Here is a 57379-nt window from a genome sequence, read left to right as displayed (position 1 = left end):
ACGATCGCACTCTTGATCGCCGCCATTCCTTTTGTTTTCCCATTCGTTTGGATGGTATCTGCCGGCTTCAAGAGCGTGACCGAGATATTCGGTGCACCGACGCTTATTCCGCGCGTTTGGCGCTGGCAGAATTTCGTCGAAGTGTTCACCTACCAGCCGTTCGCGCGGCAGTATTTCAACTCGCTTTACATCGCGATCGTGGTGACGGCGCTCACCCTCATCATCTCGTCTCTGGCCGGTTATGCGCTGGCGCGCATGCGGTTTGCCGGTGCCGGGCTGCTTATGCTTTTTCTAATCTCGGCGCTCATGGTGCCGGAGGAAGTGACGATCATTCCGAACTTCTTCCTCATGCGCTGGTTTGGTTTGGTGGATACTCACTGGCCGCTGATCCTGCTGCCCACCTTCGGCCCTCATGGGGTGATGGCAACGTTTCTGATGCGCCAGTATTTCCTGGCCCTGCCCAAGGAGTTGGAAGAAGCCGGCAAGATGGACGGCCTCTCACGCTTCGGCGTCTGGTGGAAGATAGCGCTGCCGATGGCGCGTCCGGCCCTGGCTGCGGTTTCCATCATCACCTTTCTGTTCTCGTGGAACCTGTTCCTGGAGCCGCTGATCTTTCTGAGCTCGCTCGACATGTTCACGCTGCCTTTGGCCTTGTCGAACTTCAACGACAGCTACGGCTTGCCGCTGTGGAACCTGCAGCTTGCCGCTACCAGCCTTGCCGTGGTGCCGATCCTGATCGTCTATCTGATCGCCCAGCGGCAGATCATCGAAAGTTTTGCGCTATCAGGCGTGAAGGGATGAGGAATTTTCGTTCATGAGCAGTGTATCGCTTAAAGGCATCGAAAAACGCTTCGGCGCCGTGGAGGTCATCCGCGGCGTCGATCTCAGGATCGATCCGGGCGAGTTCGTTGTATTCGTCGGTCCGTCGGGCTGCGGCAAGTCCACCTTGCTGCGGCTGATTTCGGGGCTGGAATATCTCAGCGGCGGTGAACTTGCGATTGGCGGCCGGGTGGTCAACGAAGTGCCGGCTTCGAAACGCGGCGTTGCCATGGTCTTCCAATCCTATGCCCTTTATCCGCATCTGACCGTCCGGGACAATATGGGTTTCGGGCTGAAGGTCCGCAAAGTTCCGGCACAGGAGCGTCAGAAGCGCGTCGATGAAGCAAGCGCCACGCTGAAGCTCGAAGCATTGCTCGATCGCTACCCCCGCGAGCTTTCCGGCGGTCAGCGGCAGCGCGTCGCGATCGGCCGGGCCATCGTCGGAAATCCCGATGTCTTCCTGTTCGACGAACCGCTGTCGAACCTCGATGCAGAATTGCGCGTGCACATGCGCTCTGAAATCGCCGCACTACACAAGCGGCTCTCCACGACGATGATCTATGTAACGCACGACCAGATCGAAGCGATGACGCTCGCCGACAAGATCGTGGTTCTACGCGACGGCCGTGTCGAGCAGGTCGGTTCCCCCCGGGAACTATACGAGCGGCCGGCAAATATCTTCGTGGCGCAATTCATCGGAAGCCCAAAAATGAATCTGCTCCCGGCAGATATCGCCCCTTTGCTGACAGGCGCAACGGCAGCGGATACCGCCGCCAAGACCATCGGGATAAGGCCGGAGCATCTGAGCGTCGTGGAGCCTCGAGAGGGGACGCTGCGCGGAACCGTCGGGCTTTGTGAATATACCGGGGCGGTAACGCTGCTCCACGTCAAGCTGCAGGACGGGCATGATTGCCTCGTCCTGCACGACGGTGGTGACATGAAGGCGGGAAACCAAATAGGGCTCACCGCCGATGTCTCGAAGGTGCACTTTTTCAATGGCAACGGGCAGACAACAAAGCGGACTGAACAAGGCTGGACTGCTTGAACGTACTGCAGCTCCTGGCGCGGGCGCGAGCCGCAGAAATCTCTGAAGAGCGGGGTTCGTCTACTCGCCCTGTCGCAAGTTGCGAAGTCGGTCGAAAAGGACGGCGAGCACGATTGCCCCACCGATAAAGCAGCCTTGCCAGAACGCGTTAATGCCGAGCAAACCAAGACTGTTACGGATGACCTCGATGAGTGCGGCGCCGACCAAGGCTCCAAAGGCGGTGCCGACGCCGCCCGCCAGATTGGCGCCGCCGATAACCGCGGCGGCAATGACCTGAAGTTCCATCCCGGCGCCGATGTTTGTGGTGACGGCGCCGAGCCAGCCGGTCTGAATGATGCCGGCAACCCCCGCCGACAGAGCAGAAATCATATAGACGATGACCTTGATCCTCGGCACGGGAACGCCTGTCAGTGTCGCGGCGTGCTCATTGCCGCCGATCGCAAAGACATAGCGGCCGAACTTGGTCCAGCGCAGCACGAAACCGGTAATGAGTGCCAGCACGACCATGTAAAGCACTGGATTGGCGATGCCAAAAACCCAGGCGCCGCCACCCAGCGCCAATAGTTTGTCGTGATCAGGTCCGAATTCAAAAACCACAGTGTTGTTGGATGCAACCATCGCAAGGCTGCGCGCAATCGACAACATGCCGAGCGTGACGACGAAAGGGGGGAAGCCGAGATAGGCAATCAAGACGCCGTTGAAAGCGCCGACCAAAAGAGCCGTACCGATCGAGGCGGCGATGCCGACTTCAATACTGTATCCCGCATGCATGACGACCGCCAGCACCATGCTGCACAGGCAAAGTACGGAGCCGACGGACAAATCGATGCCGCCGGTGATGATGACCAGCGTCATGCCCAGCGCGATAATTGCGACGAAGGTGACGTTGCGGGTGATGTTGTAGATGTTCTTCGCCGTCGCAAAGGAGTCCGTTGCCATCGACAGAAAAATGCAGGCTAGAATGACTGCAATCAGCACCCAGAATGTCTGGCCGCTCATGATCGTTGCAAGCCAGCTCCGTTGCTTCTGTCCGATCGTTTGGTCAAGTGTAATCGCCATCGTCGACCTTCTTCCTTCCTGTTGCAACGGATAGCATCGATCACACCTGTTCGATGGCGCCGGTGATCAGTCCCGTTACTTCCTCCGGCGAACTTGCCGCAATCTGCTTGTCGGCTACTTTTCTGCCTCGCCGCATCACGATCACGCGGTCGGCGACCGAAAAGACGTCGGGCATGCGGTGGCTGATCAGGACAACGACAATGCCCCGGTCCCGCAATTGGCGGATCAGATTCAGAACCTCAGCCACCTGGCGCACGGAAATGGCTGCGGTCGGCTCGTCCATCAATACGATTTTCGCCTCAGACAGCATCGTGCGGCCGATCGCGACCGCTTGCCGCTGGCCACCTGACATTTGCTTGACGAGATCGCGCGCCCGCGTTTCGGATTTGAGCTCGCGAAATATCTCGCCGGCGCGCTTGTACATGGCCTTGTGGTCGAGGATGCGAAGAGGCCATACGCCGCGGCGCAATTCTCGTCCCAGGAACACGTTCGCTGCCGCCGTCAGATTGTTGCAGAGCGCCAAGTCCTGGTGAACGATCTCGATGCCATGCTGGCGCGCTTCCTTCGGCCGATGAAGCACGAGATCGGCGCCGTCGAGCCGCATGGTTCCATGGCTCGGCCGGAAGTTGCCGGCGATCATCTTCACCAGTGTGGACTTGCCAGCCCCGTTGTCGCCCATGAGGCCGACAACCTGCCCCGCTTCGAGTGAAAACGAAACATCGTTGACTGCCTGGATGGCACCGAAATGTTTGGAAATATTGCTGAGCTCAAGAACCGCCACCAGCCTCCTCGCCTCCCAAAACCTGCGGGCTATCCATCACACCAAACCCTGCTTGTCTTCGAGGCAAGGCTCCGGCGAGTTCTCTTTTCCAGTATCCTCCCAGGAAAAGCGATCGGGAGCATTTACGCAAAACCCTGCGACAGCGTCAACTCATTGTCCCGGCTATTGACCTTATTGTCGCAAAAATCTGTTTTGTCAGACAAATATCATTTGACGAAAGTGGCGCCCGGATATTAGCTATCAATGGGGGAGAAAGAGCATGCTGATCCTTGTGACCGGTGCGACGGGCAAGGTCGGGCGGCGCTTCATTGCTGGGCTGCTTGACGATCCGAGATTTTCCAAAGCCCGTATTCGTGCGCTTTGTCATAATCGTTTGTACGAGGCGACCGACCGTGTCGAGGTCTTCCAAGGCTCGATCGCCGATCGCGATGTCGTGGCAAAGGCGCTGGATGACGTTACCCATGTCGTGCATCTCGCCACATGCAAGGAAACGCCTGAAGACATCATGGATGTCACGGTCAAAGGTCTCTTTTGGCTGCTCGAGGAGTTCCGTGCGAGCGTCACGGCACGCCAGTTCATCCTGATCGGTGGTGATGCGGGTGTGGGACATTTCCACTATCGCCACGACGGCCCGATCACCGAGAACGCCCGCCATTGTGCCTATCCGGGAAGCTATGCGCTGTCCAAAGTCCTGGAAGAGGTGATGCTGGAGCAGTTTGGCATTCAGTATGGCCTCAATGGCTGTTGTCTGCGCGCCCCCTGGATCATGGAAAAGGACGATTTCAAGTATTCGCTGTCTTTTGGAGACGACGTCTTTGGCGGTCCGGACTGGAAGACGCTCGTTCCTGAAGACGCGGCACGACGCTATGCGGCGATGGGTACGGTGCCGCTGCTCTTGGATGCCGACGGACGTGCACTGAAACGCAATTTCGTCCATGTCGACGACCTTGTGTCGGCAATATTGGCAGCGATCGACAACCCCCGGGCGGAGCGGCAGCTCTTTAATATCTGCATGGATCGACCCGTCGACTATGCTGAAGTCGCCGCCTATCTCTTGCGCACGCGCAATCTCGGCTCTGTCGACATACCGAGCCGCTTCCATTCGAATTGGATGGACAACAGCAAGGCCAAATACCTGCTGGATTGGCAGCCAAACTACGATCTCGAAATGCTTATCGACTCGGCCTGGCAATACGAGCGTTCGAAGGAGGAGCCTCGCATCGTCTGGTATCCGGGTTGATTTCGTGTGGCGGGCACGCGGTGTCCGTCTGTTTCAAGGGAGGAAACTATGAGGAAGGCATTACTACTTACAGCCGCAGTTTTAGCACTGACCGCCGGGCAGGCCTTGGCCAAGAAGCAACTCGTCATCGTCGTCAAAGGCCTCGACAATCCGTTCTTCGAAGCAATCAATCAAGGTTGCCAGAAATGGAACAAGGAGAACCCCACGGCGGAATACGAATGCTTCTACACCGGTCCGGCATCGACATCCGATGAAGCCGGCGAAGCGCAGATCGTTCAGGATATGTTGGGCAAGGCGGACACGGCTGCCATCGCAATCTCGCCGTCAAATGCAAAGCTGATCGCCCAGACCCTGAAGACGGCCAATCCGACGGTTCCGGTGATGACGCTCGATGCCGATCTTGCCGCCGAGGATGCAGCCTTGCGCAAGACCTATCTCGGCACCGACAACTATCTGATGGGCGCCCGCATCGGCGAATACATCAAGAAGGGCAAGCCGAAGGGCGGCAAGATCTGCACCATCGAAGGCAATCCAGGAGCGGACAATATTCTACGCCGCGCACAAGGAATGCGCGACACGCTTACTGGCCAGAAAGGCTTGACCGAGCTGAAAGGCGAGGGTGGCTGGACCGAGGTCGCCGGTTGCCCGGTGTTCACCAATGACGACGGTGCCAAGGGCGTTCAGGCAATGACCGATATCCTGGCGGCCAATCCCGACTTGGACGCATTCGGCATTATGGGTGGCTGGCCATTGTTCGGTGCACCGCAACCCTATCGCGACCTGTTCAAGCCGCTGGCCGACAAGATCGCCAGCAACGATTTCGTCATTGGTGCCGCCGATACGATCGGCGACGAGGTCGCCATTGCGAAGGAAGGGCTGGTGACAGCGCTCGTCGGCCAGCGGCCATTCGAGATGGGCTACAAGGCACCGTCGGTGATGATGGATCTGATTGCCGGCAAGCCGGTTGAAGATCCGGTCTTCACCGGGCTCGATGAGTGCACGAAGGATACAGTCGATACCTGCATTCAAAAGTAGGTTTCACGGTTTGGCGCACCCGGTTCAAGGGTGCGCCGAACTGCCCCACGAGACGGATCGAGAGATCCGCTGGGCTTGACGCGCCCTGAATTCCGCGCTTTGTGCCGGCGTCAATCGCAGGCGACTTCCTCGTTATTACGATTGTTTTGATCATACGTGCAGACAGTCGAAAGAATGCTGAGGCAGTAGAAATAAATGCCTGACAAAAAATCGGGAAAGCCAACGGCTACGGTCGAGGTGGAGATGGTTGACCGCTCGACCACCACAAGGCGCCCAAATTCTCCCCGCATGACTGGGGCGAGTGTTCATGTGTCTTTGGCAGGCGAGATCGGTCTGCGAATCGTGCGCGGCGACTATCCGCCGGGCACAATCCTGCCAAATGAGGCAAAATGGTCGGAAGTCTTTGACGTTAGCCGATCGGCGGTGCGCGAAGCGATCAAAATGCTGATGGCCAAGGGCCTGCTTTCTTCCCGCCCGAAAATCGGCAGTTGGGTCGAACCCAAGGAACGTTGGAACCTGCTGGATCGAGATGTCTTGGGCTGGTATGCGGCATCTCCTGATCGCGAATCCTTTCTGAGGGCCGTGCAAGAACTCAGGCATATGATCGAGCCGGAAGCGACTGCGCTTGCTGCGGAGCGCCGAACTGAGGAGCAGATGACCGCGATCAGTCAGGCCCTGCATGACATGGATCAGGCGACATCGCTCCAGCAGCGGACGGAATCCGATACGCGATTTCACATCGCGATCTTGCGCGCCTCGGGAAATGATCTGTTGGTACCGCTCGGCGTATTGATCGAATCGGCGCTGAACCACCTCTTCGCCCATGTAACGCGGGAGGAAGACAACTTGCGGTACGCGCTGAAACTTCACGAAAATATTGAGAAAAACATTCGACTGCAGCGGCCGAACATGGCGCGCAATGCAGTCCGCAAGGCGTTGGCAAATACCGACGACATCATAGCCCGGTGGTCACGATAGATTTTGCATCCTGTCCGGCTGGCGCGTTGCCGATAGCTTGATGCAGGGGAATTCAAGCTGCTACGGTCCTCGATGCCTACCCAAAACCCGCGGCTTGTGCTATTTTCCTTGGCAACCTTCGGGGGCTGAGCCATGCGTGGGCTGCTTGCATCGGTGACGTTGATTTTCACAGCGACGGTGGCCGCTGCGGGGAGCCCCTTGTTCGATGCCGTTGCCACCGGCAACACCGCCGTCGTCGAGCAGGTTCTGGCTACCGGTGCCGATGTCGACAGCCGGACACGCGATCAGGCAACACCTCTCATTAACGCCGCGCTCGGAGCCCAGCTTCCCATAGCTGAATTGCTGATCGGCAAAGGCGCCGACGTCATGGCTCGGAATTCAGGCGGCTTTACGCCGCTTCATGCCGCGGCCTTTTCCGGCAGCTTGCCGATCAGCAAACTGCTTCTCCACCACGGCGCGACGCTCGACGATGCGGCCAACAAAGCGGGTGTGACGCCGCTGATGGTCGCCGGTGAGGAAAACCACGTCGCTCTCGCCACGTTTCTTCTCGCTGAGGGGGCTGACGTCGGTCATGCGGAGGTTCATGGCTACACGCCAATCACGCGAGCGATCTGGAAGGGCAACACCGACATCGTGCGGCTTTTCAAGCGGCATGGCGCGCCTTGCCCTCCGGCCAGCCGCATTGGCGAAAAAGAATACGCGAAGTGCATGGAAATTCATGATTGAATAGGAGGCGCAGATGTATGCGGGGACCATAAGCGGTGCGCGAGGAATTGGGCATTCTATGGCGGTGATCCTTCTGGCTTTGGCAGCTGTCGGTGGATCGCGGGCTTTCGCCGACGACTCGGTAAACACGGGCTACTTCGGCGGCGTGGCGATCATGGGATACGACCCCGTCGCCTATTTCACCGAAGGCAAAGCGGTGAAAGGCTCCGAGGAATTCTCCCACGAATGGCTGGGGACGCCGTGGCTTTTCGCCAATGCCAAACACCGCGAAATGTTCATCAGCGAGCCGATCAAATATGCGCCTCAGTATGGCGGTTACTGCGCGGGCGAGGTGGCTCTGGGGTCGGTGACGATCAACGTCGATCCGGAAGCGTTCAAGATCATCGACGGCAAGCTTTACCTAATCTACGACAAGGGATCAGCCGAGGGGTTTGCCGCTCATGTGGCCGAGGCAGTGCCGAAAGCCGACAGCAACTGGCCGAAGGTCGCCGCCGATCTCGAACGGGATCAGTATCACTGACCGCGGCTATTTGACGGGCGAAAAATAGAAGACCTTGGTGGAGTTCACGTAAGCATAGCTGGTTTCTGCGGGCGAGTTTGCAGGTCTGTAGACCGGGCCGCAATCGGCTCGTCCAAATGCGTTTTCACTCTGCTCGCAAAGCATGTCGCCATTGACGAAAACCGTTCCGGTGATCATCTGCGTCGCCGAGCGGAAGGCCGCCTTGCCGTCGCGTTCGATTTGCATGAGTGCAGGGCTTCCTGAGGGCTCGGTCTTGCCCCGGAGGAGTTTACCGATGACGGTGCTTGCGATTTCTTCACCGTGCAGCCGATCCTGCTCATTGCCCTTGAAACCGAACGGCCATTCCGGCAGGCCGGCCTCGCGCAGGGCATCGAGGATAAACACCAAATCCTGCTCGTTGCGGAAATGGGCATTGCTGATACGCCAGCCCGCCAGGGAATCGCGTCCAGCCACAAAGCGAATTCCTTCGGCGACAGTTTCACGAGCGTCATCGAGGCGACCGGCACGGGCATAGGCCATAGCGAGTGGGGTAACGAAATCGCCATTTCCCGGAGAACCATCGCGCGCGCGTTCGAAGCTGTCGATGGCCTTCGTGTAGTCGCGCTGCAAATAAAACACCAGGCCGGCCGTATATCGGTTGATGGCGGAGAGGTTCGGATCGTGCCTGAGCGCCGTCTCGACGGCCGCGCCGGCTTCGGCATGATTTCCGGAGAACAGTTGAACGTATGCCAACGCCATATGAGCTTCGGCATCGGCAGGCCCAAGCGATACTGCCTGCTGCGCCGAGGCGACCGCCTGCTCGTAGCGGCGGTCGACGACTTGCATGACGGCAAGAACAGCGTATGGCGATGATAGAACCGGGTCGAGAGCCAGCGCGCGGCTTGCCTTCTCGTAGGCTCTTTTTCGCGCCAACGCGCTCTGCAGAACGTCGTCGTACGCGCTTCGCCAGACATAAGCGGTCGCATGCGCGTCGGCCGCGAAGGCCTCTGCAAAACCGGGGTCGAGCGCCTCCGCCTTGTCAAAGAGCGCCAGTGCCTCGAGCAGCCGGGAACGGCGGCCGGTGCGCGTCGCCTGCTCAGCACGAAGGTAGTAGTCGTATGCCTCGAGATTGGCGGTCGGCGGACGGGTAATCCGTTCCGCCTCGGATTGAGTGAGTTTCAGGCCGAGCGCTTCGGCAATCTGCCGGCTGAGCTCATCCTGCACAGCCATGACATCTGCCGCGGCGCGATTAAATCGGTTAGCCCACAAGTGGTCACCGCTTGCGGCATCGCTCAGCTGTGCATTGACGCGGATTTGATCGCCTATCCGTTGCACGCTGCCCTCAACGATAAAACGCACGCCGAGATCGCGTCCGATGTCGGCCAAAACGAGAGGCTTGCCTTTGTATGCAAACACCGAATTATGACCGATGACGTCAAGGTCCGAAAGCATGGTCAGATCGGCAATCAGGCTGTCTGTAATGCCATCGGTGAAATAATCCTGGCCGGCGTCGCTACTCAAATTGGCGAAAGGAAGCACCGCGACAGATGGACGTTGGGGCACAAATGGCCATTGCCATGCGAGGACAATCGCAGTGGCCGCAATCAACAGTGCTGCAAGTGTGGCTAGGACGACCGCCCGGCGGCGCGGCCGACGGGAGGCGACGACCTTGCCTGCCTCGGAGGGATCTAACAGAACACGATAGACGCGAACGGGATCGGCTATGTTCTTCAGTCGCTGCTCACCAAGAGCCGAGAAGCCGACATCAGCCTTGTGTACCGTGTGATCGAATGCGGTGCCGGATATGCAAATCCCGCCGGGCTGGGCAAGGCTCTCCAGGCGCGCCGCTATGTTGACGCCGTCTCCATGAATGTCCTCTCCTTCGACGATGACATCGCCGAGATTGACGCCGATGCGGAAAAGCATTCGCTGCTCGGGCCGCAGGGCCGCATTGCGTTCCGCCTTTTGTTGCTGGATTTTGACGGCGCAGCGCAAAGCATCCACCACGCTGTGGAACTCAACCAGAATCCCGTCGCCCATGGTCTTAATCAGGCGGCCGTGATGCGTGGCGATCTTCGGTTCGAAGAGTTCGTGGAGGTCGGTGTGGAAGCGGATACGCGTTCCCTCTTCGTCGATCTCGCTCAGGCGGCTATAACCGACCACATCCGCAATCAGGACTGCTGCAAGGCGGCGCTCCATATCAGCTCTTTCCGGGTGTCCGATCCCTTACCGATATCTTACAGCAGGTGCCGTGCCGTTGCCATTACAGTTGCCCGAAGTGGCATCACGTTCGCGGGTCACATGCTCCCGTGGAGAGGGCGTGACCTGAGGCTTGTCGCGCGTCCGCCATAACATGTGCTGTTCGCCGTATCGGCTCGACAGCAGTTCCCCTCAACATAGACCAAGATCTGAACCGGTAAGTCCTGCCTTACGAAGTCCTTCCACGCGGCGGTCAAAGTCCTCGGGGTTTCGAAATGGAAGGACCCGCCGGCGGCGCTCGACAGAAAAATCAGGATTGATCCTGAGTGCCTTTTCCCAGGCCTGCCGGCTCTCCTCCGGCCGGTCGAGGTGCCCATAGCATGAGGCAAGCAGGGCGTAGGCGGTCTCCGACTGAGAGTTTTGTTGGAGCCGCTGCTCGATGGCTGCAATCGCTTGTTCATACTCGCCGAGAGAAAAGTGCGCATCGGCGCGAAATTGGAAGAGAATTTCCGGATGGTGCGGATCGAGCCGCATCGATGCATCGAGTGTTTCCAGGGCGCCGGCGGGATCGCCGGAGAATATCTGGATATGGGCCATCAGCAACAGGAGCTCGGCGGAGTTGGGCTGTAGCGCGAGGCCCTGCTGCACCTCCGCCTGCGCCCGGTCCAGTTCCCGGTTCCACATGCAAGCCATGCCCAGTGCGAAGCGGCCGTTGGGCTGTTCCTCGGCCATCTCCACGGCCTTCTGCGCGAGATCCATCCCGATCCGCAGCGAGCCTTCCGGATCGGTGCTCCAGGCGTTGACGTAGTCTAGCACGTGGGTGAAGGAAATGAGGGCCTGGGCGGCCGCATATTGCGGATCGACGGCAATGGCGTCGGCCGCCAGGCTGCGGGCGGCTCTGTTTCCGGTTCGGGTGTGGGACGACGCCTGCTCGCGGCCACGTAACAACAACTCGTAAGCGTCGACATTGAGTGCGCGCCCTTGGGCTAATCGGTCTTGGTCACAATGCGTGAGGTTCAGCCTGAGCGCGGCCACGATCTCCTGCGTGAGCTCATCCTGAACCGCGAAAATGTCGGTGAGGTCGCGATCGAACCGGCTGGCCCAGATATGTCCGCCATTGCTGGCGTCGATCAATTGGGCGGTGACACGCACGCGGTTGCCGGCCTTGCGGACGCTGCCTTCGAGGACATAGCGGACGCCGAGCGCCTTGGCCATGGCAGGCACGGAGGCCGTTACATTCTTGTAGACGAAGGATGAGTTGCGGGCGATGACGTGCAGTTCGGACAGCTTGGAGAGATCGGTGATGATGTCCTCGCTGATACCGTCGGAAAAATACTCTTGTTCGGCATCGCCGCTCATGTTGTTGAACGCCAGTACGGCGATGGACGGCTTGTCGGGAACGGCCGGAGCCGACGGCATTTCGATTGCGGGCCGCACCTGTCGTGCCGAGTTCGGCTCCGGAGTTCCGATCTGAAGTGAATAGACCTGCATCGGTTCAGCGATATTCTTGAGCTCAATTTTACCGAGATCGGTGACGGCAAGATCAAGCCGCGCTTTCACCTGGCGGTAGGCATCTTCGGAAAGACAGATGGCGCCGGGCTTGGCAATTCCTTCCAACCGCGCGGCGATGTTGACGCCGTCGCCCATCAAGTCGCCGTCGTTTTCCTCGACCACATCTCCCAGATGGATCCCGACCCGGAACTCGATGCGATGCTCTGACGGCACGCCGATATTGCGCTCGACCATGGCGGTCTGCACTTCGATCGCGCAACGCACGGCGTCGACGACGCTGCGAAACTCGATGAGGCTTCCGTCTCCCGTTCGCTTGACGACCCGGCCATTGTGCACGGCAATTGTTGGATCGACCAGGTCGCTGCGCAGCGTTCTCAACCGCGCCAGGATGCGATCCTCGTCCGCACCGGCGAGGCGGCTGTAGCCGACCACATCTGCGACCAGGATCGCCGCCAGTTTTCGCGTCACGTTCGTAAGTCCCAATTCCTCGTCGGATCAAAGTAACACAGTGTGACCGGCAACGCCGCCAAATCCGATTGCCTTCGCTAAGAAGCGGTCCGGTGGCCGGTTGCTTAGACTTGAAGATAGTCGGTGAACCTTATGCGATATCTGTGGCTAAGCTCCGTCTTTTAGAGAGAAGGCAAGGACGTAGTCGCCGACGTCTTTCGAATAGGGTGCGCCGCCAACCGATATCAGGACATATTGCTTGCCTGTTTTCGGTGAGACGTAGGTCATGGGCGTTGCGCTCGAGCCGACCGGCAGGGGGTATCTCCAGAGCTCGGCACCGTTCTCGGCATCATAGGCACGGATATAATAGTCCTGGAAGCCAGCGAAGAAGACGACGCCGCCGGCGGTCGCAGACGTGCCGGCGTAGCTCGGCAGGCCCATCGGCATAGGCAGTTTGGTTTTGATCTTGAACGGCCCGAGTTCTTCGGCTGTACCGGCAGGAACCTGCCACGCGATCTTGCGCGTCTTCAGATCCACTGCAGTGACGGTGCCGAAGGGCGGTTGCGTGCAGGGAACGCGGAGCCTCGATGTCCACATCTCGGTGGCCATGGCGTAAGGCGTACCGCGCTGGGGGGCGGAGGGGCCGTGCGCGGTCGTGGTGAGGGCAAAGTCGACATACTCCTCGCGTGGGATGAGTGCGAAGAGACTGGGGACGCGGATATCGTTCATGAAGACCCTGTTGTTGGGCAGATCGACCGATACGCTTCCCCAATTGAGGCCACCCAGATTTCCCGGCTGCTGGATCGCATATTGCGTGCCGATCGGGGTGAAGTCGCCGTCATAGCGCATCTTGCGGAAGGCGATGCGACATGCCAGCTGATCGAACATCGTCAGGCCCCAGGCCGTCTGCTCCGTCACGCGCTCCGCACCGATTGTCGGCATGCCGACGGAGTAGGGCTGCGTTGGGGAGAGTTTCTCTTCCGGCACGCCGCCTTGCTGCGGCACCGGCTTCTCCTGAACGTCGGCAAGCGGCGTGCCGGTTCGGCGGTCGAGGAGAAAAAGCTGCCCGCGCTTGGTGGTCTGCAGCAGAGCAGGCATGGTGGCGCCATTGCCGTCAGGCAGGTCGATCAGGACCGGTTGAGCGGGCAGATCATAGTCCCAGATGTCGTGATGCACGGTCTGGAATTTCCATTTTTCCCGACCCGTCGTCACATCGAGTGCCACCAATGTCGCGTTGTATTGATCGGCGAAGGCAGGGCGATTGACGCCGTAATAATCCGGCGTGGTATTGCCGAGCGGTGCATAGATAAGGCCAAGCTTGTCGTCGAATGCGGCCGTCGTCCACATGTTGGGCGTGGCCCGCGTGTAAGTCTGGCCCTTCGGCGGGAGTTTGGTGATCTCCGGGTTGCCGAGATCCCATGCCCATTCAAGCTCGCCGGTGACGACGTTGAACGCACGAATGACGCCAGAGGGTTCGCCGACCTCCTGATTGTCCGTGACCCAGCCTCCGACGACGATCAGGTTGCGGGCAATCAGCGGCGCCGATGTCTGGAAATAATAGCCCGTCTTGACTTCGCCCATGCCCTGGGAAAGCTGCACGGTGCCATTGACTCCGAAGTCCTTGCAGGGCGTGCCGGTCCTGCTGTCGATCTCCAGGAGACGGGCATCGATCGTCGTCTGCACCAGGCGCTCATTGCAAAGACCATCGGCGGCCTGGGCTTCCGTCGGCATCTCGTAGTAACCGAGGCCGCGGCAGCGTTGCCAATAAGGCGCCGTCGCCTTGGGATCGAAAGTCCAGCGGGGTTTGCCGGTATCTGCATCGAGCGCTGCGATCACATCTGTCGGCGTGCAAGTGTAGACCGTATCGCCGATCTGCAGAGGCGTGTTCTGATCGGCGCCATCGCCTTTTCCGGTGCGATATGTCCAGGCGAGATCGAGCTTGGAAACATTGCCGCGGTTGATCTGATCGAATGGGGAATAACGATCTCCTGCCGTGGTGCGGCCATAGGATGGCCAGTCGGAGGGAGAGTTGTCGCCCTTGGCGGTTTTATAGGCGGTGATGTCGGCGGAGGGGCGGATGATCCCATGCGGCACGAAGCTGAGACCGAAACCCGCGACAAAGATGAGAGCGGTCACCAAGGCGCCGCCATAAAAGAGCTTCCGGTTGGCGGCCGGGGAAAGCGATGGTGCAAAGAGAAGGGCAAAGCCCGCCAGCGCGATGGGGGACATCAAGCGGGCAAACAGCGCCCAGAAATTGAGACCCGACTCCCATAGCGCCCAGGGAAGGGTGAAAACGGCGACCAGCAGGACGATGAGCCCGCCTGCCGTCTTCCGGCGCCACAGCAGAAGCGCGGCAACCAGATAGGCAAGCCCGATGATGGCGTAATAGGGCGAGCCGCCGAGGCGCAGCAGCCAGGCGCCGCCGCCGATCAGCGCCAATCCGATAAGGGCTAGAACAATACAGAACAGGGTGGCCAGAAATTTCATAGTCTCCTCATCCAATCCGCCGCCCGATCACCTGGATTCCAACTCCGACCGTCGCATGGCCCTCGGGAAGCACAGGGCCATGGGTTGATGGTCAGAGACGCGTCTTCGGGAGAGGGCTGCTCTCTCGTTCAATTTTTACCTGATGTACCTGTGGTCACTGACACGCGGCCCCGACCCGGCAATGATGCCGCCGCCGCTCTGCGGCAACGGCTTGCCATTCCAAATCGAGTCAATACTTCTGAAAGGGGCACAGATGGTTCTCGGCGAAAAGCTTGATCTAGCGAACGGGCGACCGACAGGATTCGACTATATGCGATTACTGTTAGCCTTTTCAGTGCTTTGGATACACACGGCCCGCGTCACTTATGGCGATGACCTGTTTCTTTGGGAGTCGCCATTCCGTCCTTTTATCAAATCAGTGCTGCCCATGTTCTTTGTCCTGAGCGGTTTCCTGGTGGCCGGCAGTCTTGAACGATCGAAGACATTGATCTCCTTTCTCGGTAATCGATTTATCCGGATCTACCCCGCTCTCGCGGTAGAGGTATTGTTGGCTGCCTTTATACTCGGAGCGATCTACACTGAGTATGACCTGCGTGACTATTTCACCGATCCTCAGTTCTTTACATATCTGATGAATGTCACAGGGCACATTCACTTCAATCTCCCCGGGGTATTCCTGGATAATCCTGACGCCGCAATGGTGAACGGCCAGCTCTGGACGGTGCCCTTCGAGCTTGAGTGCTATGCCGTGATCGCCGTTCTCTTCCTGCTCGGTGTGGTCAGGCGGCGGGTGATTGCCCTTATCGCCACGCCGGCTTTGATCATAGCCTTCGGTATTGCAAGATATTGGAAACATGAAAGCGATTGGGCTACTATGCCGACGACCGCGTCTGGCAATCTGCTCATTTGTGCTTTTCTTGTGGGGGTGACCTTCTATCTCTACAAGGACAAGGTTCTTTGGGATATCCGAATTTTCCTCGCCTCTGTGGCAATGATATTGTGGGCCTACTGGTTCACCTCCTTTGGGGACTTCATTGCCATTCCGGCCATGGGGTATGTCACGGTCTTCCTTGGTCTTACCTCGCCCCGCAAGCTTGGCGTCCTGCGTGGGGCCGACTACTCCTACGGCGTCTTCCTCTATGGCTATCCGATCCAACAGGCGTTCGTGGCGCTCGGCCCCTGGGCGCATAACTGGTGGTTGAACGGCATCGTCTGCAGCATTGTTGCCGCTTGCTTTGCCGCCTTCTCGTGGAGATTTATCGAAAAGCCGGCGTTGAAATTGAGGAAACAAGTTACCTGGCTGGAAAACCTCAGTCTCCAACGCGGCGTAAAACGGCAACTGGCCGGCGCGGTCTCGAAATAGGTTTGTCGATACCGGCCTCGATGCCGGCAATTCCATCGCAGGTGCTTAACCGGCAAGGACATCAGCAGGGCTCGCTATAGCGGCGGGCCTCTTTTTGTTGTTGCGTGCCGATCACCTCAGATAAATATCCGGTCGATCGTAGCGGCCGAGTTTTCCATAGGCTGCTGCGCAACCCTGATGCCGTCGATGTCACGCTTGCCGGACGAGCGTAAGCCCGATCGTTGCCAGCGCATATGCGCTCGAGCGTAAGCCTATGGCCAAATTCATCTTTTCAGAATCGACAAATGAACGTTCAGTTCGGCGAGAGAACGCCGGGATCTGCGTTGCTGGCTCCCGTATAAACCCCCGAGAGCTAAATCTTTCTGAGGGCAATATCCAAGGATTTCTTGGATTTAATCGGGAGAACGGCCCCACTGGATGAATAGTCGAATATTCTCCGGCGCTGTTCCGTCGATTTGCTGGACTGAAGTTAGCAATATTTTAACCGCAATAGATAAAATACTTTGATCGGACTTCGTTTCGACTTTGGGTTTTGTCATGTCATCGAGGGCTGACGGTGACTTGAAGGAGGTGTGAAGAGAGGATCAGAATAATGCTGAAGAGCACGCTCGTCGTGGTTGCCGTCTCTATCGCCGCCGGAGCAACCATTCGCGCCTCGGCCTTTGCAATCTTTGCATTTCTGGTGGTCACGTCCTTGGGCGGCGTGATCCTGCTGAAAGGTTCCTCCTTGGCGGAGGCGGTCGTTTCTTGCGTCGAAGTGCTTGTATTGATGGAGATATGCTATCTGGCGGGTCTATTCGCTTTCTCCTTGTGGCATATTCAGAAGCGCCGGAAAAGGAACGCCATTACTGAGCGCTCCCATCTCACAGGCAAGCGTCCTCATGGGTAATGACATGACCGAGGCGGCAGAATTCTCGGTTGCGCTATATGTCAGGTGTAAAGCGCACCGCGATCTTTTAGATTCGCTTGCCACGCCTTGGTCTCTGGTTTTGCGTATGTCTTTATCGCAAAACCGCAACATAGTTTTATGCGACATGCTTTAGGAATCGACTTTGGGCAGCAAGGCGTGCCGGGAAAGCAGCGCCGACAGCGTTTTTGCCATGATCACGAAATCCAGCGCGAGCGTCCATTTGGACAAGTATTCAACGTCGAGGGAAATTCCGTTCCGATAGTTGACGTCGTTGTGCCCGCTGGTTTGCCAATGGCCAGTCAGGCCGGGACGAACGGCCATGTAGGCATAGGCATGTTCACCGTAACGCTGCAGCTCTTCCTTGGTAATGGCGCGAGGCCCGACGAGGCTCATTTGACCCAGCAACACGTTGACCAATTGCGGAAGCTTGTCGAGGCTCGACCGCCTCAAAATATCGCCGACGACCGTGACGTGCGTGTCGGTCGTTGCGTCGGATCCTGTCGTCCGAAACTTGAGGCAACCAAACTCTTTTCCCTTATAACCGATCTTGCGATGAGAATTGAAAACAGGGCCCCAATCACTTAGCGCGAGGATGACTGCCGCCGACAGAAGGAGCGGCGACAGAAAGAATAAGAAACTTGCCGCAATGATAATGTCCAATGCGCGCTTCAGAATTCTGCTGATTAGACGGGGTTGTGACGAATTGAATGGACGCCTTTCCTGTCGAGCCCTGGCGAAATCCCGCCAAGGTCCGGTTGGGTTGATGCCCTGATTTTTTCCCGCCACCCGCGTCTCCGTTAGACGAATTCCAGAAATCACAGCCAAAGCTTTGTTTTAATGCAAGGTTGAAGTCTGTGACCAAGGTCATAATCATGAATAAATTCTTTATACTCTAAAGAAATTATTATGTATATTAAAAATATTACCTTTGCTTTTGGCTATATTTGGAAATGTTATTTAGTTTTATTTTAAAATTCTGTGTTGTTGTTGTACTTAGTGGATGTGTCCTGCGGATAGGCGATTGTCACAAATTGTATAAAAATTGTCATGCAGCCTCAAAGAATTGTCTGCGATAGAATTCAATATGAATTTTATGATATATAAATATGAGGATTATTCATAATAATGTATAGTTTTAACACGAAGTTTTTATTTTATTATTGTTTGACTTTCTAAGCTAACCTATTACGAATGTCGCTCCAGATAATATGTTATTTAGTCTGCGTGGAGTTGTGCGTATGGACGGGGCGATCAGCACCAGAGATAACAGAGCTAGAGGAAACGCAGCGCGAACAAGCGAAGCGGTTACTTGCGGGCCTTGGCCTGCAGGTATTGTTTACGACGGCCGGGCGGATTTGGATCACGAGTTCCCGTTTTACCGCTCGGGTGTTCGAAAGTTTCGCCGCGGTGAGATTATTGCCGGCGCCGGCGTTGTCCTTGACATGTTCGCCCGCGTACAGCGCGGAATGGTGAGCGCAAGCACCCCGCTTGCCGATGGACGAGAGTTCATCGTGGAAATCGTTCCGAAAGGCGGCTTGATCGGCGAATTGGAGGTGCTCCGCAAGCAGTCTCTCAGCCTGGAATATCGGGCCTCGTCGGATTGCGAACTGCATTACTTCGACGGTCGGTTGCTGCGGGACCTGTGTGCGAACGATCCGCAATTTCAGGTGAAGATCCTGTCGAAGGCGCTGGCACGTGTTTCCGAACTCGAACTGCGGATCATTTCCAATGCCGGATCGAGTCTAAGGCAGAGACTTGCCCGAACGCTGCTGCGTCTTTCTGCCCTCTACAGAATGGATGCGCAAAATAGCGGCGACGAGCTGATCATCTCCCAGCATGAGCTGGCCGCGACACTGCCGGCGTCGCGTGAAAAGGTCAACCAATGCCTGCGGCGCTTGCGCGAGAGCAAAGTGGTCGACGGGACACAGGGCAAAATCCGTATTCTCAATCGGAAGGCGCTGGAGGCTTATGCCGAGGGGGCGGGTCTCGCCTGAGGCGTCGCCGCGACAAAAAACGGAATGGCAGAAAGCCTCGACAGAACCCGCCGCCGGCGGGTTTTGTGTTTGATGACAGTGCGAGTTGATAGACAGGCGGAGCAGGCTGAAAGATCAGGTTGGCGCTTGTCTTCATGCACGTCGTCCCAAAATCGCTGCGCATTTTGGCGCGGCATACTTAGACGTCGCTCTCGGAAGCATTCCTCCAGTATTTCCAGCCTTCACCCTGTATGAGCCCGCGATCGGACAGGTCCTTCCAGCTTCTGTAGGTGCCAGTATCGTCGTAGACGAAGTCATACATGTCCTTGCCTGAGGAGTATACGGTATATTCTTCCGTATGTTGGGACCGGTGTGCCGCATCGGCGACCTTGTGCACGAAGGTTGACAGGAACTTGAAATGCAGAAGGGCGCCGGATACGCCGAGCGCTCCGCGCATGTCGCCCAAATTCAGGGAGAGCGGCCAGACCTGGTGCGATGACTTGAGAAACAGACGTTCACCCGCCACATAGACGAGTGGTATCTTGTTGAGCGCGGGGCCGTCCCAGAGGCGGTCGTGGAAATAGACGCGCCCGCGAACGCCGCCCTTGATCCATATCGTCCGGTTGTGTTTGTCGAAATGCGCCACATAGCCGGAGCGGTCGAAGAGATTGCAGACCTCGAGCGGGTTGCGACCGGGTTCGCATATGTTTTCGAGAACGGGATGCGGGCTGTACATGTCGATCATGACCGAGCGGAGGGAATGGCCGCCCATGGAATCGATGTAGGAAGTCAATTGATCGATCGGCCTTGTATCGCAATGCGGATAGACCAGGAACTCGTCTGCATCGACATACAGGACCCACTTCTCCCGGCAGTGGCGGTTGATGACCTCGTTGATCCAGTCGTTTCCGAACCTCGCCGCTTTGTAGGAACCATGAGCCGAGAGAAGGGAGACATCGTCGAAGCTGGACAGCAACTCGACCGTGCCGTCGGTCGAGCCGTTGTCGATACAGATGAAGTGCTCGAAGCCGAGATCGCGATAATACTGAAGGAAGAAGGCCAACCGGTGTCCCTCGTCACGGATGACGCAGATGACGACGTGGCGCGCCTGCTTGAGCCCGCTGCGCAGCAGGTCATAGCGAACCTGCCGAGCCTTGAGCGACCGGCGCAGACGGGCTTTCACGTAATGCGAGATACTGGCGGCGGAAGCCCTATAACTCATATTCTGTCCTGAAGATTATCCATTCCTGGAATGAATGGATGAATACTTTGCGCTTCCGTCTGCAAATCCACGCCTCGACCGGCGACGCTAAGCTGAGCGCGAACATTCAAGTCGGACCAACAATACATCATCATACGGCATAGTCGCCAACCAGCAGGCTCTGGACCCTAGGATTGGATTCGTCTTTCTCAATTGCATGCTCGATGCGCGCCCGTATCGACCGGTATTTATACAGCATCTTCCGATCGAAGGTTATTCCGCGATACAGTGAGTTGTAAATCGGATGTGCTTTGCGCAGGTCTACGTATACTTGGCTTTCCTTATCGGTCCACGGAAAGAAAGTTCCATGCCATGGCTTCGGATGCGCCATATAATGGACGATCGACAAGGAGGACATGTTCACCAGATGAAGGAACTGTTTGGGAAAGTTCCAGCGGTTGGATACCAGGATGAGCGATGAACCGCAGACATAATTCAATGCACCCTGATCATGTTTGCCCTCGCACGCCTCGGGATTTCTAGCGAAAAGCTCGAGAGCCTCCTGCCCGATCCAGCCGTTTCGATGAAATTTCAGGACGCCTGCGTTGAAATAGTGGCTGTCCTTTCCGGTGTCGAGGAAGTCATGGATCGCCGTGTAATCGCGCGCCGCGAAAAACCTGCCCTCGGGCACAGTGGCGCTTTCGAACGCACCGAGATCGCTGACGATCTGGGTATCCCCATCCAGGTAGATGATCTGGGTATAGTTGGAAGGCAGTATCTCGCAAAGGACCAGCTTGGCCATCGTGCTGACGCTGATGCGTCCCTGGAAATGCGAACTGTCGAGCTTGCCGAGCGAGTCCTGCAGCGCTTCGGTCGCATCGGTCAATATGACCCCACTCCTTGCGAGCAGGGCTTTCAGCTCTTCGAAATTGTCGAGATGTTCCGACATCAGAACGCAGACGTCGGTCGCAGGGCTTGCGAATTTGCGAGCCTGAAGAGCCGAGAGAATGGTTGGAAATGAATACTCGACATCCGTGACGTAGACGACGCACTGGTTGTTCATGTCATCACCTTTCCGATTGTGCGCAATACAAGTGAATCGGTATTGTCTTTGCGAGGCGAGGGACCAGTTGCGAATTGAGCCGACGGGTCTGTCATATGAAGGCCCTGTTCGGTATATATAGGCCAGTATCCAGTGCGCTGGTGCTGAATCGGTGTCTGGCTGTTGGCGGCTTTTGTATGTTTCATTGTTGAGATATTCACCATGAAGAGTGCCTTGCCTGTCATAAGGCTATGTTTCGACATGTTGTTTCGCGGTACGGCGAGTGGTGCCGGAACCCTTGTCGGAATGCGGAGGGAAGAGGGATTGTGATGTTGATCACCACACTCGGGGCAGCCGTGATTTCGATCGCTGCCGGGGCGTCCATCCGCGCCTGGGCTTTCGCGATTTTTGCAATCCTGGTGGCAATCGGCTTCGGCGGCGTGGCTTTTGCCGGCGGGTCGTCCGTGATCGCGGCCATGCTCTCCGGTATCGCTATCCTCGTAATCATGGAAATCGGCTATCTGGCAGGTGTGTTCCTGTCGGGGCTTCTGCGGCGCAGTGCCAAGCTGCGCGAAAACAATTCCGTTGCAGATAGCGTCGCGACCACCAGCGAGCGCCCGCAAGGCTGATGTCGGCATAAAATCTACAGCATAGCCTTCTGCGACTGACCTCCGACGGCGCTTGTTCGATGGACTGCTTTTACAGGCGATCCTTGAAAGATGCGGTGCGGCCGGCCGGCTTCGGCCCAATGCGGGCACGTCGATGGCTCGACGAGATTGCCATCCCGCGCCGTGGCGGAGTTCCAAAGCGGGCGTCATCGTGTTGAAAACATCGGCGCTCTCATCAGAGATGTCGATGTCTCCAGCGGGGTTCGATTTGCGAGCGATCGGGTCGCGCGCCGGGGGGATGTATTGGTTGCCAGGCAGCCGGCCGCCAGACCTGCCGTGGTGCTGAACAGCAAGCCGAGATCCGTGCCGCTCCCCGATATCGCCGCCGAGGCGACCTGCGCGATGGATGCCATAACAGCGGCGTTTCCGATCGTGTGCGTCTCCCGGTTGCCTGACATGTGCCGGCCGGAGGCTCTCGCAAGGCTATACAGGAAGGCGGCGAAGAGAAGAGTGCCGGTCAATCCGACATTGGAGAGCAATGCAGCGATGAAGCTCGAGGCTCGAACCGTGCCGAGCCCGGCGCCGAAGGTGGCGGTATCGACGAATGCGATCAATGCCAGCGTGTTCCAGGCAGTGCGCTCTTCGCCGGATTGCGATTGAAGCTTGTCCGACAAGGTGGTGTTGACCAGGCCGGCTATGGAATCCCAGGCATCGGGGACAAGGCTTAGCGCGGCGATCCCGCAGGGAATCAAGAACAGCGTGATCACCAGGAAAGTCACATGCGGGGTCTTGGCTGGGCCGCTGATCAGTCGTTTCAGGCAAAACAGAACGAACATGCAGACCACGGAAATGCCGGCGATATAGGCGGTTGTCGATGTGCAGAGGATGATCGTCGGACCAATGAAAAGCGTCGCAAGCCCGGCCATACGGCTTTGGACGCGCTCCAGCCAAAGCATGAGCGTGAAGGAAAAATAGGCCAATGCGACCGCGCCATAAGTGCTTGCTTCAGGGAACGGACCGACGATGCGTTTGAAGCCACTGATCGTCTCGGCCGTATGCATCGTATAATTCGCATTCCTGATGACATCGAGCAGGTAGGACTGGTCGGTCAGGAATGTTCCGATATCAATCAACGCCAGGGTAAAACATGCGATCGAGGCGACGATTAACTGCAGTGCGATGAAACGGGCATAGCCGAGCCTTGCAAGCCCCGAGACGACGGCAAAGCAGGCGAGGTCGCCGAGCAGATAGACGGACTGGCTGAGATTGGACGAACCCGGCGACAGGGGAGCGGCCACCGTCGACATCATGCCCGTGGCGTCTCTTGCAGAGGAGTAGACGAGGGTCGCGCCTGCAAAGATGCGCGGCAAAAAGAAAGATGATGCCACGGAAAACAGGATATAGGCGGCAAACCAGAAGCCGGGACCCGGATAGGCCATGCTGGCGAGCGTCGCCTGTGTTTGAGCCGGGCGCAACAGGGCGGCCACGACGAGAAAAAGCACGAGAAGATGGCTTGGCTGGATGCTGCTGCCGCCGAGCGCGGGCAATTGCAGAGCCGCTGCCGCTCCGAAGAGCGTCGACAGGCAAAGGGTCGTGATCGCAAAACGCGCGCCGTTGACCATGCTGAGCAGGCCAAGCAGCAGAACGATGAAACCGATCGGTTCTATCGACATGCTTCAGATCCCGATCCGGACGGAGCGGCGGAGGCATCGGGTTTGCCGAAAACCGGCATCCGCCTTTCGGGGCGCTGCTTGAGGCGGTAGTCGCCAGCTGTCGTCGATGGTCACAACCGCCCCCTAATTCGATCCCGTCTGGGATATCCAGCCGGGAGCCGCCTGATTATCGCCTGCTACATCAGACAGCGGGACGGTCGAGCTTTGCTGCTGCGGCGCGGACTGCAACTGCAGCGGAGGCGACGGCGTCTGAAGGTCCGTATTAATGCCGATTTCGACGACATCATGCGGCCGCAAGCTGGTTGTCTCGTCCGCCTCGATATTGCGATAAGTGCCATCGTCGTTGCGACGCACGATCCTGTAGTTCTTCTGCGCTCTGCCAAGACCCGGCGTGTCCATGTTCATCTGTGCGAGTTGAGCGCTGTAGCCAGCCTGTTCGCCGAGAAGCTGAGCCACCTGAATGTCGATTGCCGCCCTGCCGATCGCGAGATTGACCTGGTTGAGCAGCTCCTGGTTGTCGCTGTTCTGCCGGTTGACGATATTGATCTTCGAGCGATCGGCTTCGCTGAGTCCCTGGCGAGCCGTGGTCAAGGCGACCTCGAGATCGATCAGGGTGCCTTGTGCATCCGCAACGCCGCGGTCGACCGAGACCTGACGGGAATTACTGACCAGGCCTTTGCTCACCAGGCTGTTGACATTATCCAGTTCCTTTTGCGCGAGTTCGATCTGCCGCTTTTGCGAATTGATCTTGGCCTCCAGCGACTGGACCTGCTGGCCGTAGAGACGGGTGAGGTCGCTCGCTGCATCGATCTGGCTTTCAATATCGACACGTCGAAGCCGCATCAGGTTCAATTCCTGCGCCTTCAGCTTGCCTACATCGGGTGTTCCGGCGAGTTCGGCAGGGATATCGAAATTTTGTTCGCCGGCGATCTCGGCGCGCAATCGCGCTTGGCGCATCAGAAGATCGCGCCGGTTGAGAATGGCCGTTCGATAGGCGCCGGCAGCCTGGATCCGGTCGCGCTCGAAGATGGTATTCTCCTCGCGGTCGCGAAGGAAGCCGCCGGCGATGCTGACGGCCTTCATGACCGTCATATCGGCCTCAAAAGCATAGCGCCCGGGGGTCTGCACGGTCCCGGTCACGAAGATCGGCGCATGCTGGGCAATTTCCACGGCGATGAACGGCTTTCCCGGCAGTTCGGCCTTTTCGGCGAGCGCGGTGGCGATCGCATCGGAAACCTGTTCCGTCGTCTTCCCGATCGCCTGCACCTGGCCAGCGATCGGAATCGCCAGATTGCCGGCATCATCGACTGTATATGTCCCGCCAAGTGCTTCCCAGCTGGCATACCGGGAATCCGAAGATCGCCACTCGACGACCCGCAGTCTCACCTGATCTTCCGGCACGAGGGTATAGTTTTCGGCATGGGCGACGCTCCAGCCGGTCACGCAGGAAAATACCAGCAAGGCAAGGGCGGCGGAGATAAAGCGGTCGGACCAGGATGTGCGCTGCATTGTCAGCTATCTCCGTTTCGTTGCTATCGACGGTGAAGGCATCTCGCGCGGCGAGGGACTACCGAATTCGAGAATGCGGGACGGAGAGGCGCGCCCGATAAGTAGATCGGACAGCGCCAGCAAATTGCCGTTCAAACGTCCCCAACGGTCGATCAAGCGATCATTGAACAATAGGCCCCGCGTATTCGCCAGGATGTTACGGCCGATCTGTGCGATGGCACGGCCCTTCGACATTGTGCCCTTCCGGATCAGGTAGACAGGATTGGCAACCTGCGAATAGCCAAGTCTTCGGCCGGGCTGGCGCCCGCATCTGACGCCGAGATGCACTCCGCGGGCGCCTTCGACACGTACGGACCTGCCGTAGCGGGCGATGGACCGGCTGAAATCGACATCCTCGAGCCAGCCGTAGAGCGGCAGCTGTTCATCGAAGGCCAGCGCGTGCTCGAGAATGGGCGAAAGGCGAACCGCCATGTTGCATCCGTAGGCGTTATAGACTTCCGTCACATGCCCGGCCCCTTCGGCCGCAGTTTCAAGAACCTGCAGGGCGTTTGACATGCTGAGGCCGCCGTCGAGGATGCCATCGGCCAGAACTTCCCCGGTGGCGATCGCCACGTCAGGGTTTGCCGCAAAGACAGCTGCCATACGTGACAGGAAGGTCGCGGCGGGAATGAAGTCGTCATCCAGGAAGATCAGAACATCCGTATCGGCGGCGGCGGCCTGGATGATCCTGTTGCGCTGAGAGGTCAGGCCACGGCTGCCGACGATGACTTCCACATCAAGGCGGTCGGCGAGCCCGGCGGCGTCGTCGATCACGGGCACGCAGACGATCAGCCGCTCGGCCTGGTCCGGCAGGGCGGTGAGATAATCGACGGTCTCCTTGAGTATCGAGGGGCGGCCTGCCGAAGCAATTCCCACCGCCATTCGCAATGGGCGGCGCGCGTGGCCCGCCACGGCTTTAGCGCCGCAAGGAACAGGCGCCGGTCCGATCGGGCTGTCCTGCCTGGTTGCTGCTGCCGAAGGTGAAGTCATGACTCTATTCTTTTCGGTGCATGGTTGATGACCGCGCCGAGGATCTCCGCGCCGACATTCCGCAGGGTCTCAATGACGTGCATGGTATCGTCGATCGAGGTGTGCCCGTGCGAGGTGACCACGAGGACACCGTCCAGTTCCGGCGCGATGGCATTGGCATCCGGCGAAGCGGAGAATGCGGAAATGTCGACGAATATGGCGTCGAACTCCTTTTTCAGCTCGGCGAAACTCAACTGCGTGCGGCGGGAACTGAGGCGAATGGCGGGCGTCACCGCTTCGACTTTGCCGAGGGGTAGGAATTTCAGCGTCGGGGTGAGGGGCAATGCCGCCGTCTGGATCAGTTCGCCGTTGTCGAGAACGTCGATGAGGCCTGTGGAACTATGGGGTGCGATCGACTTGCTGAGCGACGATTTCTGTGCGGCCGCATCGATCAGCAGCGTCTGCGCTCCTGATATCGAAGAGAGCACCGCAAGTTCGCATGCGATGGTCGATGCCCCGCCGCCGGGATTGACGGCGACGATTCCAATAACGACTCGGCGTTTGCGCCGAAGACCAACGACCGTGGCGCTCAGCTCCGCCATGCCCGGAATAACAGGATAAGCGGCTACCGTGCCGCTGCTGCTGGTACCGGCGGCGAGGAAACGCGCAGAATAATCATTGCGGGTCCTCGATGTCGCCAGCAAAGTGACAAAGGGCAGCCCACCGGCATCCGCGATCTGATTGGGCCGGACGATCCGGCGATCGCCGGCGTGCCTTATCATGGCGAGTGCGAAGCCGACGCCAAGACCAACCGCCGCCGCAAAGGCGATGATGAGCGTGCTGCGTGGTCTGGCTTTCGAAAGAGGCAGGGTCGCCCGAGAGACGATCGTGGCATCCGACACCGGGTAGGTGATGCGCTGCTTGGCTTCGGTCAGCTGATTCAAGGTATTTTCATAGAGGGTGCGGCGGGCGTCAGTCGCGCTCTGCAGTTCGGCAAGCTTGAACTGATCGCGCGGATTGCTGGTGAAGCTGGCCAGGGCACTGGCAGCTTCGGCCAATCCGCGCTGCTGCTCGCTGACGAATCTGGTCAGCCATTCGCTGTATTGCCGGGACGCACTGGCCTTCATCGCGATATTCTTCTGGATATACTGCCTGGCCAGCGTGTCGGCGATGTCGACGGCCTTCTGCGGGGTCGATGCTGCAGCCGATATCTCGATGATCGTCGAACTCCCGATCCGGCGTACTCCCATCATGTTCAGCAGCGTGGCGATCGCCCGGTCATGGATCCGCCCGTCCTCGATCTGCTGTTGTGGTTGTGTGTCACGCGGTCCTGTGCCCGCCGCTTCCTGCGATGCCGTATCCGGTTCGGAAGAAACCCCCATCAACCAGTTCTTTGCCCTGACCTGCAGCGAAGGCGTCTGATCGACAAAGTCAGGATCGGTATCGAGACCAAGAGCCGTTACCGTTCCACCGACGACATCGCTGGATTTGGCGATCTCCAACTGTCCCTCGATGAACGCGTCTTCCGCGAAAGCCCGCTGTGCTTCGGAGCCGCTGACCTGGGGGAAGATCACAAGTTGCGTGTTGGCAACGAACGTCGGTTCGGCGGTCAGCACGTAACTTCCTGCCAATACGAGGAAAGCGAAAGTCGTCACCGCAATCCACAGCCAGCGCATTCTGAGAAAGAAGAGCATATCCCGCAAGGTGAGCGGCGAATTCCCGCCGGTGGCTGCGGCAGGCAGAGATATCGGAGAAACGCCGCTGAAGATCGTGCTTGAGGTCATGTCGTCCTAATCCAAAATGGCGAGATCACGGAGTAACCAGGTAGTGGCAGCTTGGAGGGACGGGGGAGTAGTGTGTCTTCCGATTCCAGGCCTGATTGGCGGCTCTCCCCATGAATGCTCAATACGAGCCGCGCTGGGAAAACAGAGCGGGAATGGTCTTGGCAATGATGATGAAGTCCCGGCGCAGCGACCAATTGTTGAGATAGTGAACGTCGAGGGAAACCCGGTACTCGTAACTGACATCATTGCGCCCGCTGGTCTGCCAGTGACCGGTCAGGCCCGGGCGGACGGCCATGTAGGCCCATATATGCTCGCCGTAGCGCGGCAATTCCTCGGTCGTGATCGGCCGGGGGCCGACAAGGCTCATGTCGCCACGCACGATATTGATCAGTTGGGGAAGCTCGTCGATGCTCGACCGCCTAAGGATATCACCGACGGCCGTGATCCTCGGATCGTCCTTCAGCTTGCGTGTCTCTTCCCATTCGCTTCGCGCAGCCGGGTTGTTTTGCAGCAATTCGGCAAGCTGAGCACCCGCATCAGTCTTCATCGTGCGAAACTTGAGGCATCCGAACGGCGTTCCGCCGACGCCGATGCGCGTATGGGAATAGAAGATCGGGCCGCGGTCGCTTATCTTCACGATCATCGCGACGATCAACAGAAGCGGGGAAAGCAGGATCAGCGCCGTGACTGCGATGAGAAGGTCTAGCGCGCGCTTCGACGATCTGCCTGCCGCACGAGGCCGGGACGAATGGAGATCGCCGCCTTTCGCGGAACGTCCGACACGCGACCACGCCTCGAAACTATGTGCTTCCCATGTCATCGGTGGTCTCCAAAACATTCCGATTAAGAACCGTTCAAAGTTTGCTGCGCCGCACTCTGGTTGTCTGTTACCAAGGTCATAATCCTTAACAAATTCTTTATGCTACTAACGGGCAATCGAGAATTAGGATTACACCTTGATGGCCTTATTTTCATCTAAAACGACAATCTAATCTAATTCTTGGTGATTATATGCTGATGATTCTTTATTAGTTTTGATATCATCATTTCGATTATTGCTGTTTTTTATTCACTAAGCCATTTTATTAGGCAGGCATCTTCGGCTGCGTGGCTGTTTTTTGGCTTAAATGAGATTTTGATCCATTTCTATGGTGTATATTTTGTTTTGAAGTTAAATATATACTTTATCTTTACGTCATATCTCCGTGATGTTATTTGACTCTCATATTAAGGCAATATAAATGATGCAGTGCAGCATTGCCTATGGTTATCGAGTGGAGTTACGCGCATGGATGGGGCGACACACGCATCAGATCGCAGGGCCGGCATCGGCAAGGCGGCGATATCAGCTAACAGCGGCATTCATCTGAACAGCCGCATCGTCATCGACGACGAATTCCTTTCCTGCCGGTCGAGCGTCCGGCGTTTCCGGCGCGGCGAGATTATCGCCGGGGCCGGCGTCCTCGTCGATACGTTCGCGCGCGTGCATTCGGGGGTGGTCAGCGCAAGCACGATGCTGCCCGACGGCAGGGAATTCATCGTTGAGATCATTCCAAAATCCGGCCTCATCGGCGAGCTCGAGGTTCTGCGCAGGCAGACGTTGAACCTCGAATACCGCGCCGGTTCCGCCTGCGAACTGCATTTCTTCGAAGGCCGGCTGCTGCGCGACATGTACGCCAGCGATCCCTGTTTTCGTGAAAAGGTCTTCTCCAGGGCGCTGGCGCGTATTTCAGAGCTTGAACTTCGGATCATTGCGAATGCGGCGTCGAGCCTGCAGTCGAGGCTGGCCAGTACGCTGCTGCGGCTCTCCATTGTTTATGGAAAAGATGCGGCAAACAGCGGCGACGAACTGATCATCTCGCAAAATGATCTGGCCGCGACGCTGCCGGCGTCCCGCGAGAAGGTCAATCAATGCCTGCGGCGCCTGCGGGAAGGCAAGATCATCGACGGGGGCCAGGGTAAGATCCGCATCCTCAACCGCAAGGCGCTGGAGGCTTGTGCCAACGGCGCAGTTTCGGCGAAGTGATGCGCCCGTCGCTTCCAGAGGTCCTGCGATCCGCCGCAAGCGTCGGCCGGTTTCCCGGCCCCGGCATGACAAAGATCGATCGCGTGGTCATCATCGACGACTATTCAGTCGCCAGAGGCGGTGCGACGGCGCTGGCCGTGCTGTCCGCCAAGCTTTTTCGGGAACTCGACATCCCCGTGACTTATATTTGCGGGGATGACGCCTCCAATGCGGAGCTTGTCGCCCTCGGAGTCTCAATGGTCGGGCTGAACAGCCGCGACCTGCTCAGCGCCGAACGTGCGAAGGCTTTCGTGACCGGCATTCACAATGGCGCCGCCGTCCGTATGGTCGCAAACTGGATTGCCGCAAACGACACTGCCAATACCGTCTACCATGTGCATGGCTGGCACCAGATTCTGTCTCCTGCAATTTTCAGGGCGTTGCTGCCGGTCGCCAGACGCTGCGTGGTGCACGCGCATGATTTCTTCACGGCCTGCCCCAACGGCGCCTTCTTCGACTATCAGGCGCAGGAAATCTGCCTTCGACGCCCGCTCGGCGGAAGCTGCATTGCGACAGCCTGCGACAAGAGAAGTTATTCGCACAAATTGTGGCGGGCTGCCCGCGGCTCCAATATCCTCCGGCTGCTGAAGGATCGGGCCGATTTCGGCCGGATCATCCTGCTGCACGAGAAGATGGCAAGCTTCCTCGTCGGCGCCGGATATCGGCCCGAACGATTGACGACGATCCGCAATCCCGTCGCTCCCCTATCCATCAAACGCATCGAGGCGGAGACCAACGACGAGTTCGTCTTCATCGGGCGGTTGGACGAGGAGAAGGGCATAGAGGACGCCGTGGCCGCCACGCGCAAAGCCGGCGTTCGGCTCTGCGTGATCGGGGACGGGCCGCTGATGCCGCTGGTTGCGGCTTCGGGGGATCACGTCAGGGCCGTCGGCTGGCAGTCGCATGCGGAGATCGGCCCGACCATCCGCAAGGCGCGTGCATTGTTGATGCCGTCTCGCTATCCCGAGCCATTCGGCCTCGTCGCTATCGAAGCGGCCAGGAGCGGTCTGCCGGTCATCATGTCGCGCAGCGCCTTTCTTGCCGAAGAAATGCAAAGAGCCGGCATGGCGATCGCCTGCGATACGGCTGACGAAAGCGCCTTTGCCGATACGTTGACGAGATTTAGCCAAATGCCGAGCCATGAGGTCCGCGCCATGAGCGAGCAGGCTTTCCTGAAGTCGCCGGATCTCGCCTCGACACACGAGGAATGGCGCGACGCGCTTCTTTCCGAATACCACAGCCTGATTTCGACGAATGTGGTTTCCCAGCTGACAGACGGTGTGGCGATACAAGGAGTATTGAGTTGACCCTTAAGGCAACAACCTCTCTTCCCGACGCGAGGGCATTTCTCGGCGATGCGCCTGTCATGGCGAAAAGACGTGTCACTGAGGCTGGAAGCGCGAGCGATACCAAGCAGCTTCGTGTCGCCATCGTGCATTATTGGCTCGTTTCGATGCGCGGCGGCGAGAAGGTCGTCGAAGAGCTGTGCCGGATGTTTCCGCAGGCCGACATCTTCACCCTCGTCTGCAACCGCGATCGCATCAGCGATTTTCTGAAGACGCGGAACATCCGCACGTCCTTCTTGCAGAAGATCCCAGGCGCGCAACGGCATTATACCAAGATGCTGCCGCTGATGCCCTTCGCGCTCGAGCAGTTCGATCTGCAAGACTACGATCTCGTGCTGTCGAGCGAATCCGGACCCGCCAAGGGCATCATCACGCGCGCTGACGCGCTGCATGTCTGCTACTGCCACTCGCCGATGCGTTACATCTGGGATCAGTTCCATGTTTACCGGCATGGCCTGCCCTGGTTGGGTCGCGCCTTGATGTCGATCACCGCGCCCATGCTGCGCGCCTGGGACGTGACGACGTCCTCGCGGGTCGATGTGTTCGTCGCCAATTCCGATTATGTCGCAAGCCGCATCCGCCGCTTCTACGACCGGGAATCCATCGTCATCCATCCGCCCGTTGCGACGGACGATTTTGCGGTGGGCAAGGGGAAAGGCGAATTCTATCTCTATGCGGGACAGCTGACCACCTACAAGCGGCCGGATATTGCCGTTCGCGCCTGCACCGAGGCCGGGCGGAAGCTGGTCGTGATCGGCGAGGGAGAACAACTGGCCTATCTGAAGTCGATCGCCGGACCGACCGTTGAGTTTCTCGGCCATCAGCCCTTCAACGTTCTGCGCGACCATCTGTCGCGATGCCGCGCCCTGTTGTTTCCGGGCACGGAGGATTTCGGCATCCTTCCGGTGGAAGCCATGGCATCAGGGCGGCCGGTCCTGGCTTTCGACGCCGGCGGCGCCCGGGAAACCGTTTCCTCCCCGCATGTCGGTTTTCGCTTCGCGCAGCAGACCACGGAAGCTCTATTGGAAACAATGGCGGCGTTCGAAGAGGTGGAGGACGATATCGATCCGCATGCCATCCGCGCGCACTCGCTGAAATTCTCTTCCGCCGTGTTCCGCGACCGTCTGTCCAGCCTGATCGAGCAACAACTATCCACCCATGGCGACCGATCCGCCGAGGTCTTCAGAAGACGGGCGGGCTGAGGGCAAGGAACGGAGCTGCCTGTCTTGCTGCTGCGCCGAAACCGTCTCAATTCGCCGACGAGGAATAGAAAATAGATCATGTCAAGCGTATCTCAGAGGACGGCGACGGCGAGTATCTGGACCATCAGCGGAAAATTCCTGGCGCGACTGCTCGATTTCGTCAGCCTTCTGATCCTCGCAAGGCTTTTGAGCCCAGCGGATTTCGGCCTTGTCGCCATCGCGACCTCGGTTCTGGTCATCGTCGAGACAATCCTGGACCTGCCACTGACGCAGGCCCTGATGCGTCAGCCGTCGCCTTCGGACGATATGTTTGCCACCGCCCTTACCCTCAGCCTGCTTCGAGGCGTGGCCATCAGCACGCTGATGATAATCGTCTCCTGGCCGATGGCTTTGATCTATGACGATTCCCGGCTTTTCTCTCTTGTCGCCGTGCTCTCCATCGCGCCTGCCATGCGCAGTGTGATCAGCCCGCGCATGGTTCTCTTCATGCAGCGGTTCGATTTCAAACGCGAGTTTGCACTCGATCTCATCACCAAGGGGTCGACACTGCTGTTCGGTGTCGGGGTGGCGGTCGCGACCGGCAGCTATTGGGGACTGGCGATCGGCGCGGTTGCAGGCCCGACCGCCGCGGCGATCACCTCCTATGTCTTTGCGCCGATGCGACCGAGGTTCAGCCTTTCCGAGTGGAAGCACTTTCAGGATATGATCAGCTGGAACACCGTGTCGCAGGTGCTGAGTTCGATCAACTGGCAACTGGACCGGCTGCTTTTGCCGCGCTTTACCGGCTTGTCGACGTTCGGCGCCTTCAGCGTCGCCGACAATATCGCCGCTATTCCATACCAGACCTTCGTCGGGCCATTGTTGCGTCCGCTGATGGCGGCATTCTCGACCGTCGATGACCGTCGTAATCTGATCGCTGCCTATCTGAAGGCGACGAACGCGATCACCTTCGTGGCAGCGCCCATCCTCATCACGCTCGCTTTTCTTGCCGAGCCGGCCGTGCGGATCATCGTCGGCGAGAAATGGGCATCCGCGGCGCCGATTCTGCAATGGCTGTGCATCGTCAGTCTGCTCGGTCTTCCCACGAACATGATGCCGCCATTGGCGATGGTCCTGAACAAAACCCGCTATCTCGCTCTCCGGATGTTTGCCGAGTTCGCCGTCAGGGTTCCGGTCACCATCCTGGGCATTGTCTATTTTCAGGTAGCCGGAGCGTTGGGCGCGCGGATCGTGGCGGTGCTTGTCGCCTATGTCGCATCGCTCATCATTACGCGGCAGCTGATCGGCGCGACGTTTGCCGCTCAGTTGTATGCCTTTTTACGGCCTCTGGCCGCGAGCTTGCCGATGATCGCTTTCCTGCTGTGGATCGAGCCGATGCTCTCCGCCATGCCTGTCGGCCTCAACCTTGTCGTCAGCCTGGCGCTTTGCGGCGGGGCGGCAGTAGCGATCTTCTGGGCCTTCGCGTTGCTGCTGTGGCAGGTTGTCGGAAGGCCCGACGGCATCGAGACCATCGTCGTCCAAAGGCTCATGCCGCGACGAAACGGAGTTCTCACCTTTTGATCGAGACAAGTGTAGTCCAACGATTGGTTTGGCGTTTTCGGAGGAGCAGAATGCGTTACGGGATATCTTCTAAGGCTCTGGGTTTGCTCATCGTTCTCGGTCTGGGGGCGTTGCCCGGCCAGCCCAGCGTGGCTCAGCAACCACTCAATATCAATGCGTATCAGCTAACGTTCGAGGAGAGTTTCGACAGTCTCGACGTCTCGGCCTGGGGAGAGAGAAGCTCCCGCTGGATCGCCCATACGCCCTGGAACGGCGATTTCGGTGACGCCCGTTTCACCGATCCGGCCCCCGGCTTTCCGTTTACCACCGATCAGGGAATTCTGAAGATCGAGGCGCGCAAGGAGGCCGATGGAACCTGGCGATCGGGCCTGTTGTCGTCGGTGAACCCGAAAGGCGAAGGGTTCTCGCAGCAATTCGGTTATTTCGAAGCACGGATGAAGCTGCCGCCGGGCAAGGGAGTCTGGCCAGCCTTCTGGCTCATCGGGCTCGATCGGTCGAAATACACCGCCGAAATCGACGTCCTGGAATATTATGGGCGCGCGCCCTACGAATTCAGCATGGGCTTCCATATCTGGCGTCAGAGCCAGGGCGGCCAGAACACCACTGGTGGCCATTGGCAAACCGTCCAGGACGGAATTCTGAACAGCGAATATCATACCTACGGCGTCGATATCCAAGCTGACAAGACGAGCTTTTATCTCGACCGTCAGTTCATCTGGAGCTTCGACACGCCGAAGGAGTTCCACATGCCGTTCTATCCGCTGGTGAACCTGGCACTCGGCTCGGGTTGGCCGATCGATGAAACGCCCAATCCTTCCATCCTGCTTGTCGACTATATTCACGTCTACCAGCGGAAGCCCACCGACGCGGCAAATTGAACAGCCGACGGGATAGCCGTTCCGTCGCTAAAGCGCGTCGCGATCTTTCAGATTCGCTCCTCGCGCTTTAGGTCCTTGTTTTTACGCATGTCGTTGTCGCAAAACCGCTGCACACTTTTGCGCGACATGCTCTAGCGGCCGCAGCTGAGGCCGGTTTGCGGGTCGAAGAGATGCATTGCTTCCTCGTCGAAAAGGAGGGTGAGCTTTTCATTGTCGCGGATTGGCGTGCGTGGTGGCAGGCAGGCCATCAGGCGCTGATTTCCGGCAAGGGCGGTGACGACGAGTTCCGGGCCGGTCAGCTCTGCGACTTCAAGGATTGCCTCGATCGACGGGCCGGTGCCGTCTGTGCGAAGCGCCTCGGGACGAATGCCGAGGATAAAGTCGCGGCCATTGCCGGCCGTCTCGCGGAAACGAGCGGGCAGGGGCAGGCTGACATCGGAGCCTGAAAGCGCCAGGCGACCGTCACGCGCCGTTGCCTTCAGCAGGTTCATCGGCGGCGCGCCGACGAAGGTCGCGACATAGAGCGTTGCCGGATGGTTGTAGATCTCCTCCGGCGTGCCCAGCTGCTCGATGCGGCCGTCGCGCATGACGGCGATGCGGCTTGCAAGCGTCATCGCCTCGATCTGGTCATGGGTGACATAGACGACCGTGGTCTTCAGCATCTGATGCAGCCGCTTGATCTCGGTGCGCATCTCCATGCGCAGCTTGGCGTCAAGGTTGGAGAGCGGCTCGTCGAAGAGGAATACCTCCGGCTTGCGCACCAGCGCACGGCCGATGGCGACGCGCTGGCGCTGGCCGCCGGAAAGCTGGCTCGGCTTGCGGTCGAGGAGGTTTTCGATCTGCAGGAGCTTTGCGGCGTCGCGCACGGCATTGTCGCGCTCCGGCGCCGGCACCTTGCGCATTTCCAGGCCGAAGCCGATGTTCCGGTGCACCGTCAGATTGGGATAGAGCGCGTAGGATTGAAAGACCATGGCGATATCGCGGTCCTTCGGATGCACGCTGAGCACCGAGCGGCCGCCGATCCTGACATCGCCGCTCGTCGCCTCGGCAAGGCCGGCGATGATGTTCAGCAGGGTGGACTTGCCGCAGCCGGAGGAGCCGAGCAGCACCAGGAATTCGCCGCTTTCCAATGAGATGTCGATGCCTTTCAGCGTCTCGACGTCGCCATAGGTCTTGCGGATATTTTGAATTTCGAGCGCGCTCATCGCACAGGCTCCTCGGGAGATGACGGGCCGTCATAGTTGCGGGGAAGGGTGGATATGGCGCGCGAGGCGACTGCGGTTCCCGCCTCCAGACAAGAAATCAGCGGCTCATCGCTTGCGAGCGCGGCAAGGAAGGCGGCGTTGAAGACATCGCCGGCGCCGATCGTATCGACGACCTCGACAACGGGTGCCGTCACCGAAACCAACAGGCCGTCCGGCCCGATCGCGAGAGCGCCGTCCGGGCCGCGCTTGACGACGATGATCGCACCCTCCGGCATATGCGACCTGATGTGACGGGCCGCCTCGACCGGATCGGCAATGCCGGCAAGTGTCGTTGATTCGACCTCGTTCAGCAGCGCGATACCGCTGCGGGAGAGCCATGCGCGTGTCGCTGCGCAATTCTCGTCTGTCCAGCCGTCGAGTGGCCAGCCGGTATCGAGCGCGACGGTGATGCCATGGCTGTCGGCCCAGTCAAAGAAGGCGTCATAATCCGCTGTCAGGTCATCGGTCAGGAACGAGCCGCAGAGAAGGGCGTAGCCGCCCTGCAGCCTGGCACCCTCGATGACGGCGAAGACATCTGCCAGGCTGAAACGCGGCAGGTGGCCTTTTGTCGTGAAGAAGGTGCGCTCGCCGTCCGGATGGGTGATGCCGACGGAGAGCGTCGTTTTCTCCGGACGTACCGGCCACTTGTCGGAACGGTGGCCGAAGGCTTCGCTCAGCCAGCGGCCGAACTGGTCACTGCCGATATTGGCGGAGATCTCGAATTCGACGCCAAGCGCTTGCCAGGCGAGCGCGCTGTTGCCGGCGGCTCCGCCAACCCGTAACTCGTCATGATCGACGATGATTTCCGTCCCGGCCTTCGGCCAGGGGGCGGCCGGTCCGAGGATGAGGTCGATGTTGACGTTGCCGATGACTGCAAGCGGCCGCATTCATTCGCTCCGGGTGATCTTGGTGGATCGGACCGGCGTTCCGGCATTTTCCACGCGGGCATCGGCAAAGGCGATCATCAGCCGCTGGGCGACCGGCAGCATGGCGAAGATCGCGGCAAGGCCGGTTGCCGGGGCAAAGCGGATCGTCACCGCGCCGGCGACCGCCGCTTCGCCCGAGGCGTCGAAAAGGATGACGGGGGCGCCGGTCTCGACGGCGGATGTCGCCATTGCCGTCACCAGGCCGGCCGTCTCGTCGAAGCCACGGAACAGCACGACGCCGATCTCCGGCCCCAGCATTTCCATCGGCCCGTGGCGCAACTGGCCGCCTTCGAGCGAGAAGCAGGGACGGCGCGACAGTTCCGTCAATCCGAGCGCCAGCGCCTCGGCGATACCCTGCAGCCGGCGGCCTGACGTGACGATGGTCGCGACATTTTCGAGGGCGGTGAGCGCGGCGGCGATGTCATGGTCTTCCGGCGTTTTGAGGGCGGCAATCGCGGCGTCTGGATCGTCACCGAGGGTGGCGAGGATTGCCAGATGCAGGGCGAAGGTCACCGTCAGGCTCCGGGTCGCGGCGAAGGCAAGCTCGGTGCCGCCGGTGCCGATGAGTGACGGGGCGGCGCTTGCGAGGAAGGAGCTGCCTTCGAGTGTCAGGCCGAAGGTCTCCTCGGTGCCGCCGGTTTCGTTGAACCAGCGCACGACCTCGGCGCTTTCGCCGGATTGCGAGGTGACGAAGATCGTCCTACCGGCGATCGGCAGCGGCTGGCCGAGCTGCTCGGACAGCGGCATGGCGACGGTATCAATGCCGAGGGCACGGTAGAGTGGCTCGACGGCGCGGTTGACGGCATGCGAACCGCCCATGCCGATGAGCAATAGCCGCCCGGTCCGCTTCAGCGAGGCGGCGGCCCTCGTGGCCATCGGCTGGGCCGCTTCATAGGAGGAGATCGCATCGGCATGCTGGCGGGCCATTTCGCGATCGATCGCGGCAAGTCCGGCCGGCCGGGGTCTTTCTGCTGTCATGTTCATCCCTTGACGCCGCCGCTGGTGAGCCCCGAAATCAGGGCGCGTTGCATGACAAGACCGATCAGCACCGGGGGCAGGGCGGCGAGCACGCCTGCCGTCGCGATCAGTCCGTAATCGGAAACGCGGCCGCCGGCGAGATCGGCGATGGCGACGGTCAGCGTCTTGGCGCGCTGGTCCGAGGTGAAGAGCAGCGCATAGAAGAATTCATCCCAGGCAAGCAGGAAGGCAAAGAGGCTCGACGTCGCCATCACGGGGGCGGCGAGCGGCAGCGTGATGATCCTCAACGTCTGGAACAGGCCGGCGCCGTCGATCATCGCCGCGGATTCGATCTCGCGCGGGATGGAATCGAAGCCCGATTTCATCAACCAGGTGGTGAAGGGCGCGAGAATTGTCAGATAGACGAGGGCGAGGCCGAAGACGTTGTTCAGCATGCCGAGATGGGAGAGGCCCATATAGAGCGGCACGGCGAGCGCCACCGGCGGCAACATGTAGGTGGCGATCACCATCGATAGCGACCAGCCGACCGAAGGTGTGCGCGACACAGCCCAGCCGGCCGGAATGGCGAGCGCGATGGCGGCGATCGTCGCCATGCCCGCCACCTCGATGCTGTTGCGCAGCGACGAGGTGAAGGCGGCGCCGGCGCTGTTTTCGATCGTCGAGAGCAGTACGCCGTAGCGAGAGAAATCCACCGTCTGCGGCCACCAGCGCAGCGGCTTTGCGGCAAGGTCGGCGGCCGGCGAGATGCTCATGATGAACAGCCACAGGATCGGCGCCAGGATGACGGCGGCAAGCAACAGCGCGCAGAGATGAATGAAGACAGAAAAGAGCGGGCTCTGGCGTTCCATCAGGCCGCACTCCCGGCGGTCTTGCGCACCAGAGCGGCGTAGGCGGCAGCAAGCAGCGTCACCAGCAGCGTGACGATCAATGCCAGCGATGCGCCCGAACCTGCCCGCTGGAAGGAGAAGGCTTCCTGATAGACGAGGATCGACAGCGTGCGCGTGCTGTTGGCCGGGCCGCCGCGGGTCATGACCCAGATGATGTCGAAGACCTTGAAGGCTTCGATCGTGCGCAGCACCAGGGCCACCATCAGCGGGCCGGCGAGATAGGGCAGGATGACGAAGCGGAAGCGAGCGAAAGCGCCGGCGCCGTCGACCAGCGAGGCGGCGGTGATGTCGCGCGGCACGGCCTGGAGGGCGGCCAGTGCGATCAGCGCCACCAGCGGGAAATTCTTCCAGCAGTCGGCGACGATGAGGGCCGCCAGCGCCGTGCCCGGTTCGCCGAGCCAGGAGCGGTAGGCCTCCAGCAGTCCGAGTTGGGTCAGCGCGGCGTTTAGCGCGCCGTATTCGGGATTGTAGATCAACCGCCAGAGTGTGGCGTTGACGACGGTCGGCAGTGCCCAGGGCAGGATCATCAGGGCGCGCAGCGCGGTGCGGCCGCGAAACTGCTGGTTCAGCAGCAGGGCTGCCAGAACGCCGATCGCCATTTCGGCGGCGACCGAGACGATCGCGAACCATGCGGTGGTGATCAGCGTGCGCTGGAAATTCGAGCCGGTGATCATCTTCGCGTAATTGTCGATGCCGACGAAGTTTCCTTCGGTGCCGACGAGCTTGGCATCGGTGAAGGAGAGGCCGACGGTATCGATCAGAGGCCAGCCGATGACTGATATCATGACCACGAGAAGCGGCAGCATCAAAAGCCACGCGCGCGTTGTCAGCCAAGTGCCCGACATCAAGGCGACCCTTCTTCATTATCGGTTTGGAGACCGGGCGACGGCGGGCGCCGCCCGGGGTTTCATGGCTTAATCAGAGGCCGCTATTGTCGGCCGCCGACTTCAGCGCATCTTCGGGAGAGGACTGGCCGAGCAGCGATTCCTGGATCGCCTGTTGCAGCGCGGTCGAGAGCTCCTGATATTTCGGCGTCGTCGGACGCGGATACATCGCGGCAAGGCCGATCTTGGCGGCGGAGATCAATTCTTCCTGACCCTTGGTGACATCAGGGTCCTCATAGGAGGACGCCCAGATCGGCAAGCTGAGCTTGGCATAGGCATTCTGCGTCGCCTGCGAGGTCATGAAGGTGATGTATTTCCAGGCCTCATCAGGATGCTTGCTGGCCGAGGTGATGCCGAGGCCCATCGAGCCGTTGACGGCCGAAGCCTCGCTTTTGCCGGCAACACCCGGCGCCGGCACGACGCCGACCTTGCCTGCGACCTTGCTGTCCTTCGGATCGTTGGCCATGTTGTACATGTAGGTCCAGTTCAGCGCGAAGGCGGCATCGCCGTTTTCGAAGACCTTACGGACGTCCTCTTCGAGGAATTCCTTGGAGTTCGGATTGGTGAGGCCCGAGGAATAGCTGGAGACCATGTATTTCAGTGCATCGAGGCCACCGCCGGTCTGGAAGGCCGGCTTGCCGTCCTTCAGGAAATCGCCGCCATAGGCGCTGACGAGCGTGGTGTAATCGCAGATCGCGGCTTCGGCCTGCGACCAGCTCCAGGCGATCGGCGTGGCGAGCAGGCCCTTGTCCTTGATGGTCTTTGCCTGTTCGGTCAGCTCGTCCCAGGTCTTGGGCGGAGTCTTGATGCCGGCCTTTTCGAGGATCTCCTTGTTGTAGAACAGGTATTTGGTGTCGAGGATCCACGGCATGCCGTAATATTTGCTATCATATTGCACGGTGGTCCAGGCTCCCGGCAGCACACCTTTCTTCATCTCGTCGGTGACGCGAGAGGAGACGTCGACCAGCACCTTGTTGCTGGCGTATTCTGCCGGCCAGATGACGTCGAAGAGGACAACGTCGTAACCGCCGCCGGAACCCTGCGCCAGCACCGTCTTGTCGTGCAGGCCTTCATAGGGAACGAATTCGAGATTGACCTTGATATCGGGGTTCGCCTTGGCGAAGGCGTCGGTCATGGCGCGCACATCGGCCTCGCTATAGGCGGCCTGGGCCATGAAAAGCGCGTTCAGCGTCGTTTCGGCGAAAGCATGCGGCGCAAGGGATGCGCCGATCAATGCCGCACCGAGAAGCGTCTTGTTAAGGGATTTCAGCATTGCAGCCTCCAGTTTTTGACATTTACGCATTGCCGAGGGCGGTTCTCCGCCATCGGTGTTCGAGCAAGCACGCGCGGAAAGCGTGCCGGTTCGTCGTCTCGGAGCGTCGTTGGAGCCGTTGCCCGCCTCCTGCGTTCCCTGGAACTCTCCGGTTCCTCATTAAGTCAAGTGTATTGACTTATTACTTCTTCAACATTCTATTGGAGTCAAGAGGGAATTGCACATGAATGACAGCCGCCCGATCCGGGCCAAGAGCGGCACCAATCACGAAGGCACCAGCGCACATAACCGGCGCGTGATGATCGATGCCCTGAGGATCAACGGCGCGCTTTCACGCGCCGATCTGGCGCGGGCGACGCGGCTGACCAAGCAGACGGTGTCCAATATCATCGAGGAACTCGAGCGCGACGGTCTCGTCAGTTCGCAGGAGGCGGTGAGAAGGGGCAGGGGCCAGCCCTCGACACCCTATGGCCTAGTGCCCGAGGGCGCCTTTGCGATCGGCCTGCAGATCGACCGGCATGTGACGCGGGCGGTCGCCGTCGATCTCGTCGGCAGTGTTCTCGTGCGTGATGAGGCCGGGCTACCACCTGGAGGTCCGTCGAATGGGACGAAGGTCATCCTCGACCTCGTCGCCGGCATACGCTCAAAGCTTGCCGGGGTCGTCCAGCAGTCGGAAAAGCGGCTGGTTGGCCTCGGCGCCGCCATGCCTGGGCCTTTCGGGGTTGCCGGCAGCGGTGACGATCCTTGGATGATGGAGGCCTGGCAGAAATTTCCGTTGTTGGAAACGCTGACCGCCGGCACCGGGCTCGATGTCGGCCTGCAGAACGATGCGGCGGCGGCGGCGACCGCCGAGCGCATGGTGGGAGTTGCCCACGGCCTCGACCACGCCGTCTGCCTCTTCGTCGGCTATGGCATCGGCGCCGGCCTCATTCTGAACGGCGAACTCTACCGCGGCACCAACGGCAATGCCGGCGAGATCGGCATGGCGCTGCTGTTTGCCGACGGCAAATCGACGCCGCTCGAACATCGCGCCTCGCTCGCCTCGCTCTATCAGCATCTATCGGTCGATCCCGCCGACCCTCATCTCCACGCACGTATCAACGATCTTGCCTTGAGAGGCGATCAAAGCATCGACGCCTGGGTTGAGGCGGCCGCTGTGGACCTGCGCTGGAGCATCCATCTCATCGAGACGCTGTTCGATCCGCAGACCGTCATCCTCTGCGGCAGCGCGCCGGAAGCGCTGGTGAACAGGTTGATTGCGGCAATCGGCCCATTGCTGCCCTCGATCGCCGAACGTAGTGGCCGGACGCTGCCGCGCCTGCAGTCCGGCATGGCCGATCCCTGGTCGGTGGCGCTTGGCGCTGCGGCCGGACCGATCAGCCGTGCGTTCGATCCGCGTTTTGCTGCAATTTTGAAGGATTCCCTTTGATTTGGAGGCTGAAACCGGGCGTTGCACAGCCGTGTAAGGGCAAAATGCGGCTGTTTTGCAAGTTTCGTTCCAACTCGGCGCGCGAATAAAGGCGCTTCTTTCCAATATAATTGAACATTAAACGCGTTCTAAAATTGCGTTTGTTTTAGTGTAGATATATAGTATTTCAAATACATTTGAGATCTCTACAAAATTTCTTTAAATATTTCCCGAAATGTTACGAATAATGATTGTATGACTGCTTTGTGACAACTGGAATTTGAACATTTCATGTCATGTAATATTCATTGGCGGGGGCAATTTCAACCAGCTAATAGGGCGTGCGCTGAAAGTGCGCGTCCTTTTACGTTCGAGGTTCTCATGCAAGCCAAGCTTCTCGGCGCCGTTGGCGCCCTTCTCGCTACAGCGTTTCTTGCTGGTCCCGCTGCCGCCGCCGATAAGACCAAGATCGACTTCTGGTTCGGCAATTCCGGGGACATCGCAAAGCGTGTCCAGGAGCAGTGCGATCGCTTCAACCAGTCGCAGGCCGACTACGAAGTCGTCTGCACCAGCCAGGGCAGCTATGACGCCTCCCTGCAGAACACCATCGCCGCCTTCCGCGCCGGCAAGCAGCCGACCATCGCCCAGGTCTCCGACGCCGGCACCCTCGACATCATGCTCTCCGGCGCCTACTACCCGGCAAACAAGCTGATGACCGACATGGGCTATACCGTCGACTGGAAGGACTATTTCTCCGGTATCTCCGGTTATTACGCGACATCGAAGGGCGAGATGTACTCCTTCCCCTTCAACTCCTCGACCGCTCTTCTCTACTGGAACAAGGACGCCTTCGCCAAGATCGGCAAGGATCATGCTCCGGCAACCTGGAAGGAAGCAGGCGAGGACCTCAAGGCTCTGAAGGATGCAGGCTATGCTTGCCCACTCGGCTTTGACATCTCCAACAATGAAGTCTGGCAGTACATCGAGCAGTTCGAAGCCGTCAACGGCGAAGCGATCGCCACGAAGAAGAACGGCTTTGAAGGTCTGGACGCCGAGCTGGTGTTCAACAAGAACCCGCTTCTCGTCAGCTACGTCAAGGATCTCAAGTCCTGGTACGACGACAAGCTTGTCGTCATCAAGAACAAGGCTGTCGGCCAGACCTTCGTCGAAGCCTTTGCCGCCGGCGATTGCCAGGTCATCCTGACCTCGGTCGGCGACCACGGCAATGTCGGCCGCACCGCCAAGCAAGGCATGAACTGGGACGTTGCCATGCTCCCGACCTACGGCGACGCAGCCCGTCACAGCTCTTACGTCGGCGGCGCTTCGCTCTGGGTTCTGCAGGGTCACTCCGACGCCGAATACAAGGCTGCCGCTGCCTTCTTCAACTTCATCGCAAAGCCGGAAGAAGCTCTTACCTGGTCGACCGTTACCGGCTACATCCCGGTTCGCAACTCCGGTTTCGAATATCTGAATAAGCAGGGCTTCTACGGCAAGGCGCCTTATGCCGGCCGCGAACTCGCCATTCAGAGCCTGACCGCTTCTCCGGCTGGCGATGCGGCTCCGCAGGGCATCCGCCTCGGTGGCCTGCTGCAGGTCCGCACCGAAATCGCCAATGGTCTGCAGGCAATCTTCGTTAACAATGCCGATGTCAAGGCTTCGCTCGACAGTGCTGCCGAACGCGGCAATACGCTGCTCCGTCGCTTCCAGCAGACCTACAAGAACGTTCAGCTCCCCTGATCGCTTGGATAATGAGCCGCACCCGGCCCGCGTTTTGCGCGCCGGGTGCGTCTTTGTAAGTCTCAAATTGTCGCGGATGCGGCCTCGCCGCGCACGCCTAAAGCGCGCCGCAATCTTTCCGGTTCGCTCCTCGCGCTTTAGATCTATATTTTGACGCATGTCGCTACAGCAAAACTGCTGCGCGACATGCTTTAAACCAAACCAGGACGAAAACGACCACTCATGGAAAAGCGCGTCACTTTCTCCTCGACGACGATCGGACTGCTCTTCGCATTTCCGATGCTGTTGCTGATCTTCGTCTTCTTCTACTGGCCGAGTGCGCAGGCGCTCTATTGGGCGTTCACGCTCGAGCAGCCATGGGGCGGCGGTAATGCCTGGGTCGGTTTCGACAATTTCAGACAGCTGCTCACCGATCCTGTTTATTGGGACTCGATCACCCGCAGCATGATCTTCGGCTTCAGCTCGACGGCCATTGCCATGGGGCTGGCGCTGATCCTGGCGCTTTTGACGGATCGGGAGCTGCGCGGCCACAAAGTCTACCGGTCAGTCTTCATCTGGCCTTACGCGATTGCCGCTCCCGCTCTCGGCCTCGCCTTCCGCTTCATCCTGGCGCCGGAGGCCGGCCTTCTGTCGGTTATCAACCACGTCTGGCCCGGCCTCTGGAACCCCGCACTCGACGGCAAGGACGCGATGATCGCCGTCATTGTCGCCTTCTCCTGGAAATATATCGGCTACAACTTCATCTTCTTCCTCTCGGCGCTGCAAGGCATTCCGCGCTCGCTGATCGAAGCCGCCGCAATGGACGGTTCGGGACCGATGCGCCGTATCTGGGATATCCAGCTGCCCCTGCTGACGCCGACGCTGTTCTTCCTGCTCGTCATCAACATCACCGAGAGCTTCCAGGATTCCTTCGGTATCGTCGACATCATGACGCAGGGCGGCCCGGCGCGTGCCACCGAGCTCATGGTCTACAAGATCTATTTCGACGGCTTCAGAGGTCTCGACTATTCGGGCGCCGCAGCGCAGTCCATCATCCTGATGGTGCTGGTTGTCCTACTCACCATCTTCCAGTTCCGCTTCATCGAGCGGCGGGTGCACTACAAGTGAGGTCGCGGACATGATCGAACGCACGCCGATATTCAACTTCATCTGCTATAGCCTTCTCGCGCTCGGTATGGTGATCGCGCTTTTGCCTTTCGCCATCGTCATCATCGCGTCGACGCTTGATCTGGAGACGGTCAATCGCGTGCCGCTGCCGCTGACGCCGGGCTCGCATTTCTGGGAAAACGCTGAGACCGCCTGGGTTCGCGCCGATCTCGGCAACAAGCTGTTCCACAGCATCATCTTCGCCGCAACCGTCGGCGCCGGCAAGGTCATGCTGTCTTCCATGGCAGCCTTCTCGATCGTCTACTTCCGCTTCCGTGGCCGGTATGTGATTTTCTGGATCATCTTCATCACGCTGATGCTGCCGCTGGAAGTCCGCATCGTGCCGACCTATTCGATCGCGGCCAACGCCCTGCAGCCTTTCCAGACGATCCTCGATGTCACCGGCATAAGCTGGCTCGTTGCGCAGATCACCGGCATCCAGATCAAGCTCGAATGGGGTCTGCTGAATTCCTATCCCGGTCTCGTTTTGCCGCTGGTCGCAACCGCGACCGGTACCTTCCTCTACCGGCAGTTCTACCTGACGGTTCCGGACGAGCTTGCCGAGGCCTCGAAGATGGACGGATCAGGCCCGGTCCGGTTCTTCTGGGACATTCTGCTGCCGCTCTCCCGCCCAAATATGATCGCGCTCTTCACCATCATGTTCGTCTGGGCCTGGAACCAGTATCTCTGGCCGCTGCTGATCACCACCGATCCGAATTTCGGCATCGCCGTGACGCAGCTCAAGACCCTCATCCCGTCCGAATTCGGTCTGCCCGACTGGAACGTTGCCATGGCCGGAACCCTGATCATCATGTCGCCGCCATTGATCCTCGTCATTCTGATGCAGCGCTGGTTCGTACGCGGCCTTATCTCCACCGAGAAGTGAAGGAGTATTCCCTTGGCACCGATCTCCATTCGTGGCGTGAAGAAAAACTACGGCAAGACCCCCGTCGTTCACGGCGTCGATCTCGACATCCAGTCGGGCGAGTTCATCGTCATCCTCGGCCCATCCGGCTGCGGCAAGTCCACGCTGCTGCGCATGATCGCCGGCCTCGAGGAAATCACCGGTGGTGAAATCGCCATTGACGGCCGCGTCGTCAACCAGCTGGAGCCGCGCGAGCGCGGCTGTGCCATGGTGTTCCAGAACTATGCGCTTTATCCGCATATGAGCGTTGCCGAGAATATCGGCTACGCATTGAAGGTGGCCGGTGTCTCGAAGGCAGAGCGGAGCCGGCGCATCGGCGAGGTCGCCAAGGCGCTCAGCCTCGAACCCTTCCTCGAACGCCGGCCGGCCGCTCTTTCCGGCGGTCAGCGCCAGCGCGTCGCCATGGGCCGGGCGATGATCCGCGAGCCGAAGGTGTTTCTCTTCGACGAACCGCTGTCGAACCTTGACGCCAAGCTGCGCATTGCCATGCGCGCTGAAATCCGCCGCCTGCACCGCCGCCTCGGGGCCACTTCGATCTTCGTCACGCATGACCAGACCGAGGCGATGACGCTGGCCGATCGGCTGGTGGTAATGAACGGCGGCAGGGTGGAGCAGGTCGGCACGCCCGAAGAGGTCTATCATCATCCGGTCTCGCGCTTCGTTGCGGGCTTCGTCGGCACGCCGGCGATGAACCTGCTCGAGGGCACGATCAATGACGAGGGCGTCTTCGTCTACGATCAGAGCCGCATGGTGGCGCTGCCACGCGAGCGCGCCGCACCGCTGAAAGGCAAACGCGTCGTGCTCGGCATGCGTGCCGAGGCCGCCCGGCTGGTGGCCCCGGATGCGCCAGGCGCCTTGGTAGCAACGACCGATTTCATCGAAGAGCTCGGCGCAAGCCGCATCGTCCACGCCGATTTCGACGGGCTACCCTTTGCCGTGGCGCTGACTGAGGCCGTGAAGGTGAAGTCGGGCGATCCGATCGGCATCGCGATCGATTACGACCAGATCCACCTCTATGCCGCCGATACCGGCCGGATCATCGAGAAGCCTGTTATGAACAGCGCAGGCGTCGTCCACGCCTAAAGCGGTCTGCGACGTTCCTTTGCTATGATCTTGGCAGAGCGTTCGGCGGCTGAGGATGTCAGCCGCTTGCTCGACGGTGAATTGCTCTAACGGTGGATCGGGTCGATCCAAGCGACGTCTTCCGGCTTTTCGACCGGCTCGATGTCGAGGTTGACGACGACCGGTTCCTGACCTGATCGGACGAGCACGCATTCCAGCGTCTCGTCGCGGCTGGCGTTGATCTCCTGATGCGGCACATAGGGCGGAACATAGATGAAGTCGCCGGGGCCGGCCTCCGCGGTATACTCCAGATGCTCGCCCCAGCGCATGCGGGCCTTGCCCTTGACCACGTAGATGATGCTTTCGAGATCGCCGTGATGATGGGCGCCGGTCTTGGCGTTGGCATGGATCGTCACCGTGCCGGCCCAGATCTTCTCGGCCCCGGCGCGCGCATTGTTGATCGCGGTCGCGCGGTTCATGCCTGGCGTCTGCGCGGTGTTCGGATCGAGCGAATTGCCGGGAATGACCTTGACGCCATGTTCCCGCCAGTCGACGTGATGATGCTCGTGGTCGTCGCCCATGCCTTGCCTCCACCTTCGATCTGGGCAGTCTAGGCGGGCGTCGAGCAGCGGCCAAGTGGATTCACGGCTGCCCGGGGTTTCATGAGTGCGCCTGCAAGCGTTCTCGATGACTGCCGGATGCTGATATATCTGATTGGCACGAACATGCCGGCTGGTCGCCCCAGGCGGAATAGTTTTTGTCGAAAGTCGGAAAAGCTAGACGAAGTTGGACTGCACAATATGTCGGCACCTCGATAGCTTCTTTGCACAACGAAAGAGCCGAGCCGATGAGCCACCTCCCGCAGATCGATTACGACACCGCCTCGGAAGAGGTTCGTGCGGCGCATGACGAGGAAGTCAGGCTGCGCGGGCGCATGACCAACATGAAGCGGACGCTACTGCACTCGCCGGCCGCTCACCACATCTATGCCGAATGGTTCACGCTGCGCGCCGAGCTCGATCCCGCCATCAGCGACCGGGAAATCTGGATCTTCTCGCATGCGATCTCGAAGGCGGCGAAATCGAAGATCGCCATCACCTTCTTTCGCCGGGCGCTGATCAACAAGGGTTTCGATCCTGACGCGCTGGAGCTTTCCGAAGAGGAGGCGCTGCTGGACGCTTTCGGTAAGGCGATCGTTACCGATTCCAACGCCGTTCCCGCCGAAATCTGGGCGAAGCTGAAACAGCGCTACGAAACCAAGGTGCTCGTCGATCTCGTCGCCTTTGCCGGCATCATGCTTGCCACCGCCGTCTTCAACAATGTCGTCGAGGTCGATTTCGACCCCGAGCTTGAAGCTTTTGCCGAAGGCAACAGTTCATCCGCATCCTGAATTTCAAAGATCATTTGAGGGAGTCCATCATGTCTATCATCACCAAGCGCTCGCGCCTGCTCGGGACCGTTTTCGGTCTTGCGCTGGTTTTAGGCGCAACCGCCACACAGGCCGAGACGCCGGCCAATGTTCTCGTCGTTGCGCAGTCGATCGACGACGCCCTCAGTTTCGACCCGGCCGAAGGATTCGAGCTCACCACCGTGCAGTCCTTCAACAATCTCTATCAGCGACTCGTCCAGTCGAACCGCGAGGATGGCACCAAGATCGAGCCGGCGCTCGCTGCTTCTTGGGAAGCGGGCAGCGATGGCAAGAGCCTGACCTTCGCGCTCACTGACGCCAAGTTTTCTTCCGGCAATCCGGTGCGTCCCGAAGACGTGGTCTTCTCGCTGACTCGCGCCGTGAAGCTCAACAAGTCGCCGGCCTTCATCCTCAACGAACTCGGCTGGACGGCCGACAATGTCGATACTGCCGTCACGAAGGTCGACGACACGCATGTGAAGCTCACCTGGAGCGCCGATGTCGGTTCGGGCTTCGCGCTGTCGCTGCTGACGGCGCCGATCGCTTCCGTCGTCGACGAGAAGACAGTCGCCGCGGAAGCCAAGGACAATGATTTCGGCAATGCCTGGCTGAAGGTCAATTCGGCCGGCAGCGGTGCCTATACGATCGCCACCTACACGCCGCACGAAGCGCTCGTGCTGCAGGCGAATGCGAATTCCTCCGACAAGCCGAAGCTCGAAAGCGTCATCATCCGCAATGTGCCCGATGTCGGCGCCCGCCGCCTGCTCGTCGAGCAAGGCGATGCCGATATCGCACGCGGCCTCTCGGCCGACCAGATCGATGCGTTGAAGGGCAAGAGCGGCATCAAGGTCCTCTCGGTCCCGTCTGCCCGCACCGATTATATCCTGCTCAACAGCAAGGCGAACGAGACGCTCGGCAAGCCGGCCTTCTGGGAAGCGGCGCGTTACCTCGTCGATTACGACGGCATTACCAAGAACCTGCTGCGTGGCCAGAGCAATGTGCACCAGGCCTTCCTGCCGGTCGGCTTCCCCGGCGCGCTGACGGACAATCCGTTCAAGCTCGACGTCGAGAAGGCGAAGAAGATCCTCGCCGACGCCGGCATCAAGACGCCGTTCAAGGTTGAATTCATCGTCTTCAACGACCAGCCGTTCCTGTCGATCGCGCAGTCGCTGCAGTCGACCTTCGCCCAGGCAGGCATCGATCTCGACATCCAGCCGGGTGTTGCGAGCGACATCTATGCCCGCGGCCGTTCCGGCAAGTTCGAGATGACGCTGCGCTACTGGATCCCGGATTATTTTGATCCGCATTCCAATGCCAGCGCCTTTGCGATCAACCGCGACAACTCCACCAACACGGCCGCCAAATATGCCGGCTGGGTGATCCCGGAGCTGACCGACGAGACGCTTGCCGCCGTTAAGGAGCAGGATGCCGCCAAGCGCGTTTCGCTCTATCAGGACCTGCAGAAGAAGATCCAGGCAAGCTCGCCCTTCGTTTTCATGCTTCAGGGCAATGACCAGGTCGTGCTAAGCGACAAGGTGAAGAACTACGCCCAGGGCCTGAACGCCGATCAGGTCTATTACGACAAGGTTGAAAAATAAGTGCCGCAGACGGCAACACCTTTGACTGCCGACACCAACGACTCCCGCCAGAGCAGACGCTGGCGGGAGTCGTCTTTCGTCCGGCCACTTCTCAAGTGGCTCTGGTCCTTTGCGCTGACTCTGTTCGGCCTGGCGCTCGTCACCTTCACCATGACGCGGCTGTCGCCGATCGATCCAGCGCTGCAGCTCGTCGGCGATCACGCGAGCCAGTCGACCTACGAGGCTGCGCGTGTCGAACTCGGGCTCGATCAGCCGCTGCCGGTGCAGTTCCTGCGTTATCTCGAAACGGCACTCTCCGGCAATTTCGGCCAGTCGATCTCGACAGGCCAGCCGGTGGCGAAAGATATCGCCCGCACCTTTCCGGCGACGATCGAGCTTGCGACCGCGGCGATCATCCTCGGTGCCGTCATCGGGCTTGCGCTCGGCATTGCCGCCGCCATGCGGCAGGGCACATGGGTGGATAGCGCTGCCCGCTTCGTGTCGTTGTTCGGTTATTCGGTGCCGATCTTCTGGCTCGGCCTGCTGATGCTTCTGCTCTTCTACGCTCGCCTGCACTGGGCGCCGGGTCCGGGCAGGGCGGATGTCGTCTTCCAGTATACGGTCAAGCCGATCTCCGGTTTTGCGCTGATCGATACGTGGATATCGGGCAAAACAGATGCCTTTAAGGATGCGCTGGCGCATCTGGCGCTGCCGGCGATCGTGCTCGCCTTCCATGCGCTTGCCGCGATCTCGCGGCTGACGCGGGCGGCGATCCTGACCGAGCTCGGACAGGAATATGTGACGACGGCCCGTGCCAAGGGCGCTAGCCTTCGCCGTATTACCTTCATCCACATCATGCCCAATATAGCGGGCACGCTGCTGACCGTGATCGCGCTTTCCTATGCGAGCCTGCTCGAAGGCGCGGTGCTGACCGAGACCGTCTTTGCCTGGCCGGGCATCGGCCGTTACCTCACGACGGCGATGTTTGCCGGCGACATGCCGGCGATCCTCGGCGCCACACTCGTCGTCGGCGCGTCCTTCGTGCTGCTCAATGCGCTGACCGATCTCGGCGTCTCGCGCCTCGATGCGGGGAGTCGGCGATGAGCGTGATCGTGCATGCTCCGGTCGGCGGGCCGTCCTTCCTCAAGCGCATGCTGCGCTCACCCTCGGCGGCAGCCGGTCTTGTCGTCGTTGCCGTCATCCTGCTTGCCGCACTTCTTGCGCCAGTAATCGCTCCTTACGACCCCAACCTGCAGGAAACCGCCAACCGGTTGATGCCGCCGACCTCGGCGCATTGGTTCGGCACCGATGCCTTTGGCCGGGATATACTGTCGCGGCTGATCTATGGCGCGCGGCCGACCCTGCTGCTGGTGCTTGTCGTCGTTCTGCTGATGGCGCCGCTCGGCATCGTCGTCGGCATTCTCGCCGGTTTCTTCGGCGGGCTGACCGAACGCCTGTTGATGCGCGTCACCGATATCGTCATGTCCTTCCCGCGGCTGTTGCTCGCCTTCGCCTTCGTCGCCATCATGGGACCGGGCCTGATCAACGGCGCGCTGGCGCTGGCGCTGACAAGCTGGCCCGCCTATGCCCGGCAGGCCCGCGTCGAGACAGCGGCCCTGCGGTGCAGCGATTATCTTGCCGCCGCCGAAATGGTCGGTATCAAGGGTGTCCGGCTGCTTTGGGGGCATATCCTGCCGCTGGTGCTGCCATCCGCCATCATCCGGCTGGCGCTTGATCTCTCAGGAATCATCCTCGCCGCCGCCGGTCTCGGCTTTCTGGGCCTCGGCGTGCGCCCGCCGACGGCGGAATGGGGATCGATGGTTTCGGAAGGAACGCAGGTGATCTTCGATCAGTGGTGGGTGGCCGCGGTGCCGGGTCTTGCAATCTTCATCACCTCATTCGCTTTCAACCTGCTTGCCGATGGGTTGCGCGATATCCTGGATCCGCGCCATGACTGAGGGGCTTCTTTCCGTCGAGGATCTGACAATTTCCTTTCTCTCCGAGGCCGGCCCTCTCCGCGTCGTCGACGGCATCTCCTTTGCCATCGGCCGCGAGGTGGTGGCGCTCGTCGGCGAATCCGGTTCCGGCAAGTCGATGACCGGCCGTGCGATCATGGGCCTGCTGCCGCGCCAGGCGGATATCCGGGCAAGGCGGCTGGAGTTCGACGGGCAGGATCTCACAGCACTTTCGCCCTCCGGCTGGAACAGGCTGCGCGGCGCCGGCATCGGCCTCATCCTGCAGGATCCGAAATATTCGTTGAATCCGGCGCATCGGATCGGCCGGCAGGTCGAGGAGGCATTGCTGCTGCATGCCCGGCTCTCGGCTGGCGAGCGGCGCGACCGCGCTCTCGACATGCTTGACAAGGTCGGACTGCCCGATCCGAAGCGGGTCTATTCGAGTTATCCCGCAGCGCTTTCCGGCGGCATGGGGCAGCGTGCGATGATCGCCGCCATGCTGATCAACCGCCCGAAGCTTTTGATCGCCGACGAACCGACTTCGGCGCTCGATCGCGGGCTGCAGGACCAGATCCTGACGTTGCTGCGCTCGCTGACGGAAGAGCTCGGCATGGGGCTGCTGCTGATCAGCCACGATCTGCAGCAGGTTTCGCGTTATGCCGACCGGGTGATGGTGATGCGGCGGGGCAGGATCGAGGAGGAGATGGCATCCGCCGATCTCGCCAATGCCAAATCGGCCTATACCAGGGCGCTTTGGGCAGCACGGCCTTCGGCCGCCACCTACGGCACGCATCTGCCAGTCTATGGAGAAGAGCCATGACCGCGCTTTCCCTGGACAATCTTTCCGTCACTTTCCATGGCCATGGCCATGGCCAGGGCGGCGGCAAAGGCTTCACCGCCGTTCGCGATGTGAGCTTCACAGTTGCATCAGGCGAGACCTTCGGTCTGATCGGCCCTTCCGGCTGCGGCAAGACGACGGTGTTGCGCGCCGTTGCAGGATTGAATATCGGCTGGCAGGGTGCCATCAGCGTGTTCGGCGAGCCGCTGCATCCGGGCCGGAAGATTACCGGCGCGCTGCGCGGCAATATCCAGATGGTGTTCCAGGATCCCTATTCCTCGCTGCATCCGCGCCATCGCATCTCGCGTATCCTGGGCGAGCCGTTGTCGCTGCGCGGCATTGCCGGCGTCGAGGAGGCGGTGCGTATCGCGCTCGATCAGGTCGGCCTCTCGGCTGCGATCGCCGGCCGCTACCCGCATCAGCTTTCCGGCGGCCAGCGCCAGCGTGTTGCCATCGCGCGGGCGCTGCTGCTGAAGCCGAAGCTGTTGTTGCTCGACGAGCCGACTTCGGCGCTGGACGTCTCGGTGCAGGCGGAAATTCTCAATCTGCTCAACGATCTGAGGGCTGCACATGGCATGACCTTCGTGCTGGTCAGCCACGACCCCGGCGTCGTCGCCCATATGTGCGACCGTGCCGTCACCATGCAGGCGGGCGGCATCGAAAGCCTGCTCGACCGCGCCGCGCTGTCTGGAAACGGCTGGGTCGAGCAGTCAAGCCTTCGCTGAGTTTCAGCCAAGCGAAAGGATCAGCACGTCGCGTGGCGGCACGACGATGCCGCCGTTACTGACATAGTCGATGGGCCAGGTCGCCTTGTCCTGCGCAAGTGCCCCCCGGGCGAGTGTCACTTCGGTCTTCTGCGCCGTTCTCGTCGGATTGACGAGCCAGAGGAAGCTGCCCTTTTCCCCCTCGTGGACGCGAGCGAAGAGGGCGGTGTTCGACAGCGTCACATGCCGCTTCTTTCCACTCCATCTCAGCAGTTCGGCAAAGAACGCGCCGTTCGCCTTTCCCTGTGTGCGGTAATAGGCAACGGAGGGATTGGTGCCGATCAGCAGCGTGCGGCCCTTGCCGTAGGTATTTTCGACGACGGCAAGACGGCCGTCGGTGAAGTGGCCGCGTCCCGTTCCGCCGGTCAGCCGATAAGACTGCAGGAAGCCGCCACCGTCGACCGCCGCGCCGTCCAGATCGAAATGGATGCGGTCGCCGACATCGGGCATGAATTCGACTTCCTCCTCGCGCGCGCCGAAGATCTCGTCGAGGCCCATGTTCGGCTGGACGGTGCCGACCTGACCACGATCGCCGAAATAGCCGGGGCATGCTTCGGCAATCAGCGTGCCGCCGTTTTCGACCCAGGCTTTCAGGCTCTTTGCCTGTTCTGATGTGAACATGATCGGGTAGGGGAAATAGAGGAAATCATAGGCCGCGATGTCGTCGATATGCACCCAGTCCGGCTGCACGCCATTTTCGAGGAAGGCACGATAGGCCCCCCACATGGCTTCCGGATAGGGTTTCTCCTTGCGGTCGTGGTTCAGGAGGTAATCGAACTCCTGGGTTTCGCGAACGACAAGGATGCCGACCTCGCCGCGCACCGGCTTTGCCTCCCAGAGGGCACTTTGCGCCTTGTCGTTTGCCCATTTCGCCATGGCGCTTGCCATGTCGGAGCGCGGCGTGCGCGAGCCGTCCATGCCGTAGGAGCCGAAGGCGCCGAAGAGCGGACCGTCGAGCAGCGGGCGCCAGCGCAGATTGATCACGCCGCGGGCGCCGCCGGCAAGCGAGGTCATGCTCCAGAGACGGATGTCCTCGGGCTCGGCGACGCGGCCGTCTTCCTTGTCGCGGCCGATCACCTGCGGCTGCAGCCAGAGCGGCCCGCCCTGGCGCTCGGCGTGCCAGAACGGCTTGCCGCGCGCGGCAGCGCGGTTGATGTCGACGCCATACCAGTTCTTCCAGGCTTCCGACCCCTTGCGGGCCTGGATCCAGGTGAAGCCATAGACCTCGACCTTGGAGGCGGCGAGCCAGTCGTCGCAGCCGTTGGCAGCCATGTTGGGAATTGCGCCGGAGATACCATGGGCGGCGATCACATTCTTGCCGTCGACGGCGCGGATCGTGTCGATGCGCCATTGCATCTGGTCGTAGAAATTGTCGCGTTTGAACTGCAGCCAGTCGATGCATTCGGGATAGGGCGCCATGTGCACCGGCGGCTCGATATCGTCCCATTCGGCATAGCTGTAGCGGTACCAGGCTTTCGCCAGGACCTTCAGGCTGCCGTACTTCTTCTCCAGCCATTTGCGAAAGGCCGATTTGGCATAGGGGCTGTAATCGACATCGGCGGAATAGTTGCACTCGTTCCAGACGTCATAGCCATAGATCGCCGGATGATCCTTGTAGCGGGTGGCGAGCGCGGTCAAGAACTTGCCGGCGGCTTCCTTCACTTCGGGGCAGTTCAGCGTCAGGGCGCCGGCGCCGCCACCATTGTTGGAGAAGCCGCCGGTCGCCGACGAGACGCCCATATAGGAACCGAGTTTGGTGCCGTCGGCATTGACCTGCAGCGCATGAGCATATTTGCGCACTGCCCAGTCCGGCACGGCATGGATCAATTCGGCGATGACGGTCTTGATGCCGTTTGCAGCGGCAAGGTCCATCTGACGGTCGTATTCCTCCCAATCGTAGACGCCGGGGGCGGTTTCGATCGCGCTCCACATGAACCAGTGGCGGAAGATGTTGAGGCCGTCCTGCCCGGCGGTGGCGTAGTCGCGTTCCCAATCTTCGCGGGGCGGGTTGGACTTGCGGAAATAGACGGCGCCGTAGGGCAGCTGGATATCTTTGTTGAGCATTTTCCTGTCCTTCTCTATCGATGACCGGACATGGCTTCGCCGTCCGGAAAGAAGGCTCCGGCAGTCGGCAATCGAAGATGTCGTCCGGTGTTCTAAAAAGCGTTGATCTAGCGCGGCCCTCCGGCGAGGAGTTCCAGGGTGCGGATGAGGGCGGAATGGTCGCGTTCGCCGTCGCCATTGGCGATGGCGGCATTCATCAGCTGCTGCGTGGCGGCCGTGTTCGGCAGCGACAGATCGAGTGCGCGGGCGGCATCGACGGCAAGCGTCATGTCCTTGCGGTGCAAGCGGATGCGGAAGCCGGGCTCGAAGGTCTCCTTGACCATGCGCTCGCCATGCACTTCGAGGATGCGCGAGGAGGCAAAGCCGCCCATCAGCGCGGTACGCACCTTGGCCGGATCGGCGCCGGCACGCTTGGCAAACAGCAGCGCTTCGGCAACCGCCTCGATCGTCAGACCGACGATGATCTGGTTGGCGACCTTCGCCGTCTGGCCGTCGCCGCTACCGCCGAGATGGGTGATGTTCTTACCCATCTTTTCGAAAAGCGGCTTGGCGCGCTCGAAAACCTGCTCCTTGCCGCCAACCATGATCGTCAGCGTGGCGGCCTTGGCGCCGACCTCACCGCCGGAAACCGGGGCATCGAGATAATCGCAGCCGAGCGCCTCGATGCGTTTGGCGAAAGTCTTGGTGGCGACCGGCGAGATCGAGCTCATGTCGATAACCAGCTTGCCCTGGGAAAGGCCGGCGGCGACGCCGTCTTCGCCGAACAGAACCGCCTCGACATCTGGTGTATCCGGCAGCATCAGGATGACGATGTCGGAAGCGTGCGCCACCGCCCTGGCGCTTGTTGCGGCTTTGCCGCCCTTGTCGACAAGATGCTGCGAGGTTTCCTTCACGCGGCTCAGATGCAGCGTGTGGCCGGCGTCGATCAGGTGTTCCGCCATCGGGCGGCCCATGACGCCCAGTCCGATAAATCCGATGTTCATGCTGTCCTCGCTGACTTCAGATAGGGTTTCATCCAGCCGAGGCCTTCGCTGGTGCCGGATTTCGGCTTGTACTCGCAGCCGACCCAGCCGTCGTAGCCGAGGCGGTCGAGTTCGGAGAGGATGAAACCGTAATTGATCTCGCCGGTGCCGGGTTCGTTGCGGCCGGGATTGTCGGCGATCTGCACATGGGCGATCTTCTCCTTCAGTCGGATGAAGGTGGAGACCAGGTCGCCCTGCATGATCTGCATGTGGTAGAAATCATACTGGATGTAGAGATTGTCCGAGCCGACCCGGTCGAGTATGCGTTCGGCATCAGTGGTGGTCGACAGGAAGAAGCCGGGAATATCGCGCAGGTTGATCGGCTCGACCAG

50 protein-coding genes (2 of these 50 running past the window's edge) are annotated in these 57379 nt (G+C 59.8%); 27 read left to right on the top strand and 23 right to left on the bottom strand.

Features of this window, described 5'->3' with window-relative positions; all coding sequences use genetic code 11:
• Positions 1-801, top strand: partial view of a carbohydrate ABC transporter permease gene (locus AC244Q_RS17895; RefSeq protein ID WP_012758787.1) — the 3' portion only. Its footprint begins 42 nt before the window's first position; 801 of the gene's 843 nt are visible here — the last part of the coding sequence; the start codon falls outside the window, past its left edge; its stop codon occupies positions 799-801.
• Between the two features lie 13 nt (positions 802-814).
• On the top strand, positions 815-1864 hold the full coding sequence (locus AC244Q_RS17890; protein ID WP_113548514.1) for an ABC transporter ATP-binding protein: 1050 nt from the start codon (positions 815-817) through the stop codon (positions 1862-1864).
• A 60-nt stretch (positions 1865-1924) separates the two neighbouring features.
• Here the strand turns inward: AC244Q_RS17890 and AC244Q_RS17885 are convergent, their stop codons facing one another.
• Positions 1925-2923 carry an ABC transporter permease gene (locus AC244Q_RS17885; RefSeq protein WP_003542537.1) on the bottom strand — a complete coding sequence of 333 codons (999 nt, stop codon included), beginning with the start codon at positions 2921-2923 and terminating at the stop codon, positions 1925-1927.
• A 40-nt stretch (positions 2924-2963) separates the two neighbouring features.
• Positions 2964-3704 carry an ATP-binding cassette domain-containing protein gene (locus tag AC244Q_RS17880; RefSeq protein WP_012758785.1) on the bottom strand — a complete coding sequence of 247 codons (741 nt, stop codon included), beginning with the start codon at positions 3702-3704 and terminating at the stop codon, positions 2964-2966.
• A gap of 259 nt (positions 3705-3963) precedes the next feature.
• Between AC244Q_RS17880 and AC244Q_RS17875 the strand changes: the two genes are divergently transcribed.
• From AC244Q_RS17875 to AC244Q_RS17855, 5 genes are all read left to right on the top strand, one after another.
• Positions 3964-4944: an NAD-dependent epimerase/dehydratase family protein gene (locus AC244Q_RS17875; protein ID WP_017995034.1), complete on the top strand. Its 981-nt coding sequence runs from the start codon at positions 3964-3966 to the stop codon at positions 4942-4944.
• Positions 4945-4992: 48 nt separating this feature from the next.
• Complete coding sequence (locus AC244Q_RS17870) at positions 4993-5979, top strand: substrate-binding domain-containing protein (protein WP_012758783.1); 987 nt, start codon at positions 4993-4995, stop codon at positions 5977-5979.
• 195 nt (positions 5980-6174) lie between these two features.
• Positions 6175-6957: a FadR/GntR family transcriptional regulator gene (locus AC244Q_RS17865; RefSeq protein WP_113548513.1), complete on the top strand. Its 783-nt coding sequence runs from the start codon at positions 6175-6177 to the stop codon at positions 6955-6957.
• A gap of 132 nt (positions 6958-7089) precedes the next feature.
• Positions 7090-7683, top strand: coding sequence for an ankyrin repeat domain-containing protein (locus AC244Q_RS17860; protein WP_012758781.1), 594 nt, complete (start codon positions 7090-7092; stop codon positions 7681-7683).
• 13 nt (positions 7684-7696) lie between these two features.
• Positions 7697-8203 carry a YHS domain-containing (seleno)protein gene (locus AC244Q_RS17855; protein WP_012758780.1) on the top strand — a complete coding sequence of 169 codons (507 nt, stop codon included), beginning with the start codon at positions 7697-7699 and terminating at the stop codon, positions 8201-8203.
• Positions 8204-8209: 6 nt separating this feature from the next.
• Here AC244Q_RS17855 and AC244Q_RS17850 read toward each other — a convergent pair whose 3' ends face one another.
• The 3 genes from AC244Q_RS17850 to AC244Q_RS17840 form a co-directional block, all read right to left on the bottom strand.
• Positions 8210-10381, bottom strand: coding sequence for an adenylate/guanylate cyclase domain-containing protein (locus tag AC244Q_RS17850; protein WP_162770470.1), 2172 nt, complete (start codon positions 10379-10381; stop codon positions 8210-8212).
• A gap of 192 nt (positions 10382-10573) precedes the next feature.
• Complete coding sequence (locus AC244Q_RS17845) at positions 10574-12361, bottom strand: adenylate/guanylate cyclase domain-containing protein (protein WP_113548518.1); 1788 nt, start codon at positions 12359-12361, stop codon at positions 10574-10576.
• Between the two features lie 147 nt (positions 12362-12508).
• Positions 12509-14827: a membrane-bound PQQ-dependent dehydrogenase, glucose/quinate/shikimate family gene (locus tag AC244Q_RS17840; RefSeq protein ID WP_113548511.1), complete on the bottom strand. Its 2319-nt coding sequence runs from the start codon at positions 14825-14827 to the stop codon at positions 12509-12511.
• 142 nt (positions 14828-14969) lie between these two features.
• Between AC244Q_RS17840 and AC244Q_RS17835 the strand changes: the two genes are divergently transcribed.
• Both AC244Q_RS17835 and AC244Q_RS17830 read left to right on the top strand, forming a co-directional pair.
• Positions 14970-16190, top strand: a complete 1221-nt coding sequence (locus tag AC244Q_RS17835) for an acyltransferase family protein (protein WP_171815697.1) — start codon at positions 14970-14972, stop codon at positions 16188-16190.
• Between the two features lie 592 nt (positions 16191-16782).
• Positions 16783-17079, top strand: coding sequence for a hypothetical protein (locus AC244Q_RS17830; RefSeq protein WP_012758775.1), 297 nt, complete (start codon positions 16783-16785; stop codon positions 17077-17079).
• A gap of 150 nt (positions 17080-17229) precedes the next feature.
• Here the strand turns inward: AC244Q_RS17830 and AC244Q_RS17825 are convergent, their stop codons facing one another.
• Positions 17230-17886 (bottom strand): sugar transferase, encoded by a 657-nt coding sequence (locus tag AC244Q_RS17825; RefSeq protein ID WP_113548510.1) that lies wholly within the window; start codon positions 17884-17886, stop codon positions 17230-17232.
• A 452-nt stretch (positions 17887-18338) separates the two neighbouring features.
• On the opposite strand from AC244Q_RS17825, the gene AC244Q_RS17820 reads away from it, so the two are divergent.
• The gene (locus AC244Q_RS17820; protein WP_113548509.1) at positions 18339-19094 is read left to right on the top strand and encodes a Crp/Fnr family transcriptional regulator; all 756 of its coding nucleotides are present in this window, start codon (positions 18339-18341) and stop codon (positions 19092-19094) included.
• A 178-nt stretch (positions 19095-19272) separates the two neighbouring features.
• Here the strand turns inward: AC244Q_RS17820 and AC244Q_RS17815 are convergent, their stop codons facing one another.
• Together AC244Q_RS17815 and AC244Q_RS17810 are read right to left on the bottom strand one after the other, a co-directional pair.
• Positions 19273-20295: a glycosyltransferase family 2 protein gene (locus AC244Q_RS17815; protein WP_113548508.1), complete on the bottom strand. Its 1023-nt coding sequence runs from the start codon at positions 20293-20295 to the stop codon at positions 19273-19275.
• A 130-nt stretch (positions 20296-20425) separates the two neighbouring features.
• A complete protein-coding gene (locus AC244Q_RS17810) occupies positions 20426-21337 on the bottom strand; it encodes a glycosyltransferase family 8 protein (protein ID WP_113548507.1) in 912 nt (303 codons plus the stop codon).
• Between the two features lie 308 nt (positions 21338-21645).
• Between AC244Q_RS17810 and AC244Q_RS17805 the strand changes: the two genes are divergently transcribed.
• Complete coding sequence (locus tag AC244Q_RS17805; protein WP_012758769.1) at positions 21646-21945, top strand: hypothetical protein; 300 nt, start codon at positions 21646-21648, stop codon at positions 21943-21945.
• A gap of 185 nt (positions 21946-22130) precedes the next feature.
• Here the strand turns inward: AC244Q_RS17805 and AC244Q_RS17800 are convergent, their stop codons facing one another.
• The 5 genes from AC244Q_RS17800 to AC244Q_RS17780 form a co-directional block, all read right to left on the bottom strand.
• On the bottom strand, positions 22131-23597 hold the full coding sequence (locus AC244Q_RS17800; protein WP_113548506.1) for a hypothetical protein: 1467 nt from the start codon (positions 23595-23597) through the stop codon (positions 22131-22133).
• Between the two features lie 123 nt (positions 23598-23720).
• Positions 23721-25106 (bottom strand): polysaccharide biosynthesis/export family protein, encoded by a 1386-nt coding sequence (locus AC244Q_RS17795; RefSeq protein ID WP_017995025.1) that lies wholly within the window; start codon positions 25104-25106, stop codon positions 23721-23723.
• Positions 25107-25112: 6 nt separating this feature from the next.
• A complete protein-coding gene (locus AC244Q_RS17790) occupies positions 25113-26135 on the bottom strand; it encodes a glycosyltransferase family 2 protein (RefSeq protein ID WP_113548505.1) in 1023 nt (340 codons plus the stop codon).
• Positions 26132-27898: a polysaccharide biosynthesis tyrosine autokinase gene (locus tag AC244Q_RS17785; protein WP_113548504.1), complete on the bottom strand. Its 1767-nt coding sequence runs from the start codon at positions 27896-27898 to the stop codon at positions 26132-26134. The genes AC244Q_RS17790 and AC244Q_RS17785 overlap by 4 nt, the downstream gene beginning before the upstream one ends.
• Before the next feature lie 118 nt (positions 27899-28016).
• A complete protein-coding gene (locus tag AC244Q_RS17780; protein ID WP_113548503.1) occupies positions 28017-28718 on the bottom strand; it encodes a sugar transferase in 702 nt (233 codons plus the stop codon).
• Between the two features lie 468 nt (positions 28719-29186).
• Here AC244Q_RS17780 and AC244Q_RS17775 point away from each other — a divergent pair, with 468 nt between their 5' ends.
• The 5 genes from AC244Q_RS17775 to AC244Q_RS17755 all read left to right on the top strand — a co-directional run bounded on the left by AC244Q_RS17775 (position 29187) and on the right by AC244Q_RS17755 (position 34949).
• Positions 29187-29924, top strand: coding sequence for a Crp/Fnr family transcriptional regulator (locus tag AC244Q_RS17775; RefSeq protein WP_017995021.1), 738 nt, complete (start codon positions 29187-29189; stop codon positions 29922-29924).
• Positions 29921-31270: a glycosyltransferase family 4 protein gene (locus AC244Q_RS17770; RefSeq protein WP_017995020.1), complete on the top strand. Its 1350-nt coding sequence runs from the start codon at positions 29921-29923 to the stop codon at positions 31268-31270. The genes AC244Q_RS17775 and AC244Q_RS17770 overlap by 4 nt, the downstream gene beginning before the upstream one ends.
• Positions 31267-32511 (top strand): glycosyltransferase family 4 protein, encoded by a 1245-nt coding sequence (locus AC244Q_RS17765; RefSeq protein ID WP_017995019.1) that lies wholly within the window; start codon positions 31267-31269, stop codon positions 32509-32511. The genes AC244Q_RS17770 and AC244Q_RS17765 overlap by 4 nt, the downstream gene beginning before the upstream one ends.
• A gap of 78 nt (positions 32512-32589) precedes the next feature.
• Positions 32590-34071, top strand: a complete 1482-nt coding sequence (locus AC244Q_RS17760) for a lipopolysaccharide biosynthesis protein (protein WP_012758760.1) — start codon at positions 32590-32592, stop codon at positions 34069-34071.
• A gap of 50 nt (positions 34072-34121) precedes the next feature.
• Complete coding sequence (locus AC244Q_RS17755; RefSeq protein ID WP_012758759.1) at positions 34122-34949, top strand: glycoside hydrolase family 16 protein; 828 nt, start codon at positions 34122-34124, stop codon at positions 34947-34949.
• 131 nt (positions 34950-35080) lie between these two features.
• On the opposite strand, the gene AC244Q_RS17750 is transcribed toward AC244Q_RS17755, so the two are convergent.
• The 6 genes from AC244Q_RS17750 to AC244Q_RS17725 form a co-directional block, all read right to left on the bottom strand.
• Positions 35081-36154 (bottom strand): ABC transporter ATP-binding protein, encoded by a 1074-nt coding sequence (locus AC244Q_RS17750; protein WP_012758758.1) that lies wholly within the window; start codon positions 36152-36154, stop codon positions 35081-35083.
• Entirely contained in the window at positions 36151-37080 is a 930-nt protein-coding gene (locus AC244Q_RS17745) for a PfkB family carbohydrate kinase (protein WP_017995016.1), read from the bottom strand. Before AC244Q_RS17745 ends, AC244Q_RS17750 begins: the two co-directional genes overlap by 4 nt.
• Positions 37081-38103 (bottom strand): SIS domain-containing protein, encoded by a 1023-nt coding sequence (locus AC244Q_RS17740; protein WP_017995015.1) that lies wholly within the window; start codon positions 38101-38103, stop codon positions 37081-37083.
• On the bottom strand, positions 38100-38945 hold the full coding sequence (locus AC244Q_RS17735; protein ID WP_012758755.1) for a carbohydrate ABC transporter permease: 846 nt from the start codon (positions 38943-38945) through the stop codon (positions 38100-38102). The genes AC244Q_RS17740 and AC244Q_RS17735 overlap by 4 nt, the downstream gene beginning before the upstream one ends.
• The gene (locus tag AC244Q_RS17730; protein ID WP_012758754.1) at positions 38945-39829 is read right to left on the bottom strand and encodes a carbohydrate ABC transporter permease; all 885 of its coding nucleotides are present in this window, start codon (positions 39827-39829) and stop codon (positions 38945-38947) included. Before AC244Q_RS17730 ends, AC244Q_RS17735 begins: the two co-directional genes overlap by 1 nt.
• Positions 39830-39902: 73 nt before the next feature.
• Positions 39903-41141: an extracellular solute-binding protein gene (locus tag AC244Q_RS17725; RefSeq protein ID WP_012758753.1), complete on the bottom strand. Its 1239-nt coding sequence runs from the start codon at positions 41139-41141 to the stop codon at positions 39903-39905.
• Positions 41142-41364: 223 nt separating this feature from the next.
• On the opposite strand from AC244Q_RS17725, the gene AC244Q_RS17720 reads away from it, so the two are divergent.
• From AC244Q_RS17720 to AC244Q_RS17700, 5 genes are all read left to right on the top strand, one after another.
• Complete coding sequence (locus AC244Q_RS17720) at positions 41365-42570, top strand: ROK family transcriptional regulator (protein WP_012758752.1); 1206 nt, start codon at positions 41365-41367, stop codon at positions 42568-42570.
• 360 nt (positions 42571-42930) lie between these two features.
• Positions 42931-44286, top strand: coding sequence for an extracellular solute-binding protein (locus AC244Q_RS17715; RefSeq protein WP_017995014.1), 1356 nt, complete (start codon positions 42931-42933; stop codon positions 44284-44286).
• Between the two features lie 222 nt (positions 44287-44508).
• Positions 44509-45393, top strand: coding sequence for a carbohydrate ABC transporter permease (locus AC244Q_RS17710; protein WP_012758750.1), 885 nt, complete (start codon positions 44509-44511; stop codon positions 45391-45393).
• Positions 45394-45403: 10 nt separating this feature from the next.
• Positions 45404-46318 carry an ABC transporter permease subunit gene (locus tag AC244Q_RS17705; RefSeq protein WP_017995013.1) on the top strand — a complete coding sequence of 305 codons (915 nt, stop codon included), beginning with the start codon at positions 45404-45406 and terminating at the stop codon, positions 46316-46318.
• 12 nt (positions 46319-46330) lie between these two features.
• Entirely contained in the window at positions 46331-47440 is a 1110-nt protein-coding gene (locus AC244Q_RS17700) for a sn-glycerol-3-phosphate import ATP-binding protein UgpC (RefSeq protein WP_012758748.1), read from the top strand.
• Between the two features lie 86 nt (positions 47441-47526).
• On the opposite strand, the gene AC244Q_RS17695 is transcribed toward AC244Q_RS17700, so the two are convergent.
• Positions 47527-48000, bottom strand: a complete 474-nt coding sequence (locus tag AC244Q_RS17695) for a cupin domain-containing protein (protein ID WP_003542461.1) — start codon at positions 47998-48000, stop codon at positions 47527-47529.
• Positions 48001-48266: 266 nt separating this feature from the next.
• Here AC244Q_RS17695 and AC244Q_RS17690 point away from each other — a divergent pair, with 266 nt between their 5' ends.
• From AC244Q_RS17690 to AC244Q_RS17665, 6 genes are read left to right on the top strand one after another with little or no spacing between them, the layout of a single operon-like run.
• Positions 48267-48809 carry a carboxymuconolactone decarboxylase family protein gene (locus AC244Q_RS17690; RefSeq protein ID WP_012758747.1) on the top strand — a complete coding sequence of 181 codons (543 nt, stop codon included), beginning with the start codon at positions 48267-48269 and terminating at the stop codon, positions 48807-48809.
• A gap of 29 nt (positions 48810-48838) precedes the next feature.
• Positions 48839-50425, top strand: a complete 1587-nt coding sequence (locus AC244Q_RS17685; protein ID WP_113546058.1) for an ABC transporter substrate-binding protein — start codon at positions 48839-48841, stop codon at positions 50423-50425.
• On the top strand, positions 50426-51508 hold the full coding sequence (locus AC244Q_RS17680; protein WP_113546057.1) for an ABC transporter permease: 1083 nt from the start codon (positions 50426-50428) through the stop codon (positions 51506-51508). It begins immediately after the preceding gene.
• Positions 51505-52362 (top strand): ABC transporter permease, encoded by an 858-nt coding sequence (locus AC244Q_RS17675; RefSeq protein ID WP_113546056.1) that lies wholly within the window; start codon positions 51505-51507, stop codon positions 52360-52362. The genes AC244Q_RS17680 and AC244Q_RS17675 overlap by 4 nt, the downstream gene beginning before the upstream one ends.
• Positions 52355-53179, top strand: a complete 825-nt coding sequence (locus tag AC244Q_RS17670) for an ATP-binding cassette domain-containing protein (RefSeq protein ID WP_113546055.1) — start codon at positions 52355-52357, stop codon at positions 53177-53179. The genes AC244Q_RS17675 and AC244Q_RS17670 overlap by 8 nt, the downstream gene beginning before the upstream one ends.
• On the top strand, positions 53176-53922 hold the full coding sequence (locus AC244Q_RS17665) for an ABC transporter ATP-binding protein (protein ID WP_113546054.1): 747 nt from the start codon (positions 53176-53178) through the stop codon (positions 53920-53922). The genes AC244Q_RS17670 and AC244Q_RS17665 overlap by 4 nt, the downstream gene beginning before the upstream one ends.
• A 3-nt stretch (positions 53923-53925) precedes the next feature.
• On the opposite strand, the gene AC244Q_RS17660 is transcribed toward AC244Q_RS17665, so the two are convergent.
• From AC244Q_RS17660 to otnI, 3 genes are all read right to left on the bottom strand, one after another.
• Positions 53926-56025, bottom strand: coding sequence for a beta-galactosidase (locus tag AC244Q_RS17660; RefSeq protein ID WP_113546053.1), 2100 nt, complete (start codon positions 56023-56025; stop codon positions 53926-53928).
• A 107-nt stretch (positions 56026-56132) separates the two neighbouring features.
• Positions 56133-57008: a 2-hydroxy-3-oxopropionate reductase gene (locus AC244Q_RS17655; RefSeq protein WP_113546052.1), complete on the bottom strand. Its 876-nt coding sequence runs from the start codon at positions 57006-57008 to the stop codon at positions 56133-56135.
• Positions 57005-57379, bottom strand: the 3' portion of a protein-coding gene (otnI, locus tag AC244Q_RS17650) for a 2-oxo-tetronate isomerase (RefSeq protein ID WP_113546051.1). Its footprint extends 420 nt past the window's final position; the window shows 375 of its 795 coding nt (coding positions 421-795); the start codon falls outside the window, past its right edge; its stop codon occupies positions 57005-57007. The genes AC244Q_RS17655 and otnI overlap by 4 nt, the downstream gene beginning before the upstream one ends.

This window comes from Rhizobium sp. CB2179 (genome assembly GCF_057653455.1).
This window is presented reverse-complemented; position numbering and strand designations above follow the sequence as displayed.

Bases quoted from the DNA above. Each gene is read 5' to 3' on its own strand.
- AC244Q_RS17820 (WP_113548509.1), top strand. From the start codon at position 18,339: ATGGACGGGGCGATCAGCACCAGAGATAACAGAGCTAGAGGAAACGCA.
- AC244Q_RS17805 (WP_012758769.1), top strand. From the start codon at position 21,646: ATGTTGATCACCACACTCGGGGCAGCCGTGATTTCGATCGCTGCCGGG.
- AC244Q_RS17785 (WP_113548504.1), bottom strand. From the start codon at position 27,898: ATGACCTCAAGCACGATCTTCAGCGGCGTTTCTCCGATATCTCTGCCT.
- AC244Q_RS17725 (WP_012758753.1), bottom strand. From the start codon at position 41,141: ATGCTGAAATCCCTTAACAAGACGCTTCTCGGTGCGGCATTGATCGGC.
- AC244Q_RS17730 (WP_012758754.1), bottom strand. From the start codon at position 39,829: ATGTCGGGCACTTGGCTGACAACGCGCGCGTGGCTTTTGATGCTGCCG.
- AC244Q_RS17735 (WP_012758755.1), bottom strand. From the start codon at position 38,945: ATGGAACGCCAGAGCCCGCTCTTTTCTGTCTTCATTCATCTCTGCGCG.
- AC244Q_RS17780 (WP_113548503.1), bottom strand. From the start codon at position 28,718: ATGACATGGGAAGCACATAGTTTCGAGGCGTGGTCGCGTGTCGGACGT.
- AC244Q_RS17665 (WP_113546054.1), top strand. From the start codon at position 53,176: ATGACCGCGCTTTCCCTGGACAATCTTTCCGTCACTTTCCATGGCCAT.
- AC244Q_RS17745 (WP_017995016.1), bottom strand. From the start codon at position 37,080: ATGCGGCCGCTTGCAGTCATCGGCAACGTCAACATCGACCTCATCCTC.
- AC244Q_RS17835 (WP_171815697.1), top strand. From the start codon at position 14,970: ATGTACCTGTGGTCACTGACACGCGGCCCCGACCCGGCAATGATGCCG.
- AC244Q_RS17855 (WP_012758780.1), top strand. From the start codon at position 7,697: ATGTATGCGGGGACCATAAGCGGTGCGCGAGGAATTGGGCATTCTATG.
- AC244Q_RS17810 (WP_113548507.1), bottom strand. From the start codon at position 21,337: ATGAACAACCAGTGCGTCGTCTACGTCACGGATGTCGAGTATTCATTT.
- AC244Q_RS17715 (WP_017995014.1), top strand. From the start codon at position 42,931: ATGCAAGCCAAGCTTCTCGGCGCCGTTGGCGCCCTTCTCGCTACAGCG.
- AC244Q_RS17795 (WP_017995025.1), bottom strand. From the start codon at position 25,106: ATGCAGCGCACATCCTGGTCCGACCGCTTTATCTCCGCCGCCCTTGCC.
- AC244Q_RS17790 (WP_113548505.1), bottom strand. From the start codon at position 26,135: ATGACTTCACCTTCGGCAGCAGCAACCAGGCAGGACAGCCCGATCGGA.
- AC244Q_RS17870 (WP_012758783.1), top strand. From the start codon at position 4,993: ATGAGGAAGGCATTACTACTTACAGCCGCAGTTTTAGCACTGACCGCC.
- AC244Q_RS17685 (WP_113546058.1), top strand. From the start codon at position 48,839: ATGTCTATCATCACCAAGCGCTCGCGCCTGCTCGGGACCGTTTTCGGT.
- AC244Q_RS17720 (WP_012758752.1), top strand. From the start codon at position 41,365: ATGAATGACAGCCGCCCGATCCGGGCCAAGAGCGGCACCAATCACGAA.
- AC244Q_RS17865 (WP_113548513.1), top strand. From the start codon at position 6,175: ATGCCTGACAAAAAATCGGGAAAGCCAACGGCTACGGTCGAGGTGGAG.
- AC244Q_RS17670 (WP_113546055.1), top strand. From the start codon at position 52,355: ATGACTGAGGGGCTTCTTTCCGTCGAGGATCTGACAATTTCCTTTCTC.
- AC244Q_RS17875 (WP_017995034.1), top strand. From the start codon at position 3,964: ATGCTGATCCTTGTGACCGGTGCGACGGGCAAGGTCGGGCGGCGCTTC.
- AC244Q_RS17755 (WP_012758759.1), top strand. From the start codon at position 34,122: ATGCGTTACGGGATATCTTCTAAGGCTCTGGGTTTGCTCATCGTTCTC.
- AC244Q_RS17890 (WP_113548514.1), top strand. From the start codon at position 815: ATGAGCAGTGTATCGCTTAAAGGCATCGAAAAACGCTTCGGCGCCGTG.
- AC244Q_RS17660 (WP_113546053.1), bottom strand. From the start codon at position 56,025: ATGCTCAACAAAGATATCCAGCTGCCCTACGGCGCCGTCTATTTCCGC.
- AC244Q_RS17690 (WP_012758747.1), top strand. From the start codon at position 48,267: ATGAGCCACCTCCCGCAGATCGATTACGACACCGCCTCGGAAGAGGTT.
- AC244Q_RS17830 (WP_012758775.1), top strand. From the start codon at position 16,783: ATGCTGAAGAGCACGCTCGTCGTGGTTGCCGTCTCTATCGCCGCCGGA.
- AC244Q_RS17775 (WP_017995021.1), top strand. From the start codon at position 29,187: ATGGATGGGGCGACACACGCATCAGATCGCAGGGCCGGCATCGGCAAG.
- AC244Q_RS17750 (WP_012758758.1), bottom strand. From the start codon at position 36,154: ATGAGCGCGCTCGAAATTCAAAATATCCGCAAGACCTATGGCGACGTC.
- AC244Q_RS17740 (WP_017995015.1), bottom strand. From the start codon at position 38,103: ATGAACATGACAGCAGAAAGACCCCGGCCGGCCGGACTTGCCGCGATC.
- AC244Q_RS17675 (WP_113546056.1), top strand. From the start codon at position 51,505: ATGAGCGTGATCGTGCATGCTCCGGTCGGCGGGCCGTCCTTCCTCAAG.
- AC244Q_RS17760 (WP_012758760.1), top strand. From the start codon at position 32,590: ATGTCAAGCGTATCTCAGAGGACGGCGACGGCGAGTATCTGGACCATC.
- AC244Q_RS17655 (WP_113546052.1), bottom strand. From the start codon at position 57,008: ATGAACATCGGATTTATCGGACTGGGCGTCATGGGCCGCCCGATGGCG.
- AC244Q_RS17840 (WP_113548511.1), bottom strand. From the start codon at position 14,827: ATGAAATTTCTGGCCACCCTGTTCTGTATTGTTCTAGCCCTTATCGGA.
- AC244Q_RS17885 (WP_003542537.1), bottom strand. From the start codon at position 2,923: ATGGCGATTACACTTGACCAAACGATCGGACAGAAGCAACGGAGCTGG.
- AC244Q_RS17695 (WP_003542461.1), bottom strand. From the start codon at position 48,000: ATGGGCGACGACCACGAGCATCATCACGTCGACTGGCGGGAACATGGC.
- AC244Q_RS17850 (WP_162770470.1), bottom strand. From the start codon at position 10,381: ATGGAGCGCCGCCTTGCAGCAGTCCTGATTGCGGATGTGGTCGGTTAT.
- AC244Q_RS17710 (WP_012758750.1), top strand. From the start codon at position 44,509: ATGGAAAAGCGCGTCACTTTCTCCTCGACGACGATCGGACTGCTCTTC.
- AC244Q_RS17705 (WP_017995013.1), top strand. From the start codon at position 45,404: ATGATCGAACGCACGCCGATATTCAACTTCATCTGCTATAGCCTTCTC.
- AC244Q_RS17815 (WP_113548508.1), bottom strand. From the start codon at position 20,295: ATGAGTTATAGGGCTTCCGCCGCCAGTATCTCGCATTACGTGAAAGCC.
- AC244Q_RS17860 (WP_012758781.1), top strand. From the start codon at position 7,090: ATGCGTGGGCTGCTTGCATCGGTGACGTTGATTTTCACAGCGACGGTG.
- AC244Q_RS17800 (WP_113548506.1), bottom strand. From the start codon at position 23,597: ATGTCGATAGAACCGATCGGTTTCATCGTTCTGCTGCTTGGCCTGCTC.